This is a genomic window from Paraburkholderia panacisoli (assembly GCF_008369935.1).
In the GTDB taxonomy this organism is placed as follows: domain Bacteria; phylum Pseudomonadota; class Gammaproteobacteria; order Burkholderiales; family Burkholderiaceae; genus Paraburkholderia; species Paraburkholderia panacisoli.
Genome location: NZ_VTUZ01000064.1, coordinates 1 through 42,156, shown reverse-complemented (window position 1 = coordinate 42,156; position 42,156 = coordinate 1). Strand labels below are relative to the sequence as shown.

At 60.1% G+C, this 42,156-nt stretch carries 42 protein-coding genes and 2 pseudogenes; 15 read left to right on the top strand and 29 right to left on the bottom strand.

Annotated features, from left to right (window positions below; all coding sequences use genetic code 11):
• Positions 1 to 81 precede the first annotated feature (81 nt).
• Both FVF58_RS46015 and FVF58_RS53770 read right to left on the bottom strand, forming a co-directional pair.
• The gene (locus FVF58_RS46015) at positions 82 to 960 is read right to left on the bottom strand and encodes an RNA-guided endonuclease InsQ/TnpB family protein (RefSeq protein ID WP_246217525.1); all 879 of its coding nucleotides are present in this window, start codon (positions 958 to 960) and stop codon (positions 82 to 84) included.
• Entirely contained in the window at positions 848 to 1,177 is a 330-nt protein-coding gene (locus FVF58_RS53770) for a hypothetical protein (protein WP_246217523.1), read from the bottom strand. Before FVF58_RS53770 ends, FVF58_RS46015 begins: the two co-directional genes overlap by 113 nt.
• A 303-nt stretch (positions 1,178 to 1,480) precedes the next feature.
• Between FVF58_RS53770 and FVF58_RS46010 the strand changes: the two genes are divergently transcribed.
• Positions 1,481 to 2,329 (top strand): alpha/beta fold hydrolase, encoded by an 849-nt coding sequence (locus FVF58_RS46010; protein ID WP_149676204.1) that lies wholly within the window; start codon positions 1,481 to 1,483, stop codon positions 2,327 to 2,329.
• 359 nt (positions 2,330 to 2,688) lie between these two features.
• On the opposite strand, the pseudogene FVF58_RS46005 reads toward FVF58_RS46010, so the two are convergent.
• The 3 genes and pseudogenes from FVF58_RS46005 to FVF58_RS45995 form a co-directional block, all read right to left on the bottom strand.
• Positions 2,689 to 3,813 (bottom strand): annotated as a pseudogene (locus FVF58_RS46005) (IS701 family transposase); the annotation flags it as partial.
• Positions 3,814 to 4,468: 655 nt separating this feature from the next.
• Positions 4,469 to 4,849 (bottom strand): DUF427 domain-containing protein, encoded by a 381-nt coding sequence (locus FVF58_RS46000; protein WP_149676203.1) that lies wholly within the window; start codon positions 4,847 to 4,849, stop codon positions 4,469 to 4,471.
• Between the two features lie 249 nt (positions 4,850 to 5,098).
• Positions 5,099 to 5,845: an SDR family NAD(P)-dependent oxidoreductase gene (locus FVF58_RS45995; protein ID WP_149676202.1), complete on the bottom strand. Its 747-nt coding sequence runs from the start codon at positions 5,843 to 5,845 to the stop codon at positions 5,099 to 5,101.
• Positions 5,846 to 6,069: 224 nt separating this feature from the next.
• Between FVF58_RS45995 and FVF58_RS45990 the strand changes: the two genes are divergently transcribed.
• The 3 genes from FVF58_RS45990 to FVF58_RS45980 all read left to right on the top strand — a co-directional run bounded on the left by FVF58_RS45990 (position 6,070) and on the right by FVF58_RS45980 (position 8,279).
• Entirely contained in the window at positions 6,070 to 6,825 is a 756-nt protein-coding gene (locus FVF58_RS45990) for an SDR family NAD(P)-dependent oxidoreductase (RefSeq protein WP_149676201.1), read from the top strand.
• A 325-nt stretch (positions 6,826 to 7,150) separates the two neighbouring features.
• On the top strand, positions 7,151 to 7,615 hold the full coding sequence (locus FVF58_RS45985) for a DUF1993 domain-containing protein (protein ID WP_246217521.1): 465 nt from the start codon (positions 7,151 to 7,153) through the stop codon (positions 7,613 to 7,615).
• 367 nt (positions 7,616 to 7,982) lie between these two features.
• Positions 7,983 to 8,279 carry an ArsR/SmtB family transcription factor gene (locus tag FVF58_RS45980; protein ID WP_149676199.1) on the top strand — a complete coding sequence of 99 codons (297 nt, stop codon included), beginning with the start codon at positions 7,983 to 7,985 and terminating at the stop codon, positions 8,277 to 8,279.
• A gap of 131 nt (positions 8,280 to 8,410) precedes the next feature.
• On the opposite strand, the gene FVF58_RS45975 is transcribed toward FVF58_RS45980, so the two are convergent.
• From FVF58_RS45975 to FVF58_RS45955, 5 genes are all read right to left on the bottom strand, one after another.
• Positions 8,411 to 8,605, bottom strand: a complete 195-nt coding sequence (locus tag FVF58_RS45975) for a hypothetical protein (protein WP_149676198.1) — start codon at positions 8,603 to 8,605, stop codon at positions 8,411 to 8,413.
• 522 nt (positions 8,606 to 9,127) lie between these two features.
• Positions 9,128 to 9,526, bottom strand: a complete 399-nt coding sequence (locus tag FVF58_RS55070) for a DUF3331 domain-containing protein (protein ID WP_425469028.1) — start codon at positions 9,524 to 9,526, stop codon at positions 9,128 to 9,130.
• Positions 9,527 to 10,316: 790 nt separating this feature from the next.
• The gene (locus FVF58_RS52055; RefSeq protein ID WP_188131163.1) at positions 10,317 to 10,619 is read right to left on the bottom strand and encodes a hypothetical protein; all 303 of its coding nucleotides are present in this window, start codon (positions 10,617 to 10,619) and stop codon (positions 10,317 to 10,319) included.
• A gap of 51 nt (positions 10,620 to 10,670) precedes the next feature.
• Complete coding sequence (locus FVF58_RS45960) at positions 10,671 to 11,615, bottom strand: fumarylacetoacetate hydrolase family protein (protein ID WP_149676196.1); 945 nt, start codon at positions 11,613 to 11,615, stop codon at positions 10,671 to 10,673.
• Between the two features lie 82 nt (positions 11,616 to 11,697).
• Positions 11,698 to 13,272 carry a CoA transferase gene (locus FVF58_RS45955; protein WP_223191229.1) on the bottom strand — a complete coding sequence of 525 codons (1,575 nt, stop codon included), beginning with the start codon at positions 13,270 to 13,272 and terminating at the stop codon, positions 11,698 to 11,700.
• Positions 13,273 to 13,412: 140 nt separating this feature from the next.
• On the opposite strand from FVF58_RS45955, the gene FVF58_RS45950 reads away from it, so the two are divergent.
• Positions 13,413 to 14,327: a LysR substrate-binding domain-containing protein gene (locus FVF58_RS45950; RefSeq protein ID WP_149676195.1), complete on the top strand. Its 915-nt coding sequence runs from the start codon at positions 13,413 to 13,415 to the stop codon at positions 14,325 to 14,327.
• 345 nt (positions 14,328 to 14,672) lie between these two features.
• Positions 14,673 to 15,701, top strand: coding sequence for a LysR family transcriptional regulator (locus tag FVF58_RS45945; protein ID WP_149676194.1), 1,029 nt, complete (start codon positions 14,673 to 14,675; stop codon positions 15,699 to 15,701).
• A 162-nt stretch (positions 15,702 to 15,863) separates the two neighbouring features.
• Here FVF58_RS45945 and FVF58_RS45940 read toward each other — a convergent pair whose 3' ends face one another.
• Positions 15,864 to 16,247 carry a hypothetical protein gene (locus tag FVF58_RS45940; protein ID WP_149676193.1) on the bottom strand — a complete coding sequence of 128 codons (384 nt, stop codon included), beginning with the start codon at positions 16,245 to 16,247 and terminating at the stop codon, positions 15,864 to 15,866.
• 258 nt (positions 16,248 to 16,505) lie between these two features.
• Here FVF58_RS45940 and FVF58_RS45935 point away from each other — a divergent pair, with 258 nt between their 5' ends.
• Positions 16,506 to 17,210 (top strand): IS6 family transposase, encoded by a 705-nt coding sequence (locus FVF58_RS45935; RefSeq protein WP_149676192.1) that lies wholly within the window; start codon positions 16,506 to 16,508, stop codon positions 17,208 to 17,210.
• Positions 17,211 to 17,249: 39 nt separating this feature from the next.
• On the opposite strand, the gene FVF58_RS45930 is transcribed toward FVF58_RS45935, so the two are convergent.
• The 4 genes from FVF58_RS45930 to FVF58_RS45915 all read right to left on the bottom strand — a co-directional run bounded on the left by FVF58_RS45930 (position 17,250) and on the right by FVF58_RS45915 (position 20,561).
• Positions 17,250 to 17,498, bottom strand: coding sequence for a hypothetical protein (locus FVF58_RS45930; protein WP_149676191.1), 249 nt, complete (start codon positions 17,496 to 17,498; stop codon positions 17,250 to 17,252).
• 205 nt (positions 17,499 to 17,703) lie between these two features.
• A complete protein-coding gene (locus tag FVF58_RS45925) occupies positions 17,704 to 18,366 on the bottom strand; it encodes an IS6 family transposase (protein ID WP_246217524.1) in 663 nt (220 codons plus the stop codon).
• Positions 18,367 to 18,535: 169 nt separating this feature from the next.
• Positions 18,536 to 19,891, bottom strand: a complete 1,356-nt coding sequence (locus FVF58_RS45920; RefSeq protein WP_149676190.1) for a sensor histidine kinase — start codon at positions 19,889 to 19,891, stop codon at positions 18,536 to 18,538.
• Positions 19,878 to 20,561, bottom strand: a complete 684-nt coding sequence (locus tag FVF58_RS45915) for a response regulator transcription factor (protein WP_149676189.1) — start codon at positions 20,559 to 20,561, stop codon at positions 19,878 to 19,880. The genes FVF58_RS45920 and FVF58_RS45915 overlap by 14 nt, the downstream gene beginning before the upstream one ends.
• A 160-nt stretch (positions 20,562 to 20,721) precedes the next feature.
• Here FVF58_RS45915 and FVF58_RS45910 point away from each other — a divergent pair, with 160 nt between their 5' ends.
• From FVF58_RS45910 to FVF58_RS45895, 4 genes are all read left to right on the top strand, one after another.
• Positions 20,722 to 21,399, top strand: coding sequence for a response regulator transcription factor (locus FVF58_RS45910; protein WP_149676188.1), 678 nt, complete (start codon positions 20,722 to 20,724; stop codon positions 21,397 to 21,399).
• 151 nt (positions 21,400 to 21,550) lie between these two features.
• Positions 21,551 to 23,032 carry an efflux transporter outer membrane subunit gene (locus FVF58_RS45905; RefSeq protein WP_223191228.1) on the top strand — a complete coding sequence of 494 codons (1,482 nt, stop codon included), beginning with the start codon at positions 21,551 to 21,553 and terminating at the stop codon, positions 23,030 to 23,032.
• Positions 23,029 to 24,240 (top strand): efflux RND transporter periplasmic adaptor subunit, encoded by a 1,212-nt coding sequence (locus tag FVF58_RS45900; protein ID WP_149676187.1) that lies wholly within the window; start codon positions 23,029 to 23,031, stop codon positions 24,238 to 24,240. Before FVF58_RS45905 ends, FVF58_RS45900 begins: the two co-directional genes overlap by 4 nt.
• The gene (locus FVF58_RS45895; RefSeq protein ID WP_149676186.1) at positions 24,237 to 27,350 is read left to right on the top strand and encodes an efflux RND transporter permease subunit; all 3,114 of its coding nucleotides are present in this window, start codon (positions 24,237 to 24,239) and stop codon (positions 27,348 to 27,350) included. The genes FVF58_RS45900 and FVF58_RS45895 overlap by 4 nt, the downstream gene beginning before the upstream one ends.
• Before the next feature lie 557 nt (positions 27,351 to 27,907).
• Here FVF58_RS45895 and FVF58_RS45890 read toward each other — a convergent pair.
• From FVF58_RS45890 to FVF58_RS45880, 3 genes are all read right to left on the bottom strand, one after another.
• Entirely contained in the window at positions 27,908 to 28,612 is a 705-nt protein-coding gene (locus FVF58_RS45890) for an IS6 family transposase (protein ID WP_149676185.1), read from the bottom strand.
• Between the two features lie 410 nt (positions 28,613 to 29,022).
• Complete coding sequence (locus tag FVF58_RS45885) at positions 29,023 to 29,580, bottom strand: hypothetical protein (protein ID WP_149676184.1); 558 nt, start codon at positions 29,578 to 29,580, stop codon at positions 29,023 to 29,025.
• Between the two features lie 128 nt (positions 29,581 to 29,708).
• Positions 29,709 to 30,332 carry a hypothetical protein gene (locus tag FVF58_RS45880; protein WP_149676183.1) on the bottom strand — a complete coding sequence of 208 codons (624 nt, stop codon included), beginning with the start codon at positions 30,330 to 30,332 and terminating at the stop codon, positions 29,709 to 29,711.
• A gap of 185 nt (positions 30,333 to 30,517) precedes the next feature.
• Here FVF58_RS45880 and FVF58_RS45875 point away from each other — a divergent pair, with 185 nt between their 5' ends.
• A complete protein-coding gene (locus tag FVF58_RS45875) occupies positions 30,518 to 30,829 on the top strand; it encodes a hypothetical protein (RefSeq protein ID WP_149676182.1) in 312 nt (103 codons plus the stop codon).
• Positions 30,830 to 31,061: 232 nt separating this feature from the next.
• On the opposite strand, the gene FVF58_RS45870 is transcribed toward FVF58_RS45875, so the two are convergent.
• Positions 31,062 to 32,219 carry a PDDEXK nuclease domain-containing protein gene (locus tag FVF58_RS45870; protein WP_149676181.1) on the bottom strand — a complete coding sequence of 386 codons (1,158 nt, stop codon included), beginning with the start codon at positions 32,217 to 32,219 and terminating at the stop codon, positions 31,062 to 31,064.
• On the bottom strand, positions 32,216 to 32,494 hold the full coding sequence (locus FVF58_RS45865) for an HU family DNA-binding protein (RefSeq protein ID WP_149676180.1): 279 nt from the start codon (positions 32,492 to 32,494) through the stop codon (positions 32,216 to 32,218). Before FVF58_RS45865 ends, FVF58_RS45870 begins: the two co-directional genes overlap by 4 nt.
• Positions 32,495 to 32,843: 349 nt before the next feature.
• Between FVF58_RS45865 and FVF58_RS45860 the strand changes: the two genes are divergently transcribed.
• Together FVF58_RS45860 and FVF58_RS52050 are read left to right on the top strand one after the other, a co-directional pair.
• A complete protein-coding gene (locus FVF58_RS45860) occupies positions 32,844 to 33,242 on the top strand; it encodes a hypothetical protein (protein ID WP_149676179.1) in 399 nt (132 codons plus the stop codon).
• A complete protein-coding gene (locus FVF58_RS52050) occupies positions 33,205 to 33,816 on the top strand; it encodes a hypothetical protein (protein ID WP_188131162.1) in 612 nt (203 codons plus the stop codon). The genes FVF58_RS45860 and FVF58_RS52050 overlap by 38 nt, the downstream gene beginning before the upstream one ends.
• A 600-nt stretch (positions 33,817 to 34,416) precedes the next feature.
• Here the strand turns inward: FVF58_RS52050 and FVF58_RS45850 are convergent.
• The 8 genes from FVF58_RS45850 to FVF58_RS45815 all read right to left on the bottom strand — a co-directional run bounded on the left by FVF58_RS45850 (position 34,417) and on the right by FVF58_RS45815 (position 39,922).
• Complete coding sequence (locus FVF58_RS45850) at positions 34,417 to 34,800, bottom strand: hypothetical protein (protein WP_149676178.1); 384 nt, start codon at positions 34,798 to 34,800, stop codon at positions 34,417 to 34,419.
• Positions 34,801 to 34,987: 187 nt separating this feature from the next.
• Complete coding sequence (locus FVF58_RS45845) at positions 34,988 to 36,205, bottom strand: hypothetical protein (RefSeq protein WP_149676177.1); 1,218 nt, start codon at positions 36,203 to 36,205, stop codon at positions 34,988 to 34,990.
• 16 nt (positions 36,206 to 36,221) lie between these two features.
• Complete coding sequence (locus FVF58_RS45840; protein ID WP_149676176.1) at positions 36,222 to 37,094, bottom strand: hypothetical protein; 873 nt, start codon at positions 37,092 to 37,094, stop codon at positions 36,222 to 36,224.
• Positions 37,095 to 37,237: 143 nt separating this feature from the next.
• A complete protein-coding gene (locus FVF58_RS45835; protein ID WP_149676175.1) occupies positions 37,238 to 37,558 on the bottom strand; it encodes a type II toxin-antitoxin system RelE/ParE family toxin in 321 nt (106 codons plus the stop codon).
• The gene (locus tag FVF58_RS45830) at positions 37,555 to 37,824 is read right to left on the bottom strand and encodes a type II toxin-antitoxin system ParD family antitoxin (protein ID WP_149676174.1); all 270 of its coding nucleotides are present in this window, start codon (positions 37,822 to 37,824) and stop codon (positions 37,555 to 37,557) included. Before FVF58_RS45830 ends, FVF58_RS45835 begins: the two co-directional genes overlap by 4 nt.
• A gap of 152 nt (positions 37,825 to 37,976) precedes the next feature.
• The gene (locus tag FVF58_RS45825; RefSeq protein WP_149676173.1) at positions 37,977 to 38,426 is read right to left on the bottom strand and encodes an SET domain-containing protein; all 450 of its coding nucleotides are present in this window, start codon (positions 38,424 to 38,426) and stop codon (positions 37,977 to 37,979) included.
• A 72-nt stretch (positions 38,427 to 38,498) separates the two neighbouring features.
• Entirely contained in the window at positions 38,499 to 38,852 is a 354-nt protein-coding gene (locus tag FVF58_RS45820; protein ID WP_149676172.1) for a hypothetical protein, read from the bottom strand.
• Positions 38,853 to 38,887: 35 nt separating this feature from the next.
• A complete protein-coding gene (locus FVF58_RS45815) occupies positions 38,888 to 39,922 on the bottom strand; it encodes a DNA-binding protein (protein ID WP_149676205.1) in 1,035 nt (344 codons plus the stop codon).
• A gap of 168 nt (positions 39,923 to 40,090) precedes the next feature.
• Between FVF58_RS45815 and FVF58_RS45810 the strand changes: the two are divergent.
• Positions 40,091 to 41,267, top strand: a pseudogene (locus FVF58_RS45810) (tyrosine-type recombinase/integrase).
• A gap of 27 nt (positions 41,268 to 41,294) precedes the next feature.
• On the opposite strand, the gene FVF58_RS45805 reads toward FVF58_RS45810, so the two are convergent.
• Positions 41,295 to 41,567, bottom strand: coding sequence for a DUF1488 family protein (locus FVF58_RS45805; protein WP_149676170.1), 273 nt, complete (start codon positions 41,565 to 41,567; stop codon positions 41,295 to 41,297).
• Positions 41,568 to 42,156: the final 589 nt, after the last annotated feature.

Here is a 42,156-nt window from a genome sequence, read left to right as displayed (position 1 = left end):
CACCACTTCCTCACCACCCGTCATGAACGTCTGATCCGTGCGCATGATGTTCTCCTTTGAACAGCACTCGACACTCTGATTTTACGTATCAGTTCGTCGACGACCCCTGCTCATAGGATCTACTGCCAGACGGCGACGTCCCGCCGCGAGAATCTTGTCGGCCGAGTTGATGTCGCGGTGGTGATACGCGCCGCACTCCAGACAGGCCCACTCCCTTATTCGCAAACCTTCCAGGCCCTTCGGGCCTGTGCGCCTTTTACAGCAGCTACAGATTACGGTTGAATACGCTTCATCGACCTCATCAAACCACACGCCGGCGTAATCGCACTTGTACTGCAGCATGGTCCGGAACGCGCTCCAGCCTGCGTCGAGCACGGATTTCGCCATCCGTGTCTTTGCCAGCGCCGAAGCGTTCACGTTGCCAATGAAGATGGCGCCGTATTCCTCTACGAGCGCCGTGGAAAGCTTGTGCAGCTGGTCTTTCCGTGAATTCTTTATCTTTGTATGAAGCGCACGCACGCGTGCTTTATTCTTCGCGCGCTGCGCCTTCGCAAGCTCACCCTCGAGCTTACGATAGTGCCGCCCGGAACCCACTACGTGTCCATCGCTCAGGGATGCGAAGTCCTTCAACCCGAGATCAATGCCGACGGACTTTGCTGCACCGCTGCGGTGTGGGCCGTGCTGCGGGCTGAGCTTCACGCTGATGTTGATATACCACCGGCCGCGCGAGTCTTCACTGATGTTGCCGGTGCCCAGTTCATAGTCCGCAAGACCGTAGCTGTCCCACAGCGACAGGACCATCTGACCGATGAATAGCTGTCCGTTGCGGTAGCGGATCGCGTTCCATTTAAACGGAATCCAGCCCAGCGAGCGGCGCGAATCGCGCGACGCCCGCCAGCGCAGCTTCACCATCCAGGCCTGCTTTCTGCGTGTGGCGTATTCTTCGGCGACCGCCTGGATCGTGCCCGAATGAAGGCCAAGCCCTGCCCTTGCCGGCGCCCTTCGTGAACGGATGGAAGTCGTATCCCGAGAGGAACCGCCGCTCCCGCTCCCACACCCTGACCGACAGCTCGTTGCAGTAGTTCCAGAGAAAGTTCACCGCGCGTGCCTGCTCCAGCAGCGCACGGGCGTGCCTGTCTTTGAGCCGGAGGTGGAGAACGCGGGTAGTCTGCTGCATGCGCCGATACGGTTGTTTCTCCGTATAGGCACACCTCGAATTCCCTTTAGATAATCACGACATCCGCGCTGCGCTGTCTAACCCGCCTTTCATCCCCGGCCTGAAGGCCGAGGTCTTCAGGCAATGCCACGGATAACGTCTCTTACAAGCCATGCCTTTCAGGTTGGGGGCCATGCTTGCGAAGTCTTTGCTATGCGCACCATCGAAGCCTACCGTCGTGGAAAAGGGGGACTTGATAGACCATACTGGTCAAGTCGTTAGAGAAGTTACAACCGTGCAATCTGTCCTCAGGAGGGAAACTCAATGGCTGCCCATACGCACAACACAGTTCCGACCGAATTCATCGAGGCGGGCGGCATCCGCTTCGCCTACCGTCGCTTCGGCGCCAAGAGCGGCGTCCCACTGGTCTTCTTCCAGCATTTCATGGGCAACCTCGATGATCACGACCCAGCGCTGACCGACGCGTTCGCTGCCGACCGCGAGGTCATCCTGTTCAACAACACCGGCGTCGCCTCCTCCAGCGGTACCACGCCTATTACTATTCGGCAGGTCGCACTCGACGCCGAGGCATTCATCGACGCCCTTGGCTTCGTGACGGTCGACCTGCTGGCCCACTCGATGGGCGGCCTGATCGCTCAACAGGTGGCTTTCGACCGGCCCCAGCTCGTACGCCGGCTCGTTCTGGTCGGCACCGGACCGCGCGGCGGTGTGGGCATCGGCGAGATGCCACCGGAAACGGAGGCCCTCTTCTTCAAGAAGTACGAACACCAGGAAGAGATGTGGCTGCCGATCCTGTTCACTCCGTCCGCCGCCAGTCAGGCCGCCGGCCGCGCCTATCTGACACGCATGATGGCCCGCAAGGACCGTGACGAGGAAGTATCGATGGAGACGGTCCAGGCTCAGGCAACCGCTATTGCCGCCTACGGTGCGGAGAAGGACGAGACTTACGCCCATCTGAAGGGTCTGCACCAGCCGACCTTGGTCGTCAACGGCAGCAACGACATCATCATCCCCACCATTAACTCCTACCTGCTGCAGCAACACGCCCCCAATGTGCAGCTCATCCTCTATCCGGATGCTAATCACGGCGCCCATCACCAGTACCCCGAGCTGTTTGTCCAGCACACCAAGCTCTTCCTCGATGCCAAGTAGTTCCAGGGCGTACGGCAGAACGCAGCGTTCTTCGACGATGAGCCTGTCTTGACCTTAAACAGGGTAAAAACAGATCATGCGGCACAATGTTCGGAAGCGTGGGAGTGATGCGAACGTCACCCCACGCCAATGCGGCTGGAAAGGCTGTTCGATTCGACTGTTTCCATCGCGACCGTCAGGTCGGCTTCTAACGAACGCGTACGCCGTCGGTAATGACATTGCTGGGCGCGATACTGACGTCGGCGCCGCCACATCGACCACGACATCACATGCTCGATGGAGTGCAGTGTTCGCCATATCAGGCGACACAGCAGCCTGCGGATCTCCTGAACGCTGAACGGTAGCGAACCTTCAGGTGTTTTTTTGCCCTGTGCCCTCAGGGCAGCGAGCACCGCGTGCGCCAACAAGGCCAGCGTAATGTGACGATACCAGCCCTGCCAGCGACGAACCTCATATTGATCCAGGCCGCATTCACCTTTGGCGGCCTCAAATCCCACCTCAATTTCCCACCGCCTGCCGGCGACGTTTACCAGGGTCTGGCGGCTAGCCTTGCTGCGGGGTGCATAGACGACGTAATACGCGTGCTCGCGCTTCTCGTCGAGGCTGCGCCGCACCAGCAGGTAATGTCCATAGCGACGCTCCCCGGCGCTGATTTGCAAGCGCCATAGCGGCGTGAGTGCCCAGTCATACAGGCGCTCGCCTTTTGCGCCGAGGCCAGCCGAGAGGCGGCGCCATGCCTGGGGTGACAAGGCTTGTGCAATCCTCTCGGCGCGCACAGAAGTCGGGCCTTGCCACCACAGCGGTTCGTTCTTCTTGACCGCCAGCACGAATGGTTGTGCGCGCGACTCGAGCCACAGCCGCAAGGGACGGTCACCACCGTACACCTCATCGCCGGTGACCCAGCCGCAGGGAACGCCCCAATCCAGCGCCCGCTCAAGCATCTGCCGCGCGAGTTGGGGCTTCGTTGCGAATTCCACCGTACCGGGCACCCCCGCCGCCTGGCAGCGACTGCGATCATCGATCCAGCCCTGCGGCATGTAGAGTTCCCGGTCGATAAATGCGCTGCTCCCGTTACCTGCGTAGCACAGGAACACCCCGATCTGGCTGTTCTCGATGCGGCCTGCCGTGCCGCTGTACTGGCGCTGCACACCAGCAGAGTGCTCGCCCTTCTTGAGGAAGCCCGTTTCATCCACGATAAGGACGGCGTCACTCTCGCCGATTTGCTCAACGACGTACTCGCGCAGGATGTCGCGGGCCGCGTCGGCATCCCACTGCGCTCGCTCGAGAAGGTGCTGCACGCCGTCGGGCGTGGCTTCGCCCATCCATTCCGCGAGTTGCCAGCCGTTCTTGCGTTCGGCTGTGCCTAGCAGACCCTTCAGATACGCCAGTGAACGCTGCCTAGGTTCAGCGCGTCTGAACAGGCCGGCGAGTCCCTCATGCAATACGTCTAGTTCATGTTCCCACGCTTTAGCGATTTCATTCATAGCGTCTATATAACGTAGTAGTGCTAACTTAGTATAGGAAAAAATAACTACGACTGTAGTGCTAAGTCGAGTTCACGTGTGCTCGGCAGCCACGTCCAAACCAGCACGCGTAAGCGTTGTTCGGCGGCTGCCACTTTAAATTTTTCGCACCGACGGCGCCAAGCGCGATTGCAACCTGAAAAGGTTTTTGAGAGGGAGGCTCGCCACCTAGTGGACTTCTTCGCACGAAGGTCACGTAAGATCGACGTGTAGTTACCCAACGGATCAAGCGACGCTATCAACGGCAGCAGTGACTTCCTTCCGAACAGCCGCTTCAAATCGGTCTCTGACAGAGCGCAAGTGACGCGATTTTTAGTTGCAGCGGGCCCGATGCGGCATACGAAAAAAGTATGCGACAAATAGTCCGAAATGTTCGGAAGGACTCTCGCCTTCAAAGCAACCAGCCGGGATGATACGTTAATCCCGACGAGAGACAATTTCCGTTTCGATGACGGATCAACCCGATAGCGAGACCAAGGAAATTCAGTTGAATTCAGGTCGGAGGAAGGTGAGATTGCAGCACAGTCCAGGCGCGTATCCAACAGGACGATAGCCACTTCGCGGAATGTCCGCCTCCATCTGCCAAGCGGAGTCAGACTGATTCAGGCAGCCACTATCACCACGGCTGCAGCATGCCATGTCGCGGTTGCTGTTCAATCGCGTCAACCTTGCTGGCATCGAAAGCGACGTACTCCCGGACAACATCGGTCCCCTCAAGCTGTTCGTCGAAGGTCCACGCTGCGGACTCAATGCGAGTCGACCCAAAGAGGATATCGAAGTAGACTTTGTGTCCCGCGCCCATCTGGCGCGCGTCGAATTGGCGACGCTTCAGTAACGACATCTGGACGTCTTCGAATGGCACATAGTCGGCTGCAGACCCGGTGCCGATTCGCACAGTGAGTGCGCGACGCGTATCTGCGACAGGTCGCCCTCCCACCCAAACGACAACGCGCGACAAGTTGGGTTTAACTACGATGGCGAGACCAGGTTTCAACATACCCCCGCACCTTTCACCCCGGATGGACGGAGTTCCAATTTTCTGCCGGACGAATATTGCGGCGGCCAAAGCCGCGCAACGTCCGCCGCATCAGTCGTCCGGCTCGAACAGTCGAAAAAAAGATTGGCTACGCGCCGGCCCCAATTCAACAGGGACAGCCTAGCTATGCCCGAAAGCTTTATACCGCGTCCACCGAGCAGCGACTGCACCTAAGCTTTCCCCCGACATATACCGGGGCGGACGGAGCAATCATGAAGCGGTCTTCCCGCCATTCACTGCGACGATCTGGCCGGTAAGAAACGAGGCCTTGTCAGAAGCAAGAAAGAGAACGGCGTCCGCGATTTCGTCGGGACGACCCACTCGCTTAAGGGGAATTCCCGCGATCATTCCAGCCTTTCGCTCCGCGCTCCCGACAAACCGGTTCAGCAACTCCGTTTCCACTGGTCCCGGTGCGACCGCGTTCACGCGCACACCGTAGACAGCGCCTTCAAGGGCGCCTGACTTCGTCAACCCTTCAACCGCATGCTTGCTCGCCGTGTATATCGAGGCTCCCGCGGCGCCGCGGCTTCCCATCGTGGACGAAATGTTCACAATGCTGCCACTCCCCTGCGCCTGCATAACTCGCAGTTCATGCTTCATGGCCAAAAGCGTGCCAAGTACATTGGTGTCAAATGCCGCCGCATAGCTTTCCGGCGTCTGCTCAGTCACCGGCCCGGGAGTGCCTTCCGTCCCGGCGTTGTTAACGGCAATGTCCAGCTTGCCAAATCGCTCTACCGTCCTGTCGATCAACGTACAAACGTCATCCTCATGGCGAACATCGGCGCGGACGAATTCAGCCGCTGCACCAAGAGCGCGCAACTCTTCAACCAATGCAACTCCGGCTTCTTCCCGACGACCTGAAATGACAACATCTGCGCCAGCTTTCGCAAATGCGATGGCCGTGGCGCGGCCTATTCCCGCCAAAGCACCCGTTATCAGAACAACTTGCTTGCTCATGTCAATTTCCTTAAAGAAGGCTGGCGCCGCAACGGCGCAGGGTCTACTAGTATGTACATACGTATTCGTTAAGTCAATTGGTACTACCTGAGAATGGCCATCCATCCAGGTCTGGCTTACTTGACACTCCGGCTCAACTGTTTAATATGGCCGTACATATCGTGGTCCGTCCTGTTCGAAGATGTGCGCACGTATGCGTAACCTGATCAAATCTGAGGAATCAAATGAAAAATCAAGTCGTTCTTATCACTGGAGCCCTGACAGGTATCGGCCGCGCGGCCGCATTCGCCTTCGCGAAGAAAGGAGCGCGGGTGGTTGTGTCGGGTCGACGCGACGAGGTAGGCGAAGCGCTTGCGCGTGAACTGCAGGAACTCGGAACCGAAGCTGCGTACATCCGCGCGGACGTCCGGAACGAAGAAGAAGTAAAGAATCTGGTGGCACAGACGGTTTCACGGTTTGGCAAGCTGGATGTTGCGGTGAACAATGCCGCAACCGAAGGGCAAGTCGGGCCGATCACTGTCCAGACTGCGGAAACTGTAGCGGCGACGTTCGACACGAACGTCGTCGGTGTGGTACTCAGCATGAAGCACGAGATCCTTGCTATGCAGGCCAATAGTGGCAAGACCAAGGGCAACATCATCAACATCTCGTCGACCTATGGTCACCGCGGCGCAGCGTTCGCTTCCATCTATGTTGCTGCCAAACACGCCGTGGAAGGGATCACCAAGTCTGTCGCGCTTGAAGTCGCAAGCTCAGGCATTCGTGTGAACTGCGTCTCTCCGGGCCCTACGGACACCGGGATGTTGACTCGCTTCACGGGCACAGCCGAGAACAAGGCGGGCCTTGTGAAGCAAGTCCCGCTTGACCGCCTTGGCTTGTCGGAGGAAGTCGCCGATGGCATCGTGTTCATCGCCTCGGACGAAGCCAGGTTTATTACAGGTCACAGCCTCAACGTAGATGGCGGACACACCGCGTCCTGACCGGAACTGGGGCACATCAAGGTTCCCAGCTTAAACGGCTCCTGAACGAGTAGCAGAAACATCCAGCGTTTGGCGCGAGACGCACGCAACAACAAACCTCCTTGTTCAGATAGCAATTGCTATCGGGCCCGGTTTGACGTTCGCTGGCTAAGCAGCGAACGATGGGCCCTCTACTGACCACGCTGAAGTCTGTAATGACCAGCTTGCGGCGTCCCGGCCGCATTGAAGGCACATGCGACTTCAGCGTGGCCCCATATCAAGGCATAGAATGGTGTTCTCTCTGTACGATGTGTCAATTCCAGTCATGATTCGCGGTTTAGGAATCATGTCGCAATATTTTGAACAGGCTTCTGCGTTCGCCGCGGAAAATAACATCAACCCGACCGTCCTTGTCGAGGCACGCCTCGCTCCCGATATGCTTCCTCTCGCGGGCCAGGTGCAACGCGCAAGCGACAACGCCAAGGGCGCCATCGAACGCCTGACAGGCAGGGAAATGCCCAGCTTCCCGGACAATGAGACCACGTTCGCGGATCTGCAGGACCGCATCAAAAAAACTATCTCGCTTCTCGAAGCAGTCAAGCCTGACGAGATCAAAGATAGTGAAGACCTGCATGTCGAGATGCGCTTTGGCGGCGTGGACAACGTGCTGCGACGCGACACGTACGCGCTTACTTTCCTGCTACCAAGCTTCTTCTTCCACGTCACCACGATGCACAACATTCTCCGTCACAACGGTCTAAAAATTGGAAAGGTAGATTACATTGGCGCGTTGACCCGCGTCGAAGCATAACTCGTCAATTAAACTCAGAAAGCCTCTGCGCGGGACCGAAAGTCCAGCCCAACCAACAGGCCACCGACCAGCGCGTCCCGACATTGATCCGGCAGGCTGACTGAAGACTTGTCACAGTCTCGTTACAGGTCAGGTTGGCTGCCATCGGGTGACTTACGGCGGGACGCAGACCATTGATCCGGCTGTCCGCTGGTGCCTCTGAGGGGCTCGATGAAATTATTTGAAGCCGTATCCAGTCATGTAGAAACGGTAGACGAAGCCGCTGGAAATTCATCGCGTGAGGCCCAGATCGACCAACGATACTGGCGCGCGGACTCTTTCTCTTCGCTGCAAATTTTTCCTTAGAGGCAACTCGACTTCCTCAGCAATGGATATCAACAAGATTTACAAAGCCCTAGCAAGCCCGTTACGCCGCGACATCCTCGCCTGGCTCAAAGCCCCGTCAACCAACTTTGACGAGAAATACGTGCCATTCTCGCACGGGGTCTCCGCAGGTCAGATTCACGAGCGGTGCGCCGTGTCAAAATCGACCGTTTCGACACACCTTGCGATTCTTCACGACGCCGGACTGGTGACATCGCTTCGGGTCGGGCAATGGATTTTTTTCAAGCGAAATGAGGATGTCGTCAATACCTTCCTCAATGAATTAACACAACACCTTTAGTTTTCGCGTCGCACCAGCACTTCCGATCGTGTGGTGGGACTGAGCGGTAGATTCTCAAGAAATTACATTGCCGGCAAGAATCAGTGCTCCGACCGCCCAACCCCGGAGTGCCGACTGCACAAGCCGGGCTTCTATTGGTCGTTCAGTAGCGCATCGCGCAGCGGCGGTCCCTTCGGTTCCCAGCCAAGAAGAAGCCGCGCATTCTTCGCGCGCACCCGGGCGTTGGTGGAAAGTGCAATGTATGCAAATTCATCTAATTCAGCGAACGCCTCGCCTGCGTTCCAGGCAAACGTCCTGCTATCAAAACCAAGTACGTCGCTGCCCACAACCGTAATTTCACGAAAGCTGCCCTCGATGCGACGAGGTCATGACAGTCCTTCAGTCACGCTGCGATTATTCATTTGGATCGAGCAGTGATTTCAGCGTAGCCGCTGTATCGCAGCCTGAAAATAGGCTACGCAGGGGGTTCTGTTCCGAACGCTGACAGTGCCTTGGCTCCATACGCGCTCGGATGGAACCAGCGTTATAGACGTCCGTTTTTCGATTGAAGGGCAGTATTCCCCTGTCCCCTTCTTACCGTGTGGCACAGCCTCGGCCGCGCCCTTTTTTAACCAGATGGCAGTCGTGTCTTTGTAGATCTCGTCAATTCTCGAACCAGATCGTAGTACACGAGTGAACGTCTGGTTCCTCAACGGATCTTACGAAAAGGACCAAGCGTTTCTCCGTCGACGGCGGACGCAGCATCTTGAAGGAAGACAGATTCGTCGCATCATCGACGCTCTTTCCCTGCAAGTAGTTTGCGCCATCCCAGCCTTCGCCTTAAGACACCGGTGATTCAACAACCGCCATCAGCGAACGGCGGTTCCCCTTGCCCCGTTGGAATTGCCCGACATTCGGTACACGGCAGCTTCCAGGATTACCTCCCGCGAGTTTTGTGGTTCAGACCTACTCCACCAAGGGCGGTAGACTTCGTCATGTTTTCGTACGGGCTCGCCGCTCAAAGCGCAGTATCCATTCCGCCTGGCACGTGCCCGATGCCATAACTGATAGCCGTAAAGGCACTTTCCCGGATCAGTCCAGTGAACGACAATCGTGCTATTCGTTGGCTTCCCAATTATCTTAATGACGGCGGTCGGCAGGTGGCGCTCTTCCCCCGAATCGAGATTGAATGACCGCACTTTCTGGCCATGCGTCCCGTCCGACGGAGCACCGCCGCGAAACGGCTTTGCGGAACCAGTCTTCTCCATGTAAGCCGCGGATTTCGAAAACGCTGCCAGTGCCTGGACAGTTCGAAGCCATGCGTCACTCGTTTTTTCTACCGAGCCCATACCGACACCACCACGAAATAATGAAGACCTTGAAATTCAAACGCGATGTAACTGGTGCGCCATTGGCTAGCCACATAGTTGCGCCCTATCGATAAATATTATTTTCGTAGGCATTGCGCTCCGATAGGGCCAACCGCAAAGAGGCCGCCAAAGTCCACTGCTAGTGAACAGCGTCCGCGTGTCTGGCAAGGCGGCAGCTTCGACGCAGCTGGCTCATCACCCGCCAGCGGAGTGACACCACGCTTGTCGTAGATAGGGTGTCAAACTTAGCTATCGGAATTTTTTTGATCAAGACCTAAGACATGAATTCACAAATTGCCCATTCCCAACAATCTCGCCGGCACAGTTACGCACTGGTCGTGTTTCCCCGGTAGTGCCTTAGTCCACATTCCGGCGACTCTTATGAAAGAGGCCTTACGGGTACCTATATGGAAAGTTCGTTGCAGTAGTTCCTGAGAAAATTGACTGCGGATGCCCACTACTGTTGCGCACTGGTCTGCCTGTCTTTGAGTCGGAGGTGAACCACGCAGGTAGTCTGCTGCATGTGCCAATACGGATGTTTTTCCGTATTGGCACACCTGAGATTCCCATTAACAGATCACAACGCTCGAGCTGCGCTGCCTTCACCTGCCTTTCATCCCCAGCCTGAAAGCCGAGGTGTTCAGGCTAGCCGTGGATAAATCGCTGCTGGAGCGAGATCCACGCGGCGTCATGCGCTCCACGCGAGCTCCAGAATTGCACGCAGGTCCGCCGCCGTCCGAATTGGCCGGAGATTGTTCAGTGTGACCATCGGATGCTCCAGAGCCGGACGGATCATCTCGTCTACCTTTTCACGGCTCAGACCTTCGGTCGCTTCGAGAGCGCGGTCGAGGTCATCGAGGGTGGCCAGGGGAAGGTCCGCCTGGGAATTCCCCGTTGCTGGATTGAGCACCGGGCGCGTGTCCCGGCCCTCACTGGTCAACCATTCACCGCCTATGTACAAGCCCAGTGATGTGTCGTACGTCGACTTCATGATGAGAACCTTTCGAGTCTTGGTCAGGCGCGACCAGCAGCTGCTTCCTTTTCAGATTGAAGACGCAACGATGTGATTGCGCAGCACGCCGATGCCTTCAAATTCAAGCTCGACCATGTCACCCACATTGAGGTACGAGTCGATTTCCAACCCAGAGCCATTGGAGAATGTGCCAGTGCCAATAACTTCACCCGGGTAGAGCGTCTCCGACTCCGAGACGTAGGCAATCATCTTCTCGAAACTATTCAACAGGTAGCGCCCGTTCGTTTCGGGCCTCGCGACACCGTTGACACGAGCGACGGCTCGCAGCTCGTAGGGGTTAGCAATCTCGTCTGCGGTGACAATCCAGGGTCCGATAGCTGTGCCGTTGTCGAAAGACTTGCTCTTTGACGGACCGAACTCGTTTTGCAATTCTTCGAACAGGCGGTCACGCGCGCTGAAGTCGTTGAGGATGGTGAAGCCAAAGATGTACGTGCGCGCCTGCGCCTCTGATATATTTTTGCCCTTCTTTCCAATAACGGCGGCCAGCTCCAACTCGTAGTCGAAGAATTTTGTGTAGGCGGGCCGAGGAATCTCCGCCTCGGGACCACAGACGCTAAAGCGGTTGGCCATGTAGAAGACTGGCTGCCGCCTGTAAATCGCGGGAATCTCAATGGTCGACGGGTCCACAGGAGCAGGGTCGCTTTCGCCGGCCATGCGCGCGATGATGTTTCGTCGCTGGTTGAACGCAAGCTTCATGTGATTTTCATCACTATGGAAGTCACGCAGATTCTGGGGAACAGGGATGGGTGCCAGCAATCGAACCTGCTCCAACGACACGGCACCAACCGCAGCAGCCAGACGAGCCCGGGCGGTTGCCAAACCATCTTCACCTGCATCAATTAGAGCAAGCATGTCGCTGTAAACATCACCAAGCGGCACCACCGATTTCAGGTCTGCGGTCAATACGCCAGGCTGTGCGTCCTTTCCGGGAATGACGAACGTTGCCAATTTCATGTTATCTCCAAGATTTTTTGGGGAGCACGCCAACACATCGTTCCGTCACGCTCCAATTACAGGGATGGCTTCGAAGTTGCACTTATCGGGCCAGCCATTCAGCTCGACTGGAGCCCCGCGCCACTAGCGGTGTGTTATAAAACTCTGGCGTCCCGGACATGCTCACCTGGTCCGTTACACCCTGATAGTGACCGAGCGGGGTATCGACCTGGAATGTCTCGGGCGACCGATATTCGTGAAGGCCCGGGGTCTTCGCGACTGCTCTGGCATAGCCCTTGTCAAAGATGCCCATCTGGATACCCCATAGCGCGAGTCGTGTGAGAGATACGCGAATACGATAGCTCCCACCTTCAATCGCCCGGCGCTTGAGTGCGGCCATGACGGCCACGGACGAAATCCAGGAGGTCACGTAGTCGTTCACCACGAAAATTTCCGGCAGTTTGGGACTCGACATCGAACCTTCGTGAACAAAAAATCCCGTCGCGCCACCTGCCGTCTGGTCAAAGCCGATGCGGTTAGCCCATGGGCCTTTTGCCCCGTAGACCGAGACTTCGACATGAATCATTCCTGGACGACGCTCAGCCAGCTCCTCAGCTGAGAGCCCGAAGTTGTCGAGGTAGCCAGGCCGACGATTAGCGAAGAACACGTCAGCATCGGCAGCCAATGCCTTCAACTTTTCCAGGCCGTCCGGACCGCCATACTCAATCAACGATGAGCGCATCCCGACGTTGGACGACAGGTAGAGCATGTCGAGTTCATACTCACAGGGGCGCCAGATGTTGAGCACGTCTGCACCATGCGCAGCCAGCGCACGACCGATACCAGCGCCTGCAATCACGTGACCAAGACCTAGCGCGCGCGCACCACTCAATGGCGCTGTCGGGTTATCGGTGAATCGTTCCGGAGCGCTGTCACCAATCTTGTCGATGCTAAAGAGAGGCTCGTTTTTCAAATATGTGTACTGCTCGAGCTCGAGAAACTCAGCAGTGTTCCTGACGACAGTTGCCTGCAGCCCTGCCCGATTAGCAGCCTCCTCCAGTTCGAAGGAATCCCACTTGCGCGTGACCGCGCTGATGGCAGACACGCTGTCGTGGCAGCCCAGGAAGGCCAGCGCCGCCGTTCTCAGCCGCGGGTAGTAGTTGTGAAGCTGAATCCAGCGGCCGTCTCGCGTGGGATACATCCGATTCGGCCAGAACGGCATGCCTGGGTCCGCAGGATGTGCAGGAGGGAATCCATTCAGGAGCTCCCACTTCTTGTCATAGAACGGACAGAGTCGATGAAGAGCCTGCCCGAGGTCTACCTTCAGGTCCTGCCCTTTCCCACCACGAAAGCGCCAGATGTCCGCAGCGGAAACCGCCTTGGCCATCAGACTCACCGAAGACATCGTTGCGAGGGCAAGCGGGCTGGAGACGATGGGGTCGCGGCCAACAAATTCTATCGACCCGCCGGCCGAATTCGCATCGAGCCCCGCCAACCCCAACACGGAGCTGAGTTCGTTATGCGGGTCAATCGTCTGGTCATCCGTTATAGGGTTAACCAGCACATGCCTGAGCCGGCCATCGAGGTCAGAGGATTGATGGTGGGATGAGCCGTGCGTGGCTTGCGCTGGAATTTCAGTTGCCGATTCAGCCATGACGGGCGTCGGATTTTCGAGCATAAAGTTGCCTCATATAGTCTTGTTTCGCATCGCTTCTTGCGTGCAAAATGCTTGGTGCATCAGAGAAATACTACGCCCGGCGGGACGAAACAAGAAAGACGAGTTGGGACTATCGTCATGCTTCAGAGGCATAGCCAAAAATGGAACTACGACACCTGAAATTCTTCGTGGCTGTTGCCACCGAGGGGAGTTTTTCGAAGGCCGCGCATTTGCTTCACACATCCCAGCCGTCCCTTGGGCGACAGATTGGCGACTTCGAGCTTCACGTCGGCGTCCCATTGCTCGTACGTGACTCACGTGGGTGCGTGCTCACACCGGCTGGCCACGCCATGCTCGAACAAGCGCGGATAATCCTGTCGCAGGTCGAAACAGCGAAACAGGTCGCTCGGCAGGCAGCACTGTCAGAGAAACAGTCACTGACCATCGGCTTTATCTCTGGCTACGAACTGGAATGGTTTCCCAAGGTCATTGAGATGTTTCGGCCCGAACTGGAAACTGTCGAAATCGCGGTTCAGAGTCGAATGGCACCGGAATTGACGCAAGCGTTGGTCTCCGGTGAAATCGACGTCGCCCTGCTGAGGGTCGACATCAGACCAAGTGACCTCGTCTTTGAGCCACTTTTCACAGAGCCTCTTCTCGCGGTGATGCCAGTCAATCATCGGCTGGCGTCATCATCGGTCCTCGATGCAAAGAGCTTCGACGACGAACTCATGATTAGCATGGCCAAACGCACTTCGCCTACGTTGCGCCGCCTCTCCGACAACTACCTCGCTCACTCATCGGTAACAGTACGGCGAGGTCCGGAAGCGGAGAATCTGACAATGGCGGTGGGGTTGGTACTTTCCGAGCAGGCTGTATGTCTTATGCCTCGTTACGTGGAGCGCCTGCTGCCACCAACGATGACTTTCCGGCATCTGCGTGAGCCAGCGCCGACGATTGAGATGTTCGTCGGTTACAGCAGGCTGCGCAGCAATCCGTTGCTTGAGACGTTCCTGTCGCGCGTCCATGCAGTCGGGAAAGCGTACGAGGCCGAAATCTCAAAAAGCCCCGACTGAGTGCGGTCGAGAACGCGCGCGTCCGTGTCTATCTCTGGGATAGGTATTTCACTGTGCTCGTCTGCAATCGGCGCCGATAATCCGCAAGCCAGACTGGATAGTGTTTGAATCCGATTTGAGATTTGAGAAATCCGTCGTAAAGCCGTTAACTCAGTGAAATAGCAATCACACACGAATTCTGATCGCAGGAATTCTGTTCTCGCGACCATAGCGCCACGTAGCGCTATGCGAATACCTCAAGGCAAAGAGCGGTTTCATCAATCCCGTTCCTCACCACCCCATTCGCAATGCCCAGGTAAATATGCTTCAATCGGGATTCTCGCATGACGAACACGGGGGTTTTCGATGAGAGTCGATCCAGTATCGCTGAAGCTTTTCCTTGCGGTTGCCGAGCTGGGCACGATCGCCGCGGCGGCTGAACGGGAGCATATTGCAGCCTCCGCAATTAGCAAACGTATCTCCGACCTCGAAGCCATCCTCGCGACCGAGCTTTTTGCCCGGAGCAACAAGGGTATCCAGTTGACCGTCGCCGGCGCCGCGCTTCAGAACCTTGCGCGCGGGGTGATCAACAACCTGGACAACGTATACGCTTCCATGCGCGACTTTTCGAGCGGGACACGTGGGTTGGTCCGCATTTTCGCCAACGTGTCGACGATCGCGCAATTCCTTCCGCATGACCTTCAGGCCTTTGTCGAGAAGTATCCGCTGGTGCAACTGCAACTTGAGGAACAGATCAGCACTGTTACGTTGCGTGGTGTCGCACAGAACGCAGCCGATATAGGTTTTTATGCTGACCTTGGAAGTCAGCCTGATGGCGTGACGATCATGCCGTACCGCGAGGACCATCTGGTCGTCGTCGCACCTCAGCGACACACGCTAGGCCGTCCCGCGTCCCTAACAACTGCGGACCTGCTCGAGCACGATCTCATCGGACTTCAAACAGGTAGCTTCATCAATCTGCAGTTGATCAAGGCCAGTAGCGAGCTAGGCCTTCCTGTGAAATTCCGGATGCAGGTAAACAGTTTTGACGCGGTCTGCCTGATGGTGGAGGCCAACATGGGGTTAGGAATACTGCCAAGAAGACTGGCCCAGCGCTACGCGAAAACCTTCGCCATCAAACTCGTTCCGCTACATGCTCCGTGGACCACGCGCAAACTAAACATTTGCATTCACTGCCATGTTCGTGCAGGTCAGGCAGCTTTCCGCTTGATCCGCTATCGGTACGTTGAGGCCCTGTTGGCGGAACCGCTTTGTTGCCTTTTCTCTCCCGCCGCTCGCTGCGTCGCTGTTCCGCACGCTTCACGACTTCTTCCAGCGATTGCACGTGTTCGGGGGTCGAACGACCAAAGCGCTTGCTATAACAGTGCGCGATAAATTCGGCGAGGGGGCGCTTCCACGGCTCCTGCTGGTCGTTAGCCAGTGATACGAATTTTCGGGGATTCAATCCCAGTTCGCGAGCCATCTGGATATGAATATGGCTCAACCTGAAACGCTGCCGCGCATCAAACCAGGGTTGAAGTTTCGGTGGTGTCCGCATTACTGCTCACCTCTGCGCCAACTCACTGCAGTCAATCGCTCCACCGCCGCGTAGTAACGCGCCTGCGAAGCAGCAGCATCGTCGTTCTGATCCGCCTTCAAAATGCCAAACAGATTCTCTGCGACAACTGAGCCGATCGCGTGGATAGCATCGTGTCGCGTGAGGCCCTGTTTCCTGAGGCGATCCATCGCCCGGACCACGGACTCAAGGTCCAGGGCCATCTGGTTTTCGACGATCACATGTAGCGCGGCATGTGCCGTGAGGTTGGGAAGCTTGATACGTGCGACGCGATGCCAGGTTTCAATGAGAAGAATCCGCTCCTGTTCGTCAAGTTCAAGCCATGATTCAGGCTCGGGCCCGCGCTCCGGGTTGTACGCTTCCATGATGTCAATCCTGTACTGACTTCTGTTCATCGTAAAAATGCCGCCTGCCGTCGCGTTGCGCTTAACCGTACCGATTGAGCCCATGCGGAGGCATCGCGGGCGTTATACGCAGTTCGCCCCAACGCTCACCGAGACGCTCGATGTACGGACTGTCAACCCGCTCGAGTGCGGGTGAAAGCTTCTCGAGCAAAGACACGGGTTCTGTCGCAGTAAGCCTATCTGTTATGGTGGTCGGTCCCGAGACAAGCGATGTAACGAATGATCAACACCCCAAACGCCACTGTGAGCAAGGCGCTAAAACGGCTGCATTACCCGCTGGATATAATGCTGACATGCGTACGTTGGTACGTTGCCTATCCGTTGAGTCTGCGTCATTTGGAAGAAATGATGTCCGAGCGAGCAGTGTCGGTCGATCATTCGACGGTGCACCGGTGGGCTATCAAGTTGCTGCCTGCGCTCGGCAAGGCATTCGGACCGTGCAAGAAAAAGGTCGGTCGAAGTTGGAGAATGGATGAGACCTACATCAAGGTCAAGGGCGAATGGAAGTACTTGTATCGGGCCGTCGATAAGGCCGGCGACACAGTTGATTTCCTGTTCTGCGCCAAGCGAGACAAGGCAGCGGCCCGGCGGTATTTTGAAAAGGCGATCGCTGAAAACGGCGTACCGGAGACGGTGATGATCGACAAGAGCGGTGCGAACCTCGCAGGGCTAAATGCGATCAATGCTGATCGCGAAGTGCCGATCAAAATTCGACAATCGAAGTATCTGAACAACGTGGTGGAGCAGGACCATCGAGCGATCAAACGCATCGTACGACCAATGCTAGGATTCAAGAGCTTTCGTTGTGCCCGCATCATTTTAGGCGGCATCGAACTCATGCACATGATAGCGAAAGGGCAGATGAAGTGTGACGATGGACGGCATCGTTCAGTCGCCGAGCAGTTCTACGATCTTGCAAAATAAGCATTCCTATTCGTTTTGCCCTGCTTCTTTCTAATTTCCTTACTGCGACAGAGCCGCCGAGGCGGCGTCCCATTCGCCTCGTCGCTCCAGATCAGCGACGAGCAGACTTCGAAATAAGGCAAGTTCCCGATCGCCGTACAGTTTGCAATACTCGCCGAATATTTCGGCGATTGCACGATTGCGCGTGGCCGGGCTTAACGTGCTGCTGGCGTAGGAGCGACCACGCGCCAGTTCAAGCATGTAAGCCGCGCGAGCGTTCGCCATGGCGGCGCCGACAGTTTTTCCCATAACATCAGGTCTCCGCTTCGATTTGCTCCTAGACGTGCCGCTGCATAAACAGGTCGTTCAAAGACTTCTCCGCTCGAGCCTTGCCCACACGCCTAATTTAACGCCCATTCGCTGAAGGAAAACTTAAGTTAGAAGACGGCCTGAGACAAAGGGTAGTGGTGCAATCTCGGTAGGCGGCCGAGAAATAGCCCATATTTCGGATACCTCAACGAGCTGAAAGAACCGCCATCCAAATCGAGGGCGAAGTGGTGTCTTTGAGGTGCATGCTGGTGAAATCGAGCTGACCTTTGCGAATGCGATGCATCAGTTCGATGCCGGAGAGGGTAACGGCGGCGCTGCGGAACCGCTTGAACCCGAGCATCACATTCACCGGCGATTTGATGTGGCGGTGATCCTGTTCAATCAGGTTATTCAGGTACTTCGAGGATCGCAATTTCGTTCGCCTGGGTAGCGACCCGTCGGTCTTCATCTCGCGGACCGCCCGATGAGGTGCCGCGTAGCCGTCCAGCGTGATCGTCTCAGGAGCGCGTCCCTGAGTCCTGATTGCCTTCGCGAAGAACGCCTTTGCAGCCGCCACGTCGCGCCTGGCGCTGAGGCGAAGATCGATCGTCTTTCCCGCTCGGTCAACGGCGCGACAGAGATAGGCCCATTTGCCGCGAATCTTCACGTAGGTCTCGTCGACCCGCCACGACTGACCGGCTGTCGTAGCCAACCGATTCCAGCGTTTGACGAACTCCGGCGTGTAGCGCTTCACCCAACGCAGGATCGTAGTGTGGGCAAGGGACAGGCCGCGCTCAGCCATCATCTCGACCAGATCGCGTAGGCTGAGCTTGTAGCGCAGATACCAGCGAACACACAGAATGATGATCTACCGATCAAAATGGCGTCCGCCGAACAACTCCTCCAGACTCTTCAGCTTGTTCATCGCCGGACATCAGTTCTTTTCGTTCCGACCACTCTAACCGATTCGCCGATCCCATTTGCACCAGAGCCGCTTGACGGTCACGACGCCGTGTGCATCGGGCATGCACGCGGCGCTATTCATTGGGTTTGCACAGTACAACTTCGCAGCCGGGCGTCGCGTCGTTGAAACGGATCGACATGCCGTGCATGCCGGCCACCGCCAGCACAAGGCTCAGACCGAGCCCGCTGCCGGGCGTGTGACGGCTTGACTCGCCGCGATAAAAGCGCCGTAGCACGGCCTGCTGTTCGGCGGGCGCGATGCCTGGCCCGTCGTCCGAAACGGCGATGCCCGCGCCGGTCTTGTCGCGGAACACTGCGATCCGCACATGGCCGCCGTGCGGTGCGAACTTGATGGCGTTTTCCACCAGATTCGCCAGTGCCTCGAATAGCAGATTCGGATCGCCCTGGATCTCGAGCGGCCCCGATACCGTTCGCTGCAGTTCGAAGGCGATCTGCTTGTCTTCGGCAGTCGGATCGTAGAACTCGAACACGTCATCGGCGACGGCGGCCAGATCGACCGTTGTGAATCCCGCGCGGCGCACGCCGCTTTCGATCTCCGAAATGCGCAGCAGCGCGTTGAAGGTGCGCAGCAGCCCGTTGGTCTCAAGAATGGTTTCATCAATTGCCGCCCGATACTCCGCTTCGGTTTTGGCGCGGCGCTGCACACGTTCGAGCCCGCCGAGCATGCGGGTGAGCGGCGTGCGCAGATCGTGGGCAATGGCATCGCATACGCCCTTGACCTCGTTCATGAGCCGCTCGATTTCGTCGAGCATGCCGTTCACGACGCCGACGAGGCGATCCACGTCGTCGCGTTTCGAATGCACCGGCAAACGCCTGCTGAGATTGCCCGCGACGATTTCCTCGATCGAGGCGGTCACCGCATCCAGCCGCCGCATGGCCGATATGCCGATCAGGCTCGCCCCGACCAGGCCGATCACGAGCGTGATCATGGCGGTGGAAAGCAGCGCGTGCAGCAGTTCTTCGTCGAAGTGGTCGAGCTCGCGGGTGTTCTGGCATTGCAATGCGATGCGGCTATCCGGCACGCGCGCGGCGATGCATCGGCCGGGCGGGTGGCCGGGCAGCTTCGCGAGCCGCATGGAAAACGGTTGGTCGAAGACCGGGATAGCCGGCTGATCGCCCGCGTAGCCGCCAGCAAGATGTTTGCCGTTCGCGTCGAACAGGCCGAACGGGCGCTGGTGGCGCGGATCGAACTGGTGTTGATGTTCGAATCGCGCGACCAGTTCGTCGGGTTCTTCGCGTTGCAACTGGGCGTGCTCGCGAATCAGCCAGTCGTCGATGCGCTCCTGTTCGAAGCCGGTGATCTCGCGGTACAGGTAGCCGAATAGCAGTATCGCGATCACGCCGAACAGCATCAGGAACAGCGTGGCGAGGCGAAAACCGGTGGTACGGTGCAGGTCAGTCAGGCGCATGGAGCATGTATCCCGAACCGCGCACGGTATCGATCATCGGAGCCGTCCCGTCCGGGTCGAGCTTCTTTCTCAGACGGCTGATGTGCACGTCGATCACATTGGTCCGCTCGTCCAGCCGGTAGTCCCATACCGCCTCGAACAGCATGGTGCGGCTCACCACCTGGCCCGCATGCTGCATCAGGTATTCGAGCAGCCGGTATTCGCGTGGCAAGAGCGGCACCGGGCGGCCGGCGAAGCTCACTTCGCGCTTGAGCGGGTCAAGACGCAGCGGGCCGACCTGATACTCCTGCACGCCGGGCGCCGCTTCGCGCCGGCGCATCAGCGCGTCGAGCCGGGCGGTCAGTTCGATGAACTCGAACGGCTTGGTCAGATAATCGTCGCCGCCGGCGCGCAGACCGCGCACACGTTCGTCGACCGCGGAGAGCGCGCTCAGAATCAACACCGGCGTGAGCACGCCGGCGCTGCGCAACGCCGCCAGCATGCCGAGCCCTTCGAGTCCGCCCGGCAACATGCGATCGAGCACGATGGCGTCATAACTGTTGGCGACCGCGAGCATCAAACCGTCGCGGCCCGTGCGCGCGGTCTGCACCTTGCAGCCGTGATCGGTCAGCGCTTCGACGATCTCCGCGAGGGTTTGCTCGTCGTCTTCGACGACCAGTACGTTCGACATGCGTTTATCCAGAAGTGAGCGCGCGGCGAACCTAAGCGAGGCGGCCGCGTACACTACGCTCGTATCCACAATGTCCCGAAGTATGCCGTGCGAAGTTGCACAGGCATTTCGCGCCAACATTAAATAATTTTAATGTTGGCCTCATCAACCTGTTTAGCGTATGCGAATCCTGCTGGTCGAAGACGATATGCGCGCCAGCCAGTTTCTGGCGCGTGGCTTGAGCGAAAGCGGTCTCATTGTCGACACCGTCGCCGATGGTGCGACCGGGCTCGCCTACGCGCGCGAGGGCATTTACGACGTGATTGTGACCGACCGGCTCCTGCCTGCGCTCGACGGCATCGCTCTCGTGCGGCAATTGCGCGCCGGCGGGGATACCACACCGGTGCTGATGCTGTCAGCGGTTGGCGGGCTGAACGAACGCGTGGAGGGCATCCGCGCCGGTTGCGACGATTACCTCGTGAAGCCGTATGCCTTCGTCGAAGTGCTGGCGAGAATCGAGGCGCTCGCGCGGCGCGCGGATCGCAGCCGAATGAGCGAGCGGCTCGAATGCGCGGATCTGGTGCTCGATAACCGGGCGCGAACCGCAACGCGTGGCGGCCGTGATCTGCGCCTGCAGCATCGCGAGTTTCTGTTGCTCGAATGCCTCGCGCGTCGCGAAGGCCAGGTCGTGACGCGCAGCATGCTGCTCGAGGCGGCATGGAATTACGATTTCGAACCGCGCGGCAATATCATCGATATGCACATGCATCGGCTGCGGGGGAAAGTGGACTGCGATTTTCCGGTGGCGCTGATTCATACCGTAGTGGGGGCGGGTTATGTGCTGAACCCGCAACCTTAGCAGGCGCTTTGCCGCGGCATGGACGGCCTCGTGGACGCGCGCTGCGACGGCGCTTTGCGGCGCATTAAAATTTTTTCATCATTGGGCGAAAGCGCCGACAGGACCCGCTGACTAATCTGCCGACATTCCCATGTTGCCGGAGCGTTCTCCAATGTCAGGGCTGTCCCATCCGGCGCCGCTCGCGCGTGTCGTCAGTCCTCGGGCGCGCTATCCGGCGATGCGCGCTGCCGTGTGCGCCGCGCTGTCCGCGCTTGGCGTCGCGATGCTGGCCGGCTGCTCGCTCGTGCCGGCCTATCAACGGCCGAGTGCGCCGCTTGCGGCAGGCTTCGACGGCGCGGCGGGCGCGTCGCTCGCCGATACGGTCCCCATCAGGAGCGGCTGGTGGCGCGAATATCACGACCCCGCGCTGGATGCGCTGGTCGATCGCAGTCTGCACAACAACTTTACGCTGGCGTCGGCGATTGCGAGCGTCGAACAGGCGCGCGGCAACGCCGAGAAGGCCGGCGCGCCGCAGTATCCGTCGCTGTTGCTCGACGCGACCTTCGACCGCAGTCACCAGGGGCGTGGTTCGACCACCAAGACCCAGAGCCTGTTCGCCGAAGCCAGTTACGAGATCGACTTCTGGGGCTTCAACGCCGCCAACGCCAGCGCGGCCGACCTGCTCGCGCGCGCGTCCGAGTTCGATCGCGATACGGTGGCGTTGACGCTGACCGCATCGGTGGCGGACACGTATTTCCAGGTGCAGAGCCTGCGCCGCCGTCTGGCGATCGCACGGTCCATTTCCGACGATGCCGCGCGCATTCTGCAATTGTTGCTCGCGCAGCAGGAGGCGGGCGTCGCGACCGAGCTGCAGGTCCAGCAGCAGCGCAATGCGCTCGCCACCTTCCAGGCGGCGGTGCCGGCGTTGCAGCAACAACTGGACACCAACATCCATGCGCTCGCCGTGCTGGTGGGCGCCGCGCCCGAGCAGTTCACGGTCAACGACACCGCGCTCGCCGGCATCGCCATTCCGCAACCGGGTCCGAATCTGCCGGCCAGCCTGTTGGAGACGCGCCCCGATATCCGCTCGAAGGAAGCACAGCTGCAGTCGGCCAATGAGAGCGTTGGCGCGGCGCGCGCGGCCTTCCTGCCGAACATCGTGCTGACCGCCGACGGCGGGCTCAGCAGCAAGTCGCTTTCGCATTTCCTGTCGAGTCCGTTTGCCAGCCTCGCCACGTCGCTGGCCGCGCCGCTGTTCGACGGCGGCGCGCTGCGTGGTCAGTTGCACGCAAGCCAGGCCGCCGAAGCAAAAGGTGTCGCCGATTACCGACAGGCCGTCGTGACTGCGCTGCAGGACGTCGAGGATTCGCTCTCGGCGGCGCAACAGCAGCAACTCGCGGAAGCCGCCGACCAGACTGCCGCCGACGCCGCCCGCAAAGCTGCCACGCTCGCGCAGGCCCAATACAAGCTCGGCACCGTCGACTTTCTGACCGTACTCGACGCCCAACGCACGCTCTATCAAGCCGAAGACACGCTGGTGCAGGCGCGGCTCGCGCGCCTGCAAGCTTCGGTGAGCCTGTTTCGCGCGTTCGGCGGCGGCTTCGGCGTGACCGATAGCGGCACCGCTTCCACTTCTACGCCTTCCCGTTCATGAAACCTGCCGACCTTCCGAACCATGAGGCGCCCGGCGCGCGCCGTCGCGCGCCGCTCGTGGTGGCGTTTGTACTTCTTGTCGTGATTCTTGTCGCGTGGCTATGGCCACGGCATCCAGCCGTGAAGCCGGCGGCCGCGGTGCCGGTCAACGCCGGCCATCCAGTGAACAGCGACTTTCCAATTCGCGTGTCCGCAGTGGGTACGGTGCAGGCGCTCAATACCGTGGACGTCAAGGTGCGTGTGGATGGCCAGTTACAGCGCGTCGCCTTCACGGAAGGGCAGGATGTGAAGGCAGGCCAGCTGCTCGCCCAACTCGACCAGGGCCCCCTCACCGCGCAATTGCATCAAGCGGAAGCGGCGCAACGCAAGGACCAGGCCTCTCTTGATAACGCGAGGCTCGATCTCACGCGTTACTCGAAACTGGTCGGCATTGGCGCGGCGACCACCCAGGCCGTGGATACCGCGAAGGCGCAGGTCGAAGCGCTCGCCGCCACTGTCGCGGCCGACGCAGCGCTGGTGCAGAGCGATCGCCTGCAATTGAGCTTCACCACGCTCTTCGCACCGTTCACCGGCCGTGTGGGCGCGCGCGAGGCCGACATCGGCGCGATCGTGCATCCTACCGACGCGACCGGCATCGTCACCGTCACGCAGATGGAGCCGATCACCGTGCTGTTCTCCGTGCCGCAAGACGTGCTCCCCGATTTGCTCACGAATCAGGCGGCTGCGCCTTTGGCGGTGAACGTCACCACGCGTTCCGGCAGTACAGCGCTCGCCGACGGCACGCTTGCGTTCATCGATAGTACGGTCGATCCCACCACCGGTCAGATCAAACTCAAGGCCTCGTTCACCAACAAGGACCGCAAGCTGTGGCCGGGCGAGCTTGTGAATGCACGCGTGTTGTTGCGCACCGATACGCAACGGCTCGCCGTGCCGAGCCGCGCGGTCGTGAACACGCAGAACGGCACGCAGTTATATGTGATCGCCATGAATGGCACGGCGCAGATCCGTGCGGTGCAAACCGGCGTGACGGTCGACGGAATGACGGAGATACGCGGTGGCATCGCACCAGGGGATCTGGTCGTGTTCGATGGACAAAGCCGCTTGAACCCGGGGGTGCGCGTGGCGGCGACCACGGTGCCGACGGTCGCCCAGGCACCGGCCAACGCAAACTCGGCGGGCAGCCAGGCAAACCAGGACAATCCGTTATGAGCCTGATGGAACTGTTCATCAAGCGGCGCATTGCGACCAGTTTTCTTGCCATCGCGGTGCTGCTGGCGGGCGCGGTCGCGTATTTCATGCTGCCGGTCGCGCCCTTGCCGCAAGTCGATTTCCCTACCATCCAGGTTGTGGCGAAGTTGCCGGGTGCGAGTGCCGAGACCATGGCGACATCGGTAGCGACGCCACTCGAGCGACAACTCTCGTTAATTGCGGGCATCACGCAGATGACGTCGTCGAGTTCGCTGGGAACCACCAACATCGCCGTGCAGTTCGATCTGTCACGCGATATCAATGGCGCGGCGCAGGATGTGCAGACGGCGATCAACGCGGCCGGCGGCACTCTACCGAAGAATCTACCGAACCCGCCGACCTATGAAAAGGTCAACCCGGCCGACTTCACCTTGCTGTCACTCGCACTGACGTCGCCATCGCTCACGCTCACGCAGCTCGACAGCTACGCCGAAGACTATCTGGCGCAGCAGATCTCGCAGTTGCCCGGCGTGGGTCTTGTCGATTTCCACGGCCAGCAGCGGCCTGCCGTGCGTATCCAACTCGATCCGGACAAACTCACCGCGCGCGGCCTCACGCTGGAGGACGTGCGCTCGATCGTCGGCGTGCAGACGGTGAATGCGCCGAAGGGCAGCCTGAACGGCCCGGATCGTTCGGTGATTTTCAACGCGACCGACCAGATCACGACTGCCTCGGCGTATCGCGATCTGGTGGTCGCGTACAAGAACGGCGCGCCGATTCGCGTATCCGATCTCGGTACCGTTCTGAACGCTGCCGAAGACAACCAGCAGGCCGCATGGCTTCAGCACGAACGCGCGATCATCCTCGATATTCACAAGCAGCCTGGCTACAACGTCGTGCAGACGATTGCCAACATCAAGGCGAAGCTGCCTGCGCTGGAAGCGACGCTGCCCGCCGCCGCGCATCTGAATGTGGTGGGCGATCGTACGCAAACCATCAATGCGTCGGTGCACGACGTGCAGTTCACGCTGATGCTGACGGTCGCGCTAGTCGTGATGGTCATCTTCTCGTTTCTGCGCAACGTGTGGGCGACGATCATTCCGAGCCTGACGATTCCTTTGTCGCTGGTGGCCACGTTTGGCGTGATGTATCTCCTCGGCTATAGCCTCGACAATCTGTCGCTGATGGGGTTGACCATCGCGGTGGGTTTCGTGGTGGACGATGCGATCGTCGTGATCGAAAACGTGATGCGGCATGTCGAGGAAGGCGTGCCGCGCATGAAAGCCGCGTTGCTCGGCGTGATGGAAGTGCGCTTCACCATTGTCTCGATGACGATCTCGCTGATTGCGGTGTTCATTCCGATCCTGTTGATGGGCGGCATTGTCGGACGCCTGTTCCGCGAATTCGCGGTGACGGTGAGCGCGGCGATCCTGATGTCGGCGCTGGTCTCGCTGACCGTCACGCCGATGCTATGCGGCTGGCTGATCCGTCTGCCTGAGCCGGATGACACAGGGCACATGCGCAAGCTTGAGGCCTGGCTCGAAAGACGCTTCGTCGCGGTGGAGCGGCGTTACGAGCGCGGTCTCGATTGGGTGTTGAATTGGCCGAAATTGATGCTTGGCGTGACGATTGCGACGATCGTCGCGACGATCGCGCTGTTCGTTGTGATCCCGAAGGGCTTCTTCCCGCAGGAAGACTCCGGTTTGATCATGGGTGTCGCGCAGGCCGCGCCGGATATTTCCCCGCGAGCGATGTCTTTGAAAATGCAGCAACTGGGCAATATCATAGAAGCCGATCCAGCCGTCGATAACGTCTACTACTGGATGGGTGCGAATCCGACCGTGAGCCAGGGCCGCGTGATGATCAACCTGAAGGCGTTCGGTCAGCGCAAGGACAGCGCCGGGCAGGTGCTCAATCGCCTCAAGCCGCAGTTGGCGAAGGTGATGGGCATTTCATTGTCGATGCAGGTCCGCCAGGATATTCAGGTAGGTGGCCGCATCAGCGCCGCGCAGTATCAGTACACGCTGCAAGACCCGGATATCAACGAACTGAATCATTGGGCGGGGGTGCTGACCGACAAGCTGTCGAAGTTGCCGCAACTCGCGGACGTCACCTCCGACCAGCAAGCGGCCGCTACCAGCGCGACGCTCGTGATCGACCGCAGTACGGCCTCGCGCTTCGGCATTACCGCGCAAGCCATCGACGACACGCTCTACGACGCGTTCGGCCAACGGCAGATCGCAACACTGTTCACGCAGCTGAATCAGTACCACGTCGTCGAGGAAGTCGATCCGGGCTTTCAGTTGACCACCGACGCGCTCGCGCACCTCTACGCGCGTTCGCCGCTGACCAATGAACTGGTGCCGCTCAATACGCTCGCAAAGATGGAAAACAACGTGTCGCCGATTTCGGTGAATCACCAGGGGTTGTTCCCGGCTGTGACGATCTCGTTCAACCTGGCACCGGGGCAATCGCTCGGCAACGCCGTGACGGCGATTCACCAGGCCGAAATCGCGGCGGGCAAACCCGACAGCTTGACGGGGTCGTTCCAGGGCACGGCGCAGGCGTTTCAGGCCTCGCTTTCGAGCGAACCGTATCTGATCGCGGCGGCGCTCGTCGTGGTGTATCTGATTCTCGGCATCCTGTACGAGAGCGCGATTCACCCGTTCACCATCATTTCGACGCTGCCCTCGGCGGGAGTGGGGGCATTGCTTGCGTTGATGCTCTGCGGCCAGGATCTCTCGATCATGGGGATGATCGGCATCATCCTGCTGATAGGCATCGTCAAGAAAAACGCAATCATGATGATCGATTTCGCGCTTGTGGCCGAGCGTGAGCAAGGCTTATCGCCGCGCGAGGCGATCCGTCAGGCATGCGTACTGCGCTTCCGGCCGATCATGATGACGACGCTCGCCGCGCTGTTCGGCGCGCTACCGCTCGCGCTCGGTCATGGCGCGGGCGCGGAACTGCGTGTCCCGCTGGGCATCGCGATTGTCGGCGGCCTGATCATTTCGCAAATGCTGACCCTCTTCACGACGCCGGTGGTGCACCTGTGGTTCGACCGTCTGTCGCATTGGCTGGCGAAACGGCGCGCGAAAGGCAGCATGCTCGAGCGTGAATCGGTAGGTTGAGCGCCGGCGGCGCTCAACCTACCGATGCGCTCGCCATGCTCAGCGTGTCATGTCGGCAAGCATTCCAATTCTGCGGGACCGGCGCCGATCGGGCGCGGCGGTCCCTGCCTTCAGGCTGAACCTCGGGAGTGCGTTAATGTACTTTGGCGGCGGCCTCCCTGGTGAGCAGGCGTTGCGCCTGCTGATCGCCATTTCCTGCTTCCTGCGCGGTTTGAACCGACGTTTCGCTTGCTTCGGCCAAGAACGCCCGCGCGGTCGACGCTGAACTCGTAGTTCACGCGGCGGATGAGGTCGATGCTTGTGCGGTGCTTTGACCGATTACCTGAATGGACATCCCTATCTCCCGCAGAAAAACGTGTGTACTGCGTTCTGTCGATCGGCCTCGATTTGCAGTGTTTGAGCAGTATATTTTTTGTTTTTCGAAGTCCTTAAGCATCTGTTAAGGCTCGCTCAAGACGTCTCTTAACCACCCATTTCGCCGCTGCGATTCGGCGGATTCACCGGCTCTGTCGCAGTAAGGAAATTAGAAAGAAGCAGGGCAAAACGAATAGGAATGCTTATTTTGCAAGATCGTAGAACTGCTCGGCGACTGAACGATGCCGTCCATCGTCACACTTCATCTGCCCTTTCGCTATCATGTGCATGAGTTCGATGCCGCCTAAAATGATGCGGGCACAACGAAAGCTCTTGAATCCTAGCATTGGTCGTACGATGCGTTTGATCGCTCGATGGTCCTGCTCCACCACGTTGTTCAGATACTTCGATTGTCGAATTTTGATCGGCACTTCGCGATCAGCATTGATCGCATTTAGCCCTGCGAGGTTCGCACCGCTCTTGTCGATCATCACCGTCTCCGGTACGCCGTTTTCAGCGATCGCCTTTTCAAAATACCGCCGGGCCGCTGCCTTGTCTCGCTTGGCGCAGAACAGGAAATCAACTGTGTCGCCGGCCTTATCGACGGCCCAATACAAGTACTTCCATTCGCCCTTGACCTTGATGTAGGTCTCATCCATTCTCCAACTTCGACCGACCTTTTTCTTGCACGGTCCGAATGCCTTGCCGAGCGCAGGCAGCAACTTGATAGCCCACCGGTGCACCGTCGAATGATCGACCGACACTGCTCGCTCGGACATCATTTCTTCCAAATGACGCAGACTCAACGGATAGGCAACGTACCAACGTACGCATGTCAGCATTATATCCAGCGGGTAATGCAGCCGTTTTAGCGCCTTGCTCACAGTGGCGTTTGGGGTGTTGATCATTCGTTACATCGCTTGTCTCGGGACCGACCACCATAACAGATAGGCTTACTGCGACAGAACCGCGCTTCGTCCAGTGCGTCGACGAGCAATACCATGTGCGCGCTTGGTGGCTGGATCGCGTTGAGCGGGCCGACGACCGCGCGCTCAATGCGCTCGCCGGATCCGCCTGCGCGTCGTCGAGCCAGCGGCGTCCATCCGGGTCGGCTTCGACAGCCGAACGGTATGCCGGTACGGAGGCGGCGAGTTGCGCGGCGACGCTGCGGACGAACGTCGTCGGATTCAGCGTTTCGATCGTGTCGTGATGACAGAAGTGGTACGCAGCGATCTGCAGGCCGTGAGGATCTGACGAGAGTTCCGCCATGAAGGCCGAGTATCGTTGAGATTTTCTTCGCTTTAGCCGTAGCTCGCCGTCAAAGAATACCGGAGGCGAGCAACCCCTCAGCCACGTAGGGTCGCATTTTCCAGATCCATTCATCTTCAGGACCGTACGCGTCTTCGTCCAAGGCTATTGTGCACGTCATCAATCGCGAGCCATCCTTGCGCGTCGGCAAGTCTATGGGCATCTCTGCAAAGAGCATCGCACCAAGCAGTCCATACTGAAGATTGGCAGCGGAATAGTTTGCGTAGCCTGCGGCTTTCGCAAGCTGTGTAGCCGTAATGCTTCGATCAGATGCGTTCAGATGCGCTTTGAGCATGGCCTTGTGACCGGCAGTGAACTGGTGCGCAATGCGCACGAAGACCTTTGCAATCTCAGCGGCCGTCGGCTCGTCAAGCCGCGCAGCGGCAACCGAGATCTGTCGTTCGTATAAAGCGTCGCAGAGCGTGCTCCATACCTCGTGCAGCGTATCTTTGCTGATGTCGACAACTTTTTCGCCATCGCTCCACAAGACGCCCCGGTAGCCGGCGTGAATGGATCGTGCAACCAGGGTGTACGGCCCAGCTTTGATCGTCTTCATCTCTTCGGACATAGTTCCTCGCTCCTTTCAATTGTTTTCCGTCGCCAAGAAGGCGCTTGCGTGTCTTCACTTCTTTTAGTTTGCACGATCGCGTGTCCGAGCAACGATCCGTTTCGGACACGCGATTTTCGACAAGCCGCTTAGAAAGACTGCGCGGCCGCCATCGCGGCAGCGAATCGATCGAGAGTGCCATCAGGGCACGCCCCGCTTGGCGGCATGACCGACGCCGGAGTGGTACTCAGACACAGGCCAACACTTATGCCGTTTGGCAGATCAACCTTGCGCAATTGGCCGTAGGGCAGCTCGACGGTCCGGGCAACATCAACGTGTGAACTGAAAGGCGTGGCGCCCTTGGGAATCGACATTGTCACTGTCGACAACGGATGAGTCGAAAGGCCGTTCGTCAGGGTCTGGCTTGGGCCAACGTCGTAGGACACCGTAAGGGAGACAGACGCCTGTGACGCGGCGACCTGATGAACGGTTACGCGCACTGTCGGTTTCGCCACCCCCATCTTGCAATTCAGAGGACCGTCATCGCATGCACGAACCACAAACATGTCGGGCACGAGTTGCCAGTTCTTCCCGACCTGTATTGGCTGGTTGACGAGGCGGCCCAACGTCGGATCGCCTGCCGTCGAACCGCGCGAGGCGTCAACGAGAGTCGCCCACACCTGAGGACCGTTGGCCTCTTGCTGGACGCTGCTGCACCCGGCGAGCAGGCTGACGCACGACGCGATGATTGGGGCGATAAATTCACGACGCATCCTAGTTCTCCTTTTATTGATCGCTTTCGGTTATCGTCAAAAACCTCGCGATATTTAGAGCGCTGAATGAAAATAAATCGCAGCGTTGATCGTTGTCATCCTGTATCCGGGACGCCACTGCGGCACACCGTCCGGTCATGGGTGTCGGGTGGCGTAGACTCGGTCATGCATCCAGGGAGACGACGATGGCTAATACCACAGCCGACACTTTCTGCAGTGACCTCGGCATCATGTTGCGAGATGGCCCCCGTGGCGCGGCAGCGCGCCGCACCGACTATGTCGTGGCATGGTGGGACGGGCGACAGTTGGTCTTCGCGTACCTACGTGAAGACAACCAGCAACTATTAGAAGAAGAATTTGAGCTGGAGGACCTTCTGTGGGACGAGTGGGCGGCCGAACTCACAGCGTGGTTCCGAGCGCCGAAGTTTGAACGTCTCGCGGAAATCGAAAGTTGGATTGCCGACTCGCCACCGCGCGATGCCAGCGCTGGAGGATGAGCTCGAGGTGCCTACGATAGTCCTGCGTTCAGGTTTGTGAAAGACGACGTTTTGACAAGAGACGAGAAAATAGAATGTCAACGTTAAGATAAGTATTCCTATCTTAATGCGTTGAGTTTCTGTCTGAACTGGCAGATGTGAAAACGCGCCACCGTTTCCACATGACGATGCGGTACCGACTCGTGGCGTCGCCTTCAGACGTCCAGGATCTGCCGGGCGTCGGGACCCAACCCTACGAAGCTCCGGTACGCCGCTCCAGTTCTGCTCTCGTGCGCTCCAGTTCCTTCACGATCGTCGCCTCATCGGGCAGCACCGTCTGGTATTCCGCCGCAAGAATCTTGTTCGGCAGGTTGTCCAGGGCGTAGTGTGCCTCGGCTGCACCTTTTTCGGCGCAAAGGATCAGACCAACAGGTGGATTCTCCCCAGGCTTCATCCAGTGCTCGCGCGCGTAGTTCAGATAGAGATGCATCTGCCCGGCGTCCGCATAGCTGAAGCGACCGACCTTGAGATCGATGATCACCAGGCATTTCAGACGTCGATGGAAAAACACCAGATCGACCCTGAACCAGGTGTCGTCGATTCTCAGGCGGCGCTGCCGGCCGACGAAAGCGAAGTCGTCGCCGAGTTCGAGCAGAAAATCCGCCAGATGCCGGATCAGCGCTTCCTCAAGGTCCGACTCCGAGTACTCGTCCTTGATGTCGAGAAACTCGAGGACGAACGGATCGCGAATCGCCTCCTCTGGCGTGAGGAGATCACCCGGCTGGGCATCAGCGGCTTTCCTGAGCAGGGCCGCCTTGTTGCGCGACAGTGCCAGCCGCTCGTAAAGCTGGCTACTGATCTGGCGGTCGAGCTGGCGCACCGACCAGCCTTCGCGCAACGCCTCTGTTTCGTAGAAAGCGCGAGCGGCCGCTGTCTTCACTGAAAGCAGGCGCACATAGGCGGACCACGGCAACGTAAAACGGGTGGCCAGCGCCATGTAATCGGGCGCTATTGACATGGCGTCGACGGCGTCTTTCGCCGGTAGCGATTTTCCAGACGGCGTCTGGACATTTTCGGGGGCTGCCGATTTTCCAGACACTGTCTGGAAAATCTCCGCCGCCGGCCACGCAGAATAGAAGGCGCGCATGCTCGCCAGATTGGCCCGGCCGAATCCGCGTCCGAAACGGCGCGTCAGGTCTTCCGCGAGCCGGGCAATCAGCGCCTGTCCATATCCGGCGCGCGCCTGCCCGCCCTGCTCACTGGCGACGATCCGTCGCCCGATCTCCCAGTAGGCGGCGGTCATCACGGCATTGACGTTGCGTGCGGCCGTGCTTCGCGCCGATTCGACGACACTGACCACGTCCTTGTGCAACCCGGCGTAGTCGCCGGGCTCGATCGCCACGTTCGTCATGACGCGTTCACGGCATCCTTGAATGCCTTGCCGGCCGTGAACTTGACCGTCCTTGCCGCGGCAATCTGGATTTCGGCGCCCGTCGAAGGATTGCGTCCGGTGCGTGCGGCGCGCTGCCCCGTGGAGAACGATCCGAAACCAACCAGTTGTACGGTGCCGCCCGCATTCAGCGCGTGTTTGATCGCCGCGAGCACCGCATCAATGACTTCGCCGGTGGCGGCCTTGCTGTCGCCGGTGCGATCGGCGACCGCGTCGATGAGTTCCTGTTTGTTCATGGACAGCCCTGTTCGGTGAGTGAAACCCGCACCCTACCGCATCGCACGGCCCACAGGCAAACCCGGGGCAGACCTGACGCTGGCCGCCGTCAAGGCATCGCCGGCGCCCTGCCCTTCCAGCAAGGTTCCGGTCGCCGGCGACGACTGGAAAGTGCCACGCGGCAAAAACGCCACATCTGATAACTGGAGTAATCACGAACCGGCCATGACACAAACGGTGGGTTGCCGGAAGATATCCGCGCGCCAGCCCGGTGGGCGACGAACCGCGCCCGGCTGTACCACGCGCTGAGCGACTACCGGGTGGCCGGGTCGATAGGGTACGGCGGTACTGGTCCACTTCCAGCAGCAGATGGTCTATCCGCTCGCGCAACTGGCCGTTTTGCGCGCGCAGCGCGTCCGCCTCGCCGCTTGCCTGCAGCCGGACCGCATCGTTCTGCATCTTGAGAAACCGCTCGGTGCCGGTCAGCTGCGTGGCTGTCTGCGTGAGGGCCGTCGCGCCGACGCAGGCGCGTTCGATCGACGCGTACAGATCACCGAGCAGCCGGTTCACGTGTTCGCCGGCCAGATCCCGCGCCGCATGCGCTTCCGAGTTCACGGTGCAGTTGCGCGTTCTCCTGCTCAAGACGACGGATCCGCGCTGGGCATCTTCCAGCACCGCCTGCAGCATGGCCTGCTGGCGAGTCTCGCCAACACCGCCGGCATCGTGCGCAGTGACCGTCCCGTGGTCGACGGCCCGCTCGCGCTGTGACGCGTACAGTGGCGCGAGCGCCTCGCGCACCACCGGGGCCAGCGCCCTGTCGCATCAGCTCGAGATCGACCGGCCGGCTGTCCGCACTGCCCTGCTGCGCCATCGGCGCCAGCGCCTGCGCGCGCAGGATCGCCTGCTGGACCGTCGGTGCACTCGGATGACGCTGGACGCCGACCTGCGGCCCGACGTCACGCAGCAGCCGGCTGTAGGTGGCCGCCCCAAACACGCGGCCGGTAATCGCCCGGACTTCCGCGATCAGGCCATCCACCAAGCGCGCGTTGTCGCGCGGGAAATCCCGGTCGGTTGCCGCGATGCCGTTCATGATCGCGAGCAGCTGCGCATCGCGCCATTCAATCCGGGGTCGGCCCATCGTCAATTCCTCGTGATCCGTCAGAAAAGATCGCCCTGCCGCGGATTACGCGCAGGCGGCTTCGACGCCTTCACCGGCCGCGCCGACTGGCGCCGCGGCTTCACGCGCCGCAGATGCGCACTGAGCCGGACAGGCACGCCCTCGGCCAGCAGCGTCAGGCTGAAACGCCAGTGTCGCCCGGCGCCGTCGCGCCGTGCGCTCTGAGCGACGGTTGAAGCGCACGGCGGCGGGCGCGCGCGACCAGCTGCGCGCGGCTCATCCCGGGCCAGCACTCGGCCACCAGCCGCTTCACGGCATCCGGCAGCGCGTCCGGCGCGAGGTCGTGCAATGAAGCGAAAGTAGAAGCGTTTTGGAATTAAAAGTAGAAGCAGCCTGGGCGCAAGTGGTGCACGTCGCCCACCCAGACGGTCGTCATGTCCGTTCCGTTCGAACCCTATTCACCGCCGCGTGCGCAGAGCTCCTGCAACTTTTCGCTCGATCCGTCATCGCTACGTTGCGGCCCTATCGGTGGAACCACTCTGTTCGTTTTTCTTTCCCGCCGCTCATTGCGCCGGGCTTCCGCACGCTTCACGACTTCTTCCAGAGATTGCACGTGTTCAGGCGTAGCACGACCAAAGCGCCTGCTATAACAGTGCGCGATAAATTCTGCGAGGGGGCGCTTCCACGGCTCCTGCTGCCCGTTAGCCAGGGATCCGAATTTTCGGGGATTCAATCCTAGTTCGCGCGCCATCTGGATATGAGCATGGCTCAATCTGAAACGCTGCCTCGCTTCAAACCACGGTTGAAGTTTCGATGGTATCGGCATCAGTGTTCACCTCTGCGCCAACTTGCGGCGGTCAACCGCTCCACCGCCGCGTAATAACGCGCCTGCGAAGTCGCAGCATCGTCGTTCTGATCCGTCTTCAAAATATCAAACAGATGCTCTGAGACGACTGAGCCGATCGCGTGAACCGCGTCGTGTCGCGTAAGTCCTTCTTTCCCGAGGCGATCCATCGCCCGGACCACGGGCTCAAGGTTCAGGGCGATCTGGTTTTCCACGATCGCGTGTAGTGCAGCGTGTGCAGTGACGTTGGGAAGCTGGATCCGGGCGACCCGGTGATACGTTTCGACGAGAGCAATTCGCTCCTGTTCGTCGAGTTCGAGCCATGATTCAGGTTCGGGCGCACACCCGGGGTTGTACTCTTCCATGATGCAAGTCCTGTACCGATTCTGCCTGTCACAAAACTACCGTCTGCAGCTGCGTTGCGCTTCAGTCCAGTCATTCGCTGCAAAACGGGCCCGTCCCACACGACCGGGAGGGACCCGTTGATGACAACACGCCGGGGCTCGGGCCGCGCACAAACCGTCCATCCCGTAACCGGGATGCATCGAGACGTTATGCGACCCAATGATGCGCCAGCACCGTGGCGACGAACGAATGCCCCGGAAGGGCCGCAAACTGCGCCCGCAGACGCCTGTTGAGCTGGTCACGTTCCATACCGGAAGCAAGGGCCGCATCCGCCAGCGCGCCGTAGGCATCCAGCACATCGCTCCCCGTGATTTCGTAACCGAAGCCTGCGGCCATCCAGTGCAGCGCTGCCGTGCCACACGCCACGGCGAATTCAGGCTTGCGCTGCGCGAAATCGCGTGCGGCTCGCGTCAGGGTTCGCGGGTCGGTGGGGCCGCGCATCGCGAGCGACGCCGCCAGATCGAGCAGGCCGGCGTCCTTCGCGGCGGCGAACCATTTCCCCTCAGTGCCGGGACTGCTCGCGACCAGGTCGTGGAGAATGCTGTCGGAACTCCTGTCCGGATATTTTTTTGCGATGGCACGGAATGTCGCGAGATGCGTGGTGGCCTGATTGGCCTCGATTGCGTAACGCCGATAGGCCTCGTCCATCATGCCCGACGACAGAAGGATCGCTTCGCATTTGCGGGCGATGGCGGCAGTGGGCGCATTCAGCCCCCTCGACGCTTCCGCGTAACGCAGTGCTTCAGCCGAACGATTTAATGCGATCAGTGCATCCACCCCGTACTGGCGATACCCCCACCAGTTCAGGCGCGCGCCATTCACGAGAGCGAGTAGTTCCTCATGCCGCCGGGCGGCATTGAGCGCACTCAGGCAGGCGGTGGTACCCGCGAAATGCTCTCCCAGTCCTTCAGCGCCCATCACGCGCGCTGTAATCGGCAACAACCTGTCTGCCCACAAGGACGCGATGTCGGGCGACGTACACAGGTCACCCCAGCGATCGCCCAGCTGTTCGATATACGGCATCGGGTCATCCTGGAGCGCGTCAAACAGGCGTTCCAGCCAACGCATCCGGACCGGAGCGGGCACGTCCACCCCGCCGATGACCGGCACAAGCGCGTCGATTGCGCGATTCACGGCAGTGCCAATTGCCCCCGAAGAGCTGTCTACGTGTTCAAGCGCCGGCGAAAGCTTTTCGAGCAAAGCGACCGCACCGTCCGCAGCGAGAACAGGATCGGCACGGGCGATCTGCCGGATCTCCGCCAGCGCTTCTTTCAGACGCTGGATCGGCAACGCGGATTTCCAGCCGAACGCGCCACGCCGGAACCGCGTGGCGAAAGCCCATTTGTGAGAGGTTGTGCGTGTCATGTTCCGGGGTGCCAGCTCAGCGCGTCTTCATATAGGCGGCGTACAGCGCCGTGTTGAGCGCCTGCAGTTCGCGCCGCGTTTCAAGCAGTTCGTGATGCCGGCCCTGACGCTCCAGACTGAGTAACTGGAGCATCACCTTCACTGCCCGCTCGGGCGCATTACGTCGTGAAGGCTCTGCCTGTTTGAACAGCGGCGCGAGGCCGGCCTTTTCCGTGAGTACCCACGCCGCAAACCATGCAAGATCGTCAATGTCGCCGGCGCCGTCGAACGACGTATCGAAGTTGCGCCGCAGCGTATTGACGCACGCGTCGCCAAGCCGGCTCAAAAGCTGGTCAAACCGGGATGGAGAAAGCCACGCAAGTTCCACCAGCAATGGCCAGGCCGCGTCGAGGCCATCGAGCCGGTAACGTGCCTCCGTCATCCAGCAAAGCGGCGCGGGAATCCGTCGCCAGGACGCGATGCGCGATATCGCATCGGAGGCCTCGGCCCACCGCGCAGCAAGCAGGAAGAGCGGCGCCGCGTGCGCATCCGCGTGGTCCGCACGAAAAGGCAGCGCAGCGGCGCGCCCGGCCAGTTCTGCCCAGAGCGGTGCGAGCCAGGTCGCCCCGCTCTGCCTCGGGAACACATGCGCGACTGCGGGCTGGACTTCGTGAGATAACGCCTGGCGAACCTGCAGGGCGGCTTCGTGACGGTCAAACGGTACCGTCGATCGGCCCTCGAGAGCATTGACGATCGAACCGAAATACACCTGCGCGACATCGTCCGGATACTCGTCCGCAAGGGCCTGCAGCGCGCGCCGCGCGCCCGCGGCATCGTATCGCTGTAACGCTGACAGGACGTCATTGCGCAGCATCACGTCGCGGCTGTCGTTGAAAATGTCAAGCTGCATCCGTGGATTCAGAACAGTTGGCTGGTTGGACTGACGAGATTATTCCATTTGACCGTGCTTCTCAATTTCCTGTCGTGCTCGTCGACTGACTCGACGATTGCGCGCCGACCGCTCGCGTCGGTGGCCACGGTGCGGACGCGTCATCAGTGGTCGTGTTCCGTCGGGTCTGCGAAAGATGGTTCCCAGGCCTGTCCGCCGTAAAACACCCCAACGATTGACACCACCTCGGGATCCAGAAGGTAAGCAATGACCACGCGCTGCCGGTAGTGGGTCACGCGCAGGCCAGGTAACAGATCATCGCGCGGGACGCCGCGCTCAGGGAACGTCTGCAGGCGCAGGCAGAAATTCACGATGGCGTCCACGTAGCGAGCCGCCGTGACGGGCGAACCCGCTTCAATGATGAACCGTTCCATGTCATCAACCTGGTCCCGCGCTTCCGGGGCAAACTGCACCCGGTAGGTCATGCGGCGCCCGAGCGCTTCTTCGCCAGGTGAGCGCGCACCTGCTCGGGCGTGAGGGCGCGCGCGGGCTCAGCGCGCAACGCTTCGGCCGCAGGCACCACCTCGTCGCGCAGCCAGGCCTCGATGGCCCTGTCGCGGGCCGCGAGGGTGCGTAGCCCGTCGCGGATCACTTCGCTTTCAGAAGCATATTCGCCGCTGGCGACCTTGGTGCGGATGAGCTCGGCCATCTCGTTGGGCAGGGTAATGCTGAACTGCTGTGTGGAACGCATGGCGCTCTCCAGGCTGACAGGATTTAATCCTACTCCGTCAACGGGGGGGCTGGCAAGGCGCGCCGGCCTTGCACGGATGACGATAGCAGCTGCGCGCGGGGGACGGCGCACAGCTTGGCGGATCTTCCTCTGGATGCGTCTGTCAGGGGCGCTTAACATCCGCTCGCCGGGGCCAGCATCGAGCCGCTACACCTCTTCGCCCCACAGCGACAGGCATAGTCAGCGATCAGTTCGGGAGTAATCGCGTCGTCGATAGTGAGTCCATAGGCGATACAAAGCTCGTCTCCCGGCATTACGTCTTTGAGCGTCTCGATGAAAACCCGTCCCCGCTCGTCCTCGATCGCCTCACAGTTCGGCTGGCAGGAGTGGTTCAGCCAGCGGGCGCTATTGCCCCCGACGCTGCCGTCGATCACACGCCCGTCAGCCAGTCCGAAAATGAAGGTGTGGCCGCGTATTCCGGACCGCCGGTGCCGGGCAGAGGCCCGCCGCCACGACGTCACCTCCCCGCGGTATTCGAGGATCCGCTGGCCGGCTGGAATCGCCTGTAGCGCGAACACGCCTCGCCCATGAACCGATGATTTTCTGACCGTCACGCGCCGCACTTCGTCACTCCTGATCCGTTGAGGGTGGGAGCATAGCGAGCGGCGCGCTGCGCGGCAACCGGTACCGTCGCGTCAGAACAGCCTGGTCTGCCGGGGATCGCGTGGCGGGGGTCGGGACACGTCAGTCCGCCTGGTTTGTCGACGTTTCCCGCGCCTGTCTCCGACCCGCTGTAGCCGTGCCAGCATGAGGCATTCGCCTGCCCCATCGTTGAAGCGCAACTCGAACACGCCGGTTTCGCCGGACGGACACGGTGCCGTTGCGCGGAACGACAGGCGCAGGCCCCGCCGTTTCGCGCGGGCAATCATCTGCGTACGACTCATGCCGTGCCAGCAATCCGACATGAAGCGCGTCACGGTTCCGGGCAGGGACTCATGCGCGACGCCTTGTGGAAGCGTCAGTCCAGTGAGCAGATAGATATCAGGCATGCAAGCCATTCCTTCAGCGGCGAGTCACTCTGCGTTTATACCGCTTTCCTGCGACGCGTTGCGGGTTTGGCGGCCGGCACGGGGCGAGCGGAACGGGTCGGGCGTGGCGTCTTCCGGACTCCGGCCGAGGCAGACGACGACCGCGTTTCCGGCGCACGCGTTGCCGCCTCCCGCAGCGTCATCATCTCCGCCTGCAGCCGGTTGTTCTCCGCCTGAACCGCATCCAGCCGCCCCTGCAGCACGCCCGCCTGATGACGTGCGTCGCCGAGTTGCGCCTGCATGGTTTCAGATGCCTGGCGATGGTCGGCGTCCTTCCGGTCCGCGCGACGCGTGGCTTCGTCCAGTTCCTTCTGCAGCTTCGTTGCGATGCTCCGCTCGCGGTCAATTTCCAGCAATGCACGCTTCTCGGAAGCCCGGAGCCGTTCTTCCGCGCGTCCAGCCGCTTCCCGCAGCTTCTCCAGATCACGCGAGAAGCCTTCTCTCACCGCCACGAGTTCGCGATCGCGCGCCGCCAGCGCCGTGCTCCTGCGCCCGAGTTCCGCCTCCAGCGCCTGGCGCTGCGCGTGGCCTTCGGCCTGCGCCCTGTCCAGATCCCGGATCTCGACCTGCGCGGCCAGCAGCGCGGCGGTGCGCTGCTCGAGCGCCGTCTCGACACGGCCCAGTTCGTCGCGGGCGGCGGCGACCGCCTGCTGCGCCTCCACGCGCTGCGCCTCGACCTCGTCGCGCAGCGCGTCGAGCGCGGTCCCGGCTGACGCGGTTGCGCGGGTCCAGAGCGTGGCGACCAGTTCGCCGCCGGCCGCGCCGAGATCGGCCGGCAGATCAGGATGCTCGATGCGCACCCGGCTCTTGTCGCGCAGTTCGGTCCAGAACTCCCCCAGCACCTGGGTGGGCGTGCTCATGCTGCCCCGTTTCACCAGCTGGTAAAGGCGGTTCGCGGTCGGCGTGATGCCGAAGCGGAAGAACAGCAGCGCGCAGACCTCGCGGTAGAGCTCGCGCGTCTTCGGGAATTCGGCCTTCAGGCGGTCGATTTCGGCGGCGAGGCGGGTTTCATCAGGCAGGACGTCGGTCATGGAAGCGATTTCGGTGAAATTCAGCAAATAATATAACGTAAACCGATCTGTATCTAACGCCTGTCGGTCAATATTTTGACATTAAGCGTATAATGTTGATTTTCTTGCACCTGGTTGCGTACATAATTACGTCCAGGCCAGCCACCCGGACCGGCGCCCCTTTCGACCATGACCACCGCCCTGCCCGCCCCGCGCCCGCTCGATGCGCTTGACCTGCCCCCCCGACCTCGATGGCCGGCACGGCACGAATCGCGCAAACGGACGCATGCAGGTCGCCGCTGACACCGATCTCGACGCGCTTCGCGCCTGGCTCGCCCGCTTTGCCGATACGAAAACCACGTTTGACAACTACCGCAAGGAAGCCGAACGGCTGCTGCTGTGGTCGGTCCTGCAACTGGGCAAACCGCTCTCCTCGCTCACGCACGAGGACCTGCTCGTCTACCAGCACTTTCTCGCCGATCCCCAGCCCGCCGCGCGGTGGACCGCTGACGGCGGACGCAAGCATCCGCGCAACGATCCACGCTGGCGGCCGTTCTATGGCCCGCTGTCCGGATCGAGCCAGCGCCAGGCGATGGTGATCCTCAACGTCATGTTTGCGTGGCTGGTGCAGGCCGGTTATCTGGCCGGCAATCCGCTGTCGCTGTCGCGTCAGCGCGCCCGACGGGCCAGGCCGCGCATCGTCCGGTATCTGTCGCCCGAGCTGTGGCTCGAGGTCAAGACATTCATTCAGGGCATGCCAGTGCAGACAGCTCGCGAGCGCGAACACCACGCCCGCGTGCGCTGGCTTTTTACCCTGCTCTATCTGGGCGGTCTGCGGATCACGGAGGTCGGCACGAACACGATGGGACGGTTTTTCCGCCGCGGTGACGGAAGTGGCACGGATCGCTGGTGGCTCGACGTGCTGGGCAAAGGGGGCAAGGAGCGGCTGGTGCCCGCCACCGCGGAAATGATGACGGAACTGGGCACCTACCGGCGGGCCCGCGGACTGCCCGCCCTGCCCTCGCCCGGCGAGGACACGCCGCTCGTGCTGCCGGTTGGCCAGTCGCTCAAGCCACTCACGCGCGCCGCGTTGCACCGGATCGTGAAGGATGTCTTTAGCGGTGCGGCGGACTCCCTGCGTGCGCGGGGTGAAGACCATGCGCCGCGCGCGGACCGCCTCGGGCAGGCATCGGCACACTGGCTGCGTCACAGCGCAGGGTCCCACATGGCGGACCAGCAGGTCGATCTGCGCCTCGTGCGCGATAACCTCGGGCATGCATCACTGACGACGACCAGTCAGTATCTTCACGTCGACGACGATCGCCGGCACCGCGAGACTGACGAGAAACACCGTATTGACTGGTGATGACTGGTGACCGACGGCAGCCCGACCCTACCGCCTGATCTGGAAATCGTCGGCCGTGAGCCTGACGGGTTCACCGGGACGCAGGTGGACTTTCCTTTCGGCGACCGCCATGATGCGGCGCCGTCCATCAGCAAACGCCTTGAGCATCCGGACCTGGCCAGCGTCTGGCGGCAGCCAGAATTGCGCTTCGAGCGCCTCCCGCGTAATCGCACAGGCGACCTCGCAGCGATGCCCGGTGAGGCGAAATGAAATTTCATGCCGGTCCGCCGCGACATCGGGCATCAGGTCAATCACGTCCATGATTTCCCACCTCGTGAATTCAGCTGCGAACTTTTACCTTTAAGTCGCCTGTCTTCAATTTTACAGAACAGATGGGAAGCAGGCCGCGCAGCGCAGCAGATATGGGCCGCCTGGACAACTCGCGGTGTAGATTTGGCCTGCTCTACTGGAGACGGGGTTTGCGGTTGACGGGCACGCAGATGTGCCGGACGGTTAGTTGCATGTTTTGCTCGAAATGATTTCTGAGGTGAGTCTTTACGGGAGATGAACTTCACAGTGCCATGCGAAGTTGCGGTCATCTGATACAGCGTGTCGGCAAATTAAAAAAACTCTCACGCCTCACGGCACGCTGTACGTACTTAATCGCCCACGTACGGTAGCTGTGACTCGGCATTGCCAGGCCGTAGAAGTCGCACCCCTGACACTTGCAAATGGTAAGGTTTCGCGCGCGATGTGTTGGCAGCATTCATCCGGTACAACTCACAACGGCTTTGTCAACTTGTCGAGACTGAGGCGGAAAGACGGCAGGAAAGAGCATCCCTCAGAAAGCGTAGGACGGATTTCGGGTGACTTCGGTGATTTCGCACCACGCAACGAATCGCGCCGCGAG

What these genes read in the sequence shown, in the direction of transcription:
- FVF58_RS53770 (WP_246217523.1), bottom strand. Translation starts at nt 1,177, where the DNA reads ATGCAGCAGACTACCCGCGTTCTCCACCTCCGGCTCAAAGACAGGCAC.
- FVF58_RS46010 (WP_149676204.1), top strand. Translation starts at nt 1,481, where the DNA reads ATGGCTGCCCATACGCACAACACAGTTCCGACCGAATTCATCGAGGCG.
- FVF58_RS46000 (WP_149676203.1), bottom strand. Translation starts at nt 4,849, where the DNA reads ATGTTGAAACCTGGTCTCGCCATCGTAGTTAAACCCAACTTGTCGCGC.
- FVF58_RS45995 (WP_149676202.1), bottom strand. Translation starts at nt 5,845, where the DNA reads ATGAGCAAGCAAGTTGTTCTGATAACGGGTGCTTTGGCGGGAATAGGC.
- FVF58_RS45990 (WP_149676201.1), top strand. Translation starts at nt 6,070, where the DNA reads ATGAAAAATCAAGTCGTTCTTATCACTGGAGCCCTGACAGGTATCGGC.
- FVF58_RS45985 (WP_246217521.1), top strand. Translation starts at nt 7,151, where the DNA reads ATGTCGCAATATTTTGAACAGGCTTCTGCGTTCGCCGCGGAAAATAAC.
- FVF58_RS45980 (WP_149676199.1), top strand. Translation starts at nt 7,983, where the DNA reads ATGGATATCAACAAGATTTACAAAGCCCTAGCAAGCCCGTTACGCCGC.
- FVF58_RS55070 (WP_425469028.1), bottom strand. Translation starts at nt 9,526, where the DNA reads ATGGAGAAGACTGGTTCCGCAAAGCCGTTTCGCGGCGGTGCTCCGTCG.
- FVF58_RS52055 (WP_188131163.1), bottom strand. Translation starts at nt 10,619, where the DNA reads ATGAAGTCGACGTACGACACATCACTGGGCTTGTACATAGGCGGTGAA.
- FVF58_RS45960 (WP_149676196.1), bottom strand. Translation starts at nt 11,615, where the DNA reads ATGAAATTGGCAACGTTCGTCATTCCCGGAAAGGACGCACAGCCTGGC.
- FVF58_RS45955 (WP_223191229.1), bottom strand. Translation starts at nt 13,272, where the DNA reads ATGCTCGAAAATCCGACGCCCGTCATGGCTGAATCGGCAACTGAAATT.
- FVF58_RS45950 (WP_149676195.1), top strand. Translation starts at nt 13,413, where the DNA reads ATGGAACTACGACACCTGAAATTCTTCGTGGCTGTTGCCACCGAGGGG.
- FVF58_RS45945 (WP_149676194.1), top strand. Translation starts at nt 14,673, where the DNA reads ATGAGAGTCGATCCAGTATCGCTGAAGCTTTTCCTTGCGGTTGCCGAG.
- FVF58_RS45940 (WP_149676193.1), bottom strand. Translation starts at nt 16,247, where the DNA reads ATGGAAGCGTACAACCCGGAGCGCGGGCCCGAGCCTGAATCATGGCTT.
- FVF58_RS45935 (WP_149676192.1), top strand. Translation starts at nt 16,506, where the DNA reads ATGATCAACACCCCAAACGCCACTGTGAGCAAGGCGCTAAAACGGCTG.
- FVF58_RS45930 (WP_149676191.1), bottom strand. Translation starts at nt 17,498, where the DNA reads ATGGGAAAAACTGTCGGCGCCGCCATGGCGAACGCTCGCGCGGCTTAC.
- FVF58_RS45920 (WP_149676190.1), bottom strand. Translation starts at nt 19,891, where the DNA reads ATGCGCCTGACTGACCTGCACCGTACCACCGGTTTTCGCCTCGCCACG.
- FVF58_RS45915 (WP_149676189.1), bottom strand. Translation starts at nt 20,561, where the DNA reads ATGTCGAACGTACTGGTCGTCGAAGACGACGAGCAAACCCTCGCGGAG.
- FVF58_RS45910 (WP_149676188.1), top strand. Translation starts at nt 20,722, where the DNA reads ATGCGAATCCTGCTGGTCGAAGACGATATGCGCGCCAGCCAGTTTCTG.
- FVF58_RS45905 (WP_223191228.1), top strand. Translation starts at nt 21,551, where the DNA reads ATGTCAGGGCTGTCCCATCCGGCGCCGCTCGCGCGTGTCGTCAGTCCT.
- FVF58_RS45900 (WP_149676187.1), top strand. Translation starts at nt 23,029, where the DNA reads ATGAAACCTGCCGACCTTCCGAACCATGAGGCGCCCGGCGCGCGCCGT.
- FVF58_RS45895 (WP_149676186.1), top strand. Translation starts at nt 24,237, where the DNA reads ATGAGCCTGATGGAACTGTTCATCAAGCGGCGCATTGCGACCAGTTTT.
- FVF58_RS45890 (WP_149676185.1), bottom strand. Translation starts at nt 28,612, where the DNA reads ATGATCAACACCCCAAACGCCACTGTGAGCAAGGCGCTAAAACGGCTG.
- FVF58_RS45885 (WP_149676184.1), bottom strand. Translation starts at nt 29,580, where the DNA reads ATGTCCGAAGAGATGAAGACGATCAAAGCTGGGCCGTACACCCTGGTT.
- FVF58_RS45880 (WP_149676183.1), bottom strand. Translation starts at nt 30,332, where the DNA reads ATGCGTCGTGAATTTATCGCCCCAATCATCGCGTCGTGCGTCAGCCTG.
- FVF58_RS45875 (WP_149676182.1), top strand. Translation starts at nt 30,518, where the DNA reads ATGGCTAATACCACAGCCGACACTTTCTGCAGTGACCTCGGCATCATG.
- FVF58_RS45870 (WP_149676181.1), bottom strand. Translation starts at nt 32,219, where the DNA reads ATGACGAACGTGGCGATCGAGCCCGGCGACTACGCCGGGTTGCACAAG.
- FVF58_RS45865 (WP_149676180.1), bottom strand. Translation starts at nt 32,494, where the DNA reads ATGAACAAACAGGAACTCATCGACGCGGTCGCCGATCGCACCGGCGAC.
- FVF58_RS45860 (WP_149676179.1), top strand. Translation starts at nt 32,844, where the DNA reads ATGGTCTATCCGCTCGCGCAACTGGCCGTTTTGCGCGCGCAGCGCGTC.
- FVF58_RS45850 (WP_149676178.1), bottom strand. Translation starts at nt 34,800, where the DNA reads ATGGAAGAGTACAACCCCGGGTGTGCGCCCGAACCTGAATCATGGCTC.
- FVF58_RS45845 (WP_149676177.1), bottom strand. Translation starts at nt 36,205, where the DNA reads ATGACACGCACAACCTCTCACAAATGGGCTTTCGCCACGCGGTTCCGG.
- FVF58_RS45840 (WP_149676176.1), bottom strand. Translation starts at nt 37,094, where the DNA reads ATGCAGCTTGACATTTTCAACGACAGCCGCGACGTGATGCTGCGCAAT.
- FVF58_RS45835 (WP_149676175.1), bottom strand. Translation starts at nt 37,558, where the DNA reads ATGACCTACCGGGTGCAGTTTGCCCCGGAAGCGCGGGACCAGGTTGAT.
- FVF58_RS45830 (WP_149676174.1), bottom strand. Translation starts at nt 37,824, where the DNA reads ATGCGTTCCACACAGCAGTTCAGCATTACCCTGCCCAACGAGATGGCC.
- FVF58_RS45820 (WP_149676172.1), bottom strand. Translation starts at nt 38,852, where the DNA reads ATGCCTGATATCTATCTGCTCACTGGACTGACGCTTCCACAAGGCGTC.
- FVF58_RS45815 (WP_149676205.1), bottom strand. Translation starts at nt 39,922, where the DNA reads ATGACCGACGTCCTGCCTGATGAAACCCGCCTCGCCGCCGAAATCGAC.
- FVF58_RS45805 (WP_149676170.1), bottom strand. Translation starts at nt 41,567, where the DNA reads ATGGACGTGATTGACCTGATGCCCGATGTCGCGGCGGACCGGCATGAA.